The sequence below is a fragment of the Frigoribacterium faeni genome (assembly GCF_007988805.1).
Classification (GTDB): domain Bacteria; phylum Actinomycetota; class Actinomycetes; order Actinomycetales; family Microbacteriaceae; genus Frigoribacterium; species Frigoribacterium faeni.
The window spans coordinates 1-55,701 of the sequence record NZ_BJUV01000021.1 but is presented as its reverse complement, the minus strand read 5'-3'; the positions used below and the strand labels follow the sequence as shown (position 1 = coordinate 55,701).

Annotated in this window: 56 protein-coding genes, 1 tRNA gene, 1 pseudogene and 1 riboswitch (1 of these 59 only partly in view); of the genes and pseudogenes, 22 read left to right on the top strand and 36 right to left on the bottom strand. The window is 72.3% G+C overall.

Translation table 11 applies throughout. The annotated features are described in order from the left end of the window. Positions 1–1,513, top strand: partial view of a glycoside hydrolase family 13 protein gene (locus FFA01_RS10950; RefSeq protein ID WP_146856010.1) — the 3' portion only. Its footprint begins 239 nt before the window's first position; 1,513 of the gene's 1,752 nt are visible here — the last part of the coding sequence; its start codon lies off the left edge, out of view; the stop codon is at positions 1,511–1,513. Between the two features lie 52 nt (positions 1,514–1,565). On the opposite strand, the gene FFA01_RS10945 is transcribed toward FFA01_RS10950, so the two are convergent. The 3 genes from FFA01_RS10945 to FFA01_RS10935 form a co-directional block, all read right to left on the bottom strand. After that, on the bottom strand, positions 1,566–2,804 hold the full coding sequence (locus tag FFA01_RS10945; protein WP_146856008.1) for a M23 family metallopeptidase: 1,239 nt from the start codon (positions 2,802–2,804) through the stop codon (positions 1,566–1,568). A gap of 267 nt (positions 2,805–3,071) precedes the next feature. After that, positions 3,072–3,884 carry an inositol monophosphatase family protein gene (locus FFA01_RS10940; RefSeq protein ID WP_146856036.1) on the bottom strand — a complete coding sequence of 271 codons (813 nt, stop codon included), beginning with the start codon at positions 3,882–3,884 and terminating at the stop codon, positions 3,072–3,074. A 163-nt stretch (positions 3,885–4,047) separates the two neighbouring features. Then, a tRNA-Tyr gene (locus FFA01_RS10935) sits at positions 4,048–4,129 on the bottom strand. Between the two features lie 467 nt (positions 4,130–4,596). Here FFA01_RS10935 and FFA01_RS10930 point away from each other — a divergent pair. Further along, on the top strand, positions 4,597–5,490 hold the full coding sequence (locus FFA01_RS10930) for a type IV toxin-antitoxin system AbiEi family antitoxin domain-containing protein (protein WP_146856006.1): 894 nt from the start codon (positions 4,597–4,599) through the stop codon (positions 5,488–5,490). Positions 5,491–5,862: 372 nt separating this feature from the next. Here the strand turns inward: FFA01_RS10930 and cls are convergent, their stop codons facing one another. The 5 genes from cls to ubiE all read right to left on the bottom strand — a co-directional run bounded on the left by cls (position 5,863) and on the right by ubiE (position 11,232). After that, a complete protein-coding gene (gene cls / locus FFA01_RS10925; RefSeq protein ID WP_244289811.1) occupies positions 5,863–7,311 on the bottom strand; it encodes a cardiolipin synthase in 1,449 nt (482 codons plus the stop codon). Positions 7,312–7,332: 21 nt separating this feature from the next. Beyond that, on the bottom strand, positions 7,333–7,821 hold the full coding sequence (locus tag FFA01_RS10920) for a YajQ family cyclic di-GMP-binding protein (RefSeq protein ID WP_146856002.1): 489 nt from the start codon (positions 7,819–7,821) through the stop codon (positions 7,333–7,335). Positions 7,822–7,927: 106 nt separating this feature from the next. Next, positions 7,928–9,304 carry an FAD-dependent oxidoreductase gene (locus tag FFA01_RS10915; RefSeq protein WP_146856000.1) on the bottom strand — a complete coding sequence of 459 codons (1,377 nt, stop codon included), beginning with the start codon at positions 9,302–9,304 and terminating at the stop codon, positions 7,928–7,930. A 93-nt stretch (positions 9,305–9,397) separates the two neighbouring features. Further along, entirely contained in the window at positions 9,398–10,495 is a 1,098-nt protein-coding gene (locus FFA01_RS10910) for a polyprenyl synthetase family protein (protein WP_146855998.1), read from the bottom strand. Further along, positions 10,492–11,232, bottom strand: coding sequence for a bifunctional demethylmenaquinone methyltransferase/2-methoxy-6-polyprenyl-1,4-benzoquinol methylase UbiE (ubiE, locus tag FFA01_RS10905; protein WP_244289810.1), 741 nt, complete (start codon positions 11,230–11,232; stop codon positions 10,492–10,494). The genes FFA01_RS10910 and ubiE overlap by 4 nt, the downstream gene beginning before the upstream one ends. Before the next feature lie 52 nt (positions 11,233–11,284). On the opposite strand from ubiE, the gene FFA01_RS10900 reads away from it, so the two are divergent. Then, complete coding sequence (locus tag FFA01_RS10900) at positions 11,285–12,517, top strand: isochorismate synthase (RefSeq protein ID WP_146855996.1); 1,233 nt, start codon at positions 11,285–11,287, stop codon at positions 12,515–12,517. Further along, positions 12,514–13,941 (top strand): MFS transporter, encoded by a 1,428-nt coding sequence (locus FFA01_RS10895; RefSeq protein ID WP_244289809.1) that lies wholly within the window; start codon positions 12,514–12,516, stop codon positions 13,939–13,941. The genes FFA01_RS10900 and FFA01_RS10895 overlap by 4 nt, the downstream gene beginning before the upstream one ends. 52 nt (positions 13,942–13,993) lie before the next feature. Here the strand turns inward: FFA01_RS10895 and FFA01_RS10890 are convergent, their stop codons facing one another. From FFA01_RS10890 to FFA01_RS10880, 3 genes are read right to left on the bottom strand one after another with little or no spacing between them, the layout of a single operon-like run. Next, a complete protein-coding gene (locus FFA01_RS10890; RefSeq protein WP_146855994.1) occupies positions 13,994–14,845 on the bottom strand; it encodes a PPK2 family polyphosphate kinase in 852 nt (283 codons plus the stop codon). A gap of 25 nt (positions 14,846–14,870) precedes the next feature. Continuing rightward, entirely contained in the window at positions 14,871–16,568 is a 1,698-nt protein-coding gene (menD, locus tag FFA01_RS10885; RefSeq protein WP_146855992.1) for a 2-succinyl-5-enolpyruvyl-6-hydroxy-3-cyclohexene-1-carboxylic-acid synthase, read from the bottom strand. Between the two features lie 55 nt (positions 16,569–16,623). Next, the gene (locus FFA01_RS10880) at positions 16,624–16,983 is read right to left on the bottom strand and encodes a PLD nuclease N-terminal domain-containing protein (RefSeq protein ID WP_146855990.1); all 360 of its coding nucleotides are present in this window, start codon (positions 16,981–16,983) and stop codon (positions 16,624–16,626) included. 109 nt (positions 16,984–17,092) lie between these two features. On the opposite strand from FFA01_RS10880, the gene FFA01_RS10875 reads away from it, so the two are divergent. Continuing rightward, complete coding sequence (locus tag FFA01_RS10875) at positions 17,093–17,368, top strand: DUF4229 domain-containing protein (RefSeq protein ID WP_146855988.1); 276 nt, start codon at positions 17,093–17,095, stop codon at positions 17,366–17,368. 34 nt (positions 17,369–17,402) lie between these two features. Here FFA01_RS10875 and FFA01_RS10870 read toward each other — a convergent pair whose 3' ends face one another. The 4 genes from FFA01_RS10870 to FFA01_RS10855 form a co-directional block, all read right to left on the bottom strand. Further along, a complete protein-coding gene (locus tag FFA01_RS10870) occupies positions 17,403–18,347 on the bottom strand; it encodes a 1,4-dihydroxy-2-naphthoate polyprenyltransferase (protein ID WP_307725050.1) in 945 nt (314 codons plus the stop codon). Between the two features lie 73 nt (positions 18,348–18,420). Further along, positions 18,421–19,551, bottom strand: coding sequence for an AMP-binding protein (locus FFA01_RS10865; protein ID WP_146855986.1), 1,131 nt, complete (start codon positions 19,549–19,551; stop codon positions 18,421–18,423). 31 nt (positions 19,552–19,582) lie between these two features. Continuing rightward, positions 19,583–20,491, bottom strand: a complete 909-nt coding sequence (locus tag FFA01_RS10860) for a 1,4-dihydroxy-2-naphthoyl-CoA synthase (RefSeq protein WP_146855983.1) — start codon at positions 20,489–20,491, stop codon at positions 19,583–19,585. A gap of 87 nt (positions 20,492–20,578) precedes the next feature. Beyond that, positions 20,579–20,947 (bottom strand): hypothetical protein, encoded by a 369-nt coding sequence (locus FFA01_RS10855; RefSeq protein ID WP_146855981.1) that lies wholly within the window; start codon positions 20,945–20,947, stop codon positions 20,579–20,581. A 67-nt stretch (positions 20,948–21,014) separates the two neighbouring features. Between FFA01_RS10855 and FFA01_RS10850 the strand changes: the two genes are divergently transcribed. Further along, positions 21,015–22,016, top strand: a complete 1,002-nt coding sequence (locus FFA01_RS10850) for an o-succinylbenzoate synthase (protein WP_244289808.1) — start codon at positions 21,015–21,017, stop codon at positions 22,014–22,016. Positions 22,017–22,040: 24 nt separating this feature from the next. On the opposite strand, the gene ccsB is transcribed toward FFA01_RS10850, so the two are convergent. Genes ccsB through FFA01_RS10825 form a run of 5 tightly spaced genes read right to left on the bottom strand, consistent with a single transcriptional unit; the run spans position 22,041 to position 26,914 of the window. Continuing rightward, on the bottom strand, positions 22,041–23,063 hold the full coding sequence (gene ccsB / locus FFA01_RS10845) for a c-type cytochrome biogenesis protein CcsB (RefSeq protein ID WP_371859207.1): 1,023 nt from the start codon (positions 23,061–23,063) through the stop codon (positions 22,041–22,043). Beyond that, complete coding sequence (resB, locus tag FFA01_RS10840) at positions 23,060–24,850, bottom strand: cytochrome c biogenesis protein ResB (protein ID WP_146855978.1); 1,791 nt, start codon at positions 24,848–24,850, stop codon at positions 23,060–23,062. Before resB ends, ccsB begins: the two co-directional genes overlap by 4 nt. Beyond that, complete coding sequence (locus FFA01_RS10835; protein WP_146855976.1) at positions 24,834–25,637, bottom strand: cytochrome c biogenesis CcdA family protein; 804 nt, start codon at positions 25,635–25,637, stop codon at positions 24,834–24,836. The genes resB and FFA01_RS10835 overlap by 17 nt, the downstream gene beginning before the upstream one ends. Next, a complete protein-coding gene (locus FFA01_RS10830) occupies positions 25,638–26,270 on the bottom strand; it encodes a TlpA family protein disulfide reductase (protein WP_146855974.1) in 633 nt (210 codons plus the stop codon). Beyond that, a complete protein-coding gene (locus tag FFA01_RS10825) occupies positions 26,267–26,914 on the bottom strand; it encodes a histidine phosphatase family protein (RefSeq protein WP_146855972.1) in 648 nt (215 codons plus the stop codon). Before FFA01_RS10825 ends, FFA01_RS10830 begins: the two co-directional genes overlap by 4 nt. Before the next feature lie 83 nt (positions 26,915–26,997). Here FFA01_RS10825 and aspS point away from each other — a divergent pair, with 83 nt between their 5' ends. Further along, complete coding sequence (gene aspS / locus FFA01_RS10820; protein ID WP_146855970.1) at positions 26,998–28,332, top strand: aspartate--tRNA(Asn) ligase; 1,335 nt, start codon at positions 26,998–27,000, stop codon at positions 28,330–28,332. Positions 28,333–28,436: 104 nt separating this feature from the next. Here the strand turns inward: aspS and FFA01_RS10815 are convergent, their stop codons facing one another. The 4 genes from FFA01_RS10815 to FFA01_RS10800 form a co-directional block, all read right to left on the bottom strand. Continuing rightward, entirely contained in the window at positions 28,437–28,709 is a 273-nt protein-coding gene (locus tag FFA01_RS10815; protein ID WP_146855968.1) for a glutaredoxin family protein, read from the bottom strand. Between the two features lie 99 nt (positions 28,710–28,808). Beyond that, positions 28,809–28,907, bottom strand: coding sequence for a 30S ribosomal protein bS22 (locus FFA01_RS10810; RefSeq protein ID WP_003792170.1), 99 nt, complete (start codon positions 28,905–28,907; stop codon positions 28,809–28,811). Between the two features lie 107 nt (positions 28,908–29,014). Further along, on the bottom strand, positions 29,015–29,209 hold the full coding sequence (locus FFA01_RS10805; protein ID WP_146855966.1) for a helix-turn-helix domain-containing protein: 195 nt from the start codon (positions 29,207–29,209) through the stop codon (positions 29,015–29,017). A gap of 107 nt (positions 29,210–29,316) precedes the next feature. Next, positions 29,317–29,838 (bottom strand): ArsR/SmtB family transcription factor, encoded by a 522-nt coding sequence (locus FFA01_RS10800; RefSeq protein WP_146855964.1) that lies wholly within the window; start codon positions 29,836–29,838, stop codon positions 29,317–29,319. 105 nt (positions 29,839–29,943) lie between these two features. On the opposite strand from FFA01_RS10800, the gene FFA01_RS10795 reads away from it, so the two are divergent. Both FFA01_RS10795 and FFA01_RS10790 read left to right on the top strand, forming a co-directional pair. Continuing rightward, positions 29,944–31,353: a TrkH family potassium uptake protein gene (locus FFA01_RS10795; protein WP_244289815.1), complete on the top strand. Its 1,410-nt coding sequence runs from the start codon at positions 29,944–29,946 to the stop codon at positions 31,351–31,353. Next, on the top strand, positions 31,346–32,017 hold the full coding sequence (locus FFA01_RS10790; RefSeq protein WP_146855960.1) for a potassium channel family protein: 672 nt from the start codon (positions 31,346–31,348) through the stop codon (positions 32,015–32,017). The genes FFA01_RS10795 and FFA01_RS10790 overlap by 8 nt, the downstream gene beginning before the upstream one ends. Before the next feature lie 51 nt (positions 32,018–32,068). On the opposite strand, the gene proC is transcribed toward FFA01_RS10790, so the two are convergent. Further along, positions 32,069–32,920: a pyrroline-5-carboxylate reductase gene (proC, locus tag FFA01_RS10785; RefSeq protein WP_146855958.1), complete on the bottom strand. Its 852-nt coding sequence runs from the start codon at positions 32,918–32,920 to the stop codon at positions 32,069–32,071. A 46-nt stretch (positions 32,921–32,966) separates the two neighbouring features. Between proC and FFA01_RS10780 the strand changes: the two genes are divergently transcribed. Continuing rightward, a complete protein-coding gene (locus tag FFA01_RS10780; protein ID WP_146855956.1) occupies positions 32,967–33,929 on the top strand; it encodes a cation diffusion facilitator family transporter in 963 nt (320 codons plus the stop codon). A gap of 40 nt (positions 33,930–33,969) precedes the next feature. On the opposite strand, the gene FFA01_RS10775 is transcribed toward FFA01_RS10780, so the two are convergent. Continuing rightward, positions 33,970–34,401 (bottom strand): nucleoside deaminase, encoded by a 432-nt coding sequence (locus tag FFA01_RS10775; RefSeq protein WP_146856026.1) that lies wholly within the window; start codon positions 34,399–34,401, stop codon positions 33,970–33,972. 91 nt (positions 34,402–34,492) lie between these two features. Between FFA01_RS10775 and upp the strand changes: the two genes are divergently transcribed. The 5 genes from upp to FFA01_RS10750 all read left to right on the top strand — a co-directional run bounded on the left by upp (position 34,493) and on the right by FFA01_RS10750 (position 40,035). Next, positions 34,493–35,125: a uracil phosphoribosyltransferase gene (upp, locus tag FFA01_RS10770; protein WP_146855955.1), complete on the top strand. Its 633-nt coding sequence runs from the start codon at positions 34,493–34,495 to the stop codon at positions 35,123–35,125. 508 nt (positions 35,126–35,633) lie between these two features. After that, positions 35,634–36,401, top strand: coding sequence for a winged helix-turn-helix domain-containing protein (locus tag FFA01_RS10765; protein ID WP_146855953.1), 768 nt, complete (start codon positions 35,634–35,636; stop codon positions 36,399–36,401). Positions 36,402–36,721: 320 nt separating this feature from the next. Next, positions 36,722–37,201: a MarR family winged helix-turn-helix transcriptional regulator gene (locus FFA01_RS10760; protein WP_146855951.1), complete on the top strand. Its 480-nt coding sequence runs from the start codon at positions 36,722–36,724 to the stop codon at positions 37,199–37,201. Further along, complete coding sequence (locus FFA01_RS10755) at positions 37,198–38,571, top strand: cryptochrome/photolyase family protein (protein ID WP_146855949.1); 1,374 nt, start codon at positions 37,198–37,200, stop codon at positions 38,569–38,571. Before FFA01_RS10760 ends, FFA01_RS10755 begins: the two co-directional genes overlap by 4 nt. Positions 38,572–38,601: 30 nt before the next feature. Further along, positions 38,602–40,035 carry a serine hydrolase domain-containing protein gene (locus FFA01_RS10750; RefSeq protein ID WP_146855947.1) on the top strand — a complete coding sequence of 478 codons (1,434 nt, stop codon included), beginning with the start codon at positions 38,602–38,604 and terminating at the stop codon, positions 40,033–40,035. A gap of 53 nt (positions 40,036–40,088) precedes the next feature. Here the strand turns inward: FFA01_RS10750 and FFA01_RS10745 are convergent, their stop codons facing one another. Continuing rightward, positions 40,089–40,964, bottom strand: coding sequence for a carbohydrate kinase family protein (locus FFA01_RS10745; RefSeq protein WP_208720901.1), 876 nt, complete (start codon positions 40,962–40,964; stop codon positions 40,089–40,091). 368 nt (positions 40,965–41,332) lie between these two features. Next, on the bottom strand, positions 41,333–41,779 hold the full coding sequence (locus tag FFA01_RS10740; RefSeq protein WP_146855943.1) for a DoxX family protein: 447 nt from the start codon (positions 41,777–41,779) through the stop codon (positions 41,333–41,335). A gap of 310 nt (positions 41,780–42,089) precedes the next feature. Between FFA01_RS10740 and FFA01_RS10735 the strand changes: the two genes are divergently transcribed. The 4 genes from FFA01_RS10735 (at position 42,090) to FFA01_RS10720 (ending at position 44,879) form a co-directional block, all read left to right on the top strand. Beyond that, the gene (locus tag FFA01_RS10735; RefSeq protein WP_146855941.1) at positions 42,090–42,878 is read left to right on the top strand and encodes an NAD-dependent epimerase/dehydratase family protein; all 789 of its coding nucleotides are present in this window, start codon (positions 42,090–42,092) and stop codon (positions 42,876–42,878) included. A 19-nt stretch (positions 42,879–42,897) separates the two neighbouring features. Then, positions 42,898–43,353: a GNAT family N-acetyltransferase gene (locus tag FFA01_RS10730; protein WP_244289807.1), complete on the top strand. Its 456-nt coding sequence runs from the start codon at positions 42,898–42,900 to the stop codon at positions 43,351–43,353. A gap of 69 nt (positions 43,354–43,422) precedes the next feature. Then, positions 43,423–43,980, top strand: coding sequence for a TetR/AcrR family transcriptional regulator (locus FFA01_RS10725; protein WP_146855939.1), 558 nt, complete (start codon positions 43,423–43,425; stop codon positions 43,978–43,980). 89 nt (positions 43,981–44,069) lie between these two features. Then, positions 44,070–44,879 (top strand): dienelactone hydrolase family protein, encoded by an 810-nt coding sequence (locus FFA01_RS10720; RefSeq protein ID WP_244289806.1) that lies wholly within the window; start codon positions 44,070–44,072, stop codon positions 44,877–44,879. Between the two features lie 16 nt (positions 44,880–44,895). Here FFA01_RS10720 and ribH read toward each other — a convergent pair whose 3' ends face one another. From ribH to FFA01_RS10690, 6 genes and pseudogenes are all read right to left on the bottom strand, one after another. Beyond that, positions 44,896–45,369, bottom strand: coding sequence for a 6,7-dimethyl-8-ribityllumazine synthase (ribH, locus tag FFA01_RS10715; protein WP_146855937.1), 474 nt, complete (start codon positions 45,367–45,369; stop codon positions 44,896–44,898). Between the two features lie 62 nt (positions 45,370–45,431). Next, positions 45,432–46,103, bottom strand: a pseudogene (ribB, locus tag FFA01_RS10710) (3,4-dihydroxy-2-butanone-4-phosphate synthase); the annotation flags it as partial. Further along, a complete protein-coding gene (locus tag FFA01_RS10705) occupies positions 46,100–46,759 on the bottom strand; it encodes a riboflavin synthase (RefSeq protein WP_146855935.1) in 660 nt (219 codons plus the stop codon). The gene FFA01_RS10705 and the pseudogene ribB, both read right to left, overlap by 4 nt. A gap of 155 nt (positions 46,760–46,914) precedes the next feature. Further along, positions 46,915–47,051: riboswitch (FMN riboswitch) on the bottom strand. A gap of 106 nt (positions 47,052–47,157) precedes the next feature. Continuing rightward, complete coding sequence (locus tag FFA01_RS10700) at positions 47,158–47,853, bottom strand: pentapeptide repeat-containing protein (protein WP_146855933.1); 696 nt, start codon at positions 47,851–47,853, stop codon at positions 47,158–47,160. 109 nt (positions 47,854–47,962) lie between these two features. Continuing rightward, entirely contained in the window at positions 47,963–49,387 is a 1,425-nt protein-coding gene (locus FFA01_RS10695; protein ID WP_146855931.1) for an L-serine ammonia-lyase, read from the bottom strand. A 76-nt stretch (positions 49,388–49,463) separates the two neighbouring features. Next, positions 49,464–49,982, bottom strand: coding sequence for a MarR family winged helix-turn-helix transcriptional regulator (locus tag FFA01_RS10690; protein ID WP_146855929.1), 519 nt, complete (start codon positions 49,980–49,982; stop codon positions 49,464–49,466). A gap of 88 nt (positions 49,983–50,070) precedes the next feature. On the opposite strand from FFA01_RS10690, the gene FFA01_RS10685 reads away from it, so the two are divergent. Then, a complete protein-coding gene (locus FFA01_RS10685) occupies positions 50,071–52,257 on the top strand; it encodes an MMPL family transporter (protein WP_146855927.1) in 2,187 nt (728 codons plus the stop codon). On the opposite strand, the gene FFA01_RS10680 is transcribed toward FFA01_RS10685, so the two are convergent. Next, a complete protein-coding gene (locus FFA01_RS10680) occupies positions 52,182–52,763 on the bottom strand; it encodes a thermonuclease family protein (protein WP_146855925.1) in 582 nt (193 codons plus the stop codon). The two genes, FFA01_RS10685 and FFA01_RS10680, sit on opposite strands and share 76 nt — an antisense overlap. After that, on the bottom strand, positions 52,760–54,121 hold the full coding sequence (locus FFA01_RS10675) for an MFS transporter (protein ID WP_146855923.1): 1,362 nt from the start codon (positions 54,119–54,121) through the stop codon (positions 52,760–52,762). The genes FFA01_RS10680 and FFA01_RS10675 overlap by 4 nt, the downstream gene beginning before the upstream one ends. Positions 54,122–54,289: 168 nt before the next feature. Here FFA01_RS10675 and FFA01_RS15945 point away from each other — a divergent pair, with 168 nt between their 5' ends. Together FFA01_RS15945 and FFA01_RS10670 are read left to right on the top strand one after the other, a co-directional pair. Continuing rightward, a complete protein-coding gene (locus FFA01_RS15945; RefSeq protein WP_167627351.1) occupies positions 54,290–54,427 on the top strand; it encodes a hypothetical protein in 138 nt (45 codons plus the stop codon). A 187-nt stretch (positions 54,428–54,614) separates the two neighbouring features. Beyond that, positions 54,615–55,701: carboxypeptidase-like regulatory domain-containing protein (locus FFA01_RS10670; RefSeq protein ID WP_146855921.1), on the top strand; the 1,087-nt coding region annotated here is incomplete at its 3' end.

Here is a 55,701-nt window from a genome sequence, read left to right as displayed (position 1 = left end):
CGCCGTCTGGCTGTCGCCGTTCTACCGCTCCCCGCAGCGCGACGCCGGCTACGACGTAGCCGACTACCGCGACGTCGACCCGCTCTTCGGCAGCCTCGCCGACTTCGACGCCCTCCGGGCCCGCGCCACCGAGCTGGGCCTCCGGGTCATCGTCGACGTCGTCCCGAACCACACGTCGTCCGACCACGCCTGGTTCCAGGCGGCGCTCTCCGCCGAGCCCGGCTCGGTCGAGCGAGGCCACTACCTCTTCCGCGACGGCCGAGGCGACGACGGCGAGCTGCCGCCCAACAACTGGGAGTCCATCTTCGGCGGCCCCGCCTGGACGCGCGTCACCGAGGCGGACGGCACCCCGGGTCAGTGGTACCTCCACCTCTTCGACTCGTCGCAGCCCGACCTCGACTGGACGGACCCGTGGGTCCGCGACCAGTTCGTCGCCGTGCTGCGCTTCTGGCTCGACCGCGGGGTCGACGGCTTCCGCGTCGACGTCGCCCACGGCATGATCAAGGCCGAGGGGCTGCCCGACTACACCCCGCCGGCCGAGGCGGGCAGCATGGGCGGCGGTCAGGGCGACTCCGCTCCCCCGCCCTACTGGGGGCAGGACGGCGTCCACGAGATCTACCGGTCGTGGCGCGAGGTCCTCGACGAGTACCCCGGCGACCGGGTCATGGTCGCCGAGGCCTGGGTCGAGCCGCTCTCCCGCCTCGCCGACTGGGTGCGACCCGACGAGATGCACCAGGCGTTCAACTTCTCGTACCTCGAGACGGGCTGGTCGGCGTCCGAGATCCGTCGCGTCGTCGACGCGTCCATCGAGGTCTTCTCGAGCGTCGGCGCCCCGAGCACCTGGGTGCTGAGCAACCACGACGTCGTGCGCCACGCGAGTCGCCTGGCCCTCACGGCCGAGAACCCCCAGGGTCACGGCATCGGACCGAAGAGCCTCGGGCTCCCGATCCCCGAGCTGGGCCTGGCCCGGGCGCGCGCCGCCTCGGCCGTCATGCTCGCCCTGCCCGGCAGCGCCTACCTCTACCAGGGCGAGGAGCTCGGCCTGCCCGAGGCGATCGACCTGCCCGACGAGTCCCGTCAGGACCCGACCTGGTTCCGCACCGAGGGCGAGCGCTACGGCCGCGACGGCTGCCGCGTCCCGCTGCCCTGGGAATCCGGGTCGCCGGCCTTCGGCTTCAACGCGACCGGCGCCTCCTGGTTGCCGCAGCCCGACGACTGGTCGACCTACGCCCGCGACGAGCAGCAGGGAGTGGCGGGTTCGACCCTCGAGCTCTACCGTCTGGCGCTCCGCCTCCGATCGGAGCTCGGCCTCGGCCGGTCGACGATCAGCTGGCTCGACGAGTACGGCGCCGACGTCGTCGCGTTCCGCAGCGCGGGCGTGACCGTGCTCGCGAACACCGGCGACGTCGCGATCGAGCTGCCGGTCGGCGAGGTGCTGCTGTCGACGATGGCGCTCGACGGGCCCGCCCTGCCGGCGAACGCCGCCGTGTGGCTGCGCGAGAGCGCCGTCTGAGTCCCGCCCCCTGAACGAGAGAACCCCCGGCCGCGGCCGGGGGTTCTGTCGTTCAGTTGGTGTTGGCGGTGAGCCAGGGGTACGGGTCGACCGGGACGCCGTTGAGGTGGATCTCGAAGTGCAGGTGCGCGCCCGTGCTGTTGCCCGTGCTGCCGACGGCACCGACGATCTGTCCGACGGTGACCGTGTCGCCGACGGCGACGGTGACCGAACCGGTCTGCATGTGCGAGTACGTCGAGGTGACCTTCTGGCCGTTGATCACGTGCTCGATCTCGACGTGGTTGCCGAAGGCCCCCGAGGGTCCGCTGACCGCGCTGACGACGCCGTCGGCGATCGACTGGATAGGCGAGCCGGCACCGGGGATGAAGTCGAGGCCCTGGTGGAAGGTCGAGCAGAAGCTGCAGTTGCTCACCTGACGGGCGCCGAAGCCGCTGCTGATCGGCACGCCGGTCTGGAACGGCCACTGCACCGTGCCCGCGACGTCGTTGGTGAAGGTGCTCGCGCTGGTCGAGGCGTACTCGTTGACCACGATGGTGCTGACCGAGTAGCCGTCGCGCGACACGCTGGCCTCGGGGGCCGCACCGGCCGCGACGAAGCTCTGGGCTCCGGCCGCCTTCTTGGCCGCCGTGACCTCGGGGGTGTCGACGAAGAACGCGTTGGCGGGCACCGAGGTCGCGACGAGCATCGCGCCGGCGAACAGCATGGCGCCGACGACGGTGACGCGCTTCGAGGCACGGGCGAACGAGGCGCCCCGAGGGGCGGCGGACGTGGCCGCCGGGGTCGCTGCGGCGCGCGAAGCCCGGGGCGCCGTCGGGCGTGCGGAGGCGGAACGGGCCGGGGTCGAGCGGGCTCCGGTGGAGCGGGCTCCGGTGGAGCGGGCTGCGGTGGCGCGGGCTGTCGTGGAGCGCTGACCGCGGGTGCGCGACGAGGCCTCGGCGGCGCGACGGGCACGGCGCGAGTCGGGGTCGACGGCGGCGCCGCTCGTGGCGGGAGCGTCGGCGTCGGTGTCCGCCACGGAGGCGAGAGGCGACGGGGCGGTCGTGGCTGCCGGGACGACGAGGACGGGCTCGACCACGGTGGCCGGCGATCCGGTCGACGTGGCGCCGGCGAGTGCCGCGGCGGCTCGTTCGGCCTCGCGGGCCTCACGCCGCGTGGCGTAGACGGGAGCGATGGTCGGGATCGTGATGCTGGCGGTCGCGGTGTCCGAGACGGAGACCAGAAGCTCGTCCTCTGCGCGGAGCGACGGGGTTCCGTCGCCGTCGGGCTCGGCGATGTTCTGGTATTTCGACACGTCTGATGGATCCTCGGGGTTGTCGGGACGGAGAGGCGGGTGCTCCCTCTTCTTCTCGGCCGCTACCCCGTCGACCATGTCACGGAAAAGTAACGAACCAGTCCAGGGTAGCCGAAGGATGAACGAATGGCTACCCGCGGTCGGTGTCCGGCAGGGCCGAGGAGGCGCCGGCCGGGCCTCGCAGCACGGGGTCGGCTAGGGCTCATGCGGCCTTCGGGTGCGGCGCTCGCCTGCCGGCGGCCTGGCGGCGGCCTGGCTCGGACGGGCTCAGAACCGGGCGTCGGCCAGGGCCGTGATCAGTTCGTCGGCGATCTGCGGGGCGACCGCCACGGTCAGCGCCTCGTCGGGCGCCCGGCCGTCCTCCCCCTGCAGGACGGCCCCGGCCTCGGCGGCGATCAGGACGCCGGCGGCGTGATCCCAGGGCTTCAGGCCGCGCTCCACGTACGCGTCGAGTCGACCCGCCGCGACGGCGCAGAGATCGAGCGACGCGGCGCCCATCCGCCTGATGTCGCGGACCCGTCCGATCAGCCGTCCGAGGATCGCCGCCTGCTCGACGCGACGGTCGGAGTCGTACGAGAAGCCGGTGCCCACGAGCGACTGCTCCAGGGAGGCGGGGGTCGAGACGGCGAGGCGGCGTCCGGACAGCCACGCGCCTCCTCCGAGACGGGCCTCGTAGACCTCGCCGGCGAGCGGGTTCACCACGCAGGCCGCGAGGGCCCGCCACCGCTGCGGATCCGGACCGTTCTCGACGACGGCGATGCTGACCGCCCACTGCGGGATGCCGTACAGGAAGTTGACGGTGCCGTCGATCGGGTCGACGACCCAGGTCAGCCCGGTCGTCGAGTCGTCGGGGGCCCCCTCTTCGCCGAAGAACCCGTCGCCGGGGCGCTCGGCGGCCAGCCGGGCCCGGATGAACTCCTCGACCTCGCGATCGGTGTGGGTGACGACGTCGACGAGGCTGCTCTTGGTCGCGGCCACCTCGACGCCCTCGGATCGGCGGCTGGCCGCGAGCTCCGCGGCCTCGGTCGCGACCGATCGCGCCAAGCGGAGGAGCGCGTCCGACAGGGCGGGTTCGGGCACGGAGCCGTCCCGCTCGACGGCACCGGACGGACGATTCTCGGACACGGTGCCTCCCTGGGCGATCGGGTCGTGAAACACGAACGGACTCGAGCGATCGAGTCCGTTCTGAGGTGTGTCGTGGTGATCCGCCCTGCCGAGTCGATGTCTCGCTCGGATGAGGCCGTGGCAAGTGAGGGATTCGAACCCCCGAAGGCTACGCCGGCTGATTTACAGTCAGATCCCTTTGGCCACTTGGGTAACTTGCCATGCACGCCCAGCCCATGTGTTCATCGACCGGAGGCGCCAGACAAATATACAGCCTCGCGAGCCTCCTGTTGACCACCCGCACCTCCTGCACCCCTCCCCGCCCCTCCCCGTCGCCCGCTCCCGCCCGACGGCCCCCGCACTCGGCTGGCTGTGCAATTCGCGACCGTGGCGGGTCCGCACGCCGCGTGATCGTGGCGTGTCGCGCCTCCTCGGCTCCCATCGGTCGAGTTCGGCACGCTGTACCGCCTCTCGACGGTCGGGTTCGGCACGCAGCAGCGACTCCCCGGGGTCGGGTACGGCGCACCGGAGGGCATCCCGCCGGTCGGATTCGGCCTGCCACCCGAGAAGCGCCCTCCACAGACACCCGGCTCGACCCGCCCTCCCCCGATGCCCTGCTCGACCCGCCCTCCACCGCCGACGCGGACGAGCCGCCGGAACCGCCCGGCTTCCGCAAGGATCCCGTTCCATGACCAGCCGCGTCCCCGACCTCATCCGACACCTCGGCGGCCTCGCCCACCGTCGCGAACTGCTCGGGCGTGGACTCACCCGCCGCCAGGTCGAGACGTCCTGGGCCGACGGCGAGATCGTCCGCGTGCGTCACGGGCTCTACGCGTCGCGGGGGCTCCCCGACGACATCATCAGAGCGGCCCGCGTAGGAGGCACGGTGTCGGGAGCCTCGTCACTCGCCCTCCGAGGTGGCTGGCAGGCTCCCTCGCCCCGTCTCGTCGTGTCGGTCGCGCACAACGCCCGCGACCTCCGAGACCCGGATGATGCCGGAGCGCGGCTGGATGCGGGGCGGTCGGACGTCCTGGTCCTGCGGGACCGGACGCGGTTCTGCCCGAGGACGGAGCGCCTCCTGGCGTCGCCGAGCCGAGCGGCCGCCCAGGTGCTCCTCCACGAGAGCCCGGAGTTCGCCGCCGCGATGATCGACTCCGCCATGCGGCTCCCGCACCGGCAGAGGCCCATCCTCAACGAGGTCCTGGAGCACCTCGCGGGACACCGCACGGCCCGGGGCATGATCGCGTCGCTCGATCCGCGCGCCGAAGCGGGCAGCGAGTCCATCGCCCGCGTCCGCCTGGCCCAGGAGGGGATTCGCGCCGAACCTCAGGTGTGGGTCGACGCGGACACTCGGGTCGACCTCCTGATCGACGGCTGGCTCGTCATCGAATGCGTCAGCGTGGACTTCCATTCGTCTCCCGCGGCCTACAAGGCCGACCGTGCCCGCATCCTGCACATCATGGCCCTCGGGTACGTCGTCATCGAGGCGACCTACTCTCAGATCCTCTTCGATTGGACGGCCGTGTCGACGGCTGTCACGGTCGCCCTCGGACGCCACGCAGGAGCACGCCTCTCCGCTTAGCAGTGCGCCCCCGGCAGGTGGGGACAGGCGGATCCGACCGTCGGAGGCCGTCTTCCGTGTCTCCGGGGCCGTCCGCCGCGCCTGCCGCACCCAGGGCCGAACGCGGCCGCCGCGCCTCCACCCCTGGGGCTGAACCCGACCGTCGCGAGCTCCATCCCTGGGGCCGAACCCGACCGCCGCGAGCTCCATCCCCGGGGCCGAACCCGGCCGCCGCGAGCTCCATCCCCGGGCCGAACCCGACCGCCGCGAGCTCCATCTCCGGGCCGAACCCGACCTCGACGGCCTCTGGACCGGCGTTGAACCCCGTTTCTCCTGCCCAGGGGGGCGCGCATGTCGCGATTTGCACACCGGGGGGGGGGCGGGCGGCGGGGGCTACTGCACGGCGGAGGTGAGGCGGGCGACGTTGTCGAGCACCTTCGAGCGGAACGGGCGCGCCTGCCACTCGTCGAGGGTGAGCTCGCGGCTCGCATCGCGGTAGGACTGCTCGACCTCGCGGATCCGCCGGACGAATCCTCGACCGCGGATCATGATCGAGATCTCGAGGTTGAGGCTGAACGACCGCATGTCCATGTTGCTCGACCCGATCACGGCCACCTCCTCGTCGATGGTCACGTGCTTGGCGTGCAGCACCGTCGGGGATCGGTAGAGGAAGATCCGCACGCCGGCGCGCAGCAGCGCCTCGTAGTACGACCGCTGTGCGTGATATACGACGGGCTGGTCGCCGATCTCGCTGACGAACAGCTGCACGTCGAGACCCCGCTGCGCAGCGGTCGTGACGGCGTAGAGCATCGACTCGTCGGGCACGAAGTACGGGCTCGTGAGGATGATGCGCTCCTGCGCGCTGTAGAGGAGCGAGTTGAAGAGCCGGAGGTTGTTCTCGCCCTCGAAGCCGGGCCCGCTCGGGACCACCTGGCAGTCGACGGTCTCGAGCGCGTCCGACGTGTGCACCGGGTCGGCCTCGCGGATCAGCAGCTCGTCGGTCTCGCTGTACCAGTCGGTCACGAACAGGGCGTTGATGCCGGCCACGATGGGGCCGTCGAACCGCACCATGAAGTCCTTCCAGGCGAGACCGCGACGACGGTTCTTCCGCTTCTGGTAGCCGCGATCGATCATGTTCTGCGAGCCCGTGAACGCGACCGTCCCGTCGATGACGAGGAGCTTGCGGTGGTTGCGGAGATCGGGGCGCTGGTACTTGCCCTTCAGAGGCTGCACGGGCAGCATCAGCTGCCACTCGACCCCGATCCGGTCGAGGCGTCGCCTGGTCTTGCGGTAGCCCGGATAGCCGCGGCTGGCGATGTGGTCCATGAGGAGGCGGACCGTGACTCCGCGGCGCCGGGCGTTCTCGAGGGCGATGAAGAACGGCTCGGTCGTCGCGTCGAGGCTCGTGATGTAGAACTCGGCGTGCACCCACCGATGGGCGTCGTCGACGGCCGCGACCATCGCCGCGATCGAGTCGTCGTACTCGGAGTGGATCTCGGCCGTGTTGCCGCCGACCAGCGGCATGGCGCCGAGCGTGCGGTTCAGCTCGACGACCGAGTCGAGCCACGCGGGCCAGGGGTGGTCGCGCTTGACGCGCTCCATCCCCTCGGTGGTCTCGACGATGTACTTGTTGATCTCCGCCTGCTTCTCCCGGCGACGACGAGGGAGGCGCGTGCTGCCGATCAGCAGGAAGAGGATGAAGCCGACGTAGGGGATCAGGAAGATCGCCAGCAGCCAGGCCGTCGCCGTCTGAGGACGCCGGTTGATGGGGACATAGACGATCGCGAAGACGCGGATGGCGACGTCGACGACGATGCCCAGCACGGCGAGGGTGGGAGCCACCCACGACGGTTCGACCACGGACTACCTGAAGTTCACGAACTGGAGGTCGACGTCGAGGTCGGCTTTCTTGAGCAGGGCCATCGTGGCCTGCAGGTCGTCGCGGCTCTTGGACTGGACCCGCAGCTCGTCGCCCTGGATCTGGCTCTTGACGCTCTTGGGGGCCTCGTCGCGGATGATCTTGCCGATCTTCTTCGCCTGGTCCTGCTCGATGCCCTCTTTCAGGGCCGCCTCGATGCGGTACTCCTTGCCGCTCGCGTACGGCTCGCCGGCGTCGAGGTGCTTCAGGCTGATGCTGCGCTTGATGAACTTCGACTCGAGGACGTCGAGGACGGCCTTGACGCGCTCCTCGGTGCTCGCCTTGAGGAGCAGCTTCTCGCCGCTCCAGTCGACGGACGCACCGACGTTCTTGAAGTCGTAGCGCTGCTCGATCTCCTTCTGCGCCTGATGGAGGGCGTTGTCCGCCTCCATCTTGTCGACCTTGCTGACCACGTCGAAAGAGCTATCTGCCATGCCGACCAGCCTAGCGATCCGCTCCGACATCGGTGACCCCGCCGGCGGCGACGCCCACGACCCGCGGGCGACGGGTCCGGGGGGACCGCCGCCCGCAGGAGGTCGGCTATGACAGGGCGGAGGCCTCGTCGCGCGAGACGCGGACCATCTCGTCGCGGGGCACGACCTTGACGCGCACCCGCTCGTGCGGGTGGGCCGCGCCGAGGGCCTGCTCGTGCTCGTCGAGACGGTGCCAGCCGTCGAGGTCGGTGTACGCGACTCCGCGCGACTCGAGCAGGGCCGGGATCGCCTCGGGGGCGGTCTCCTCCGGCTGCCACCAGCTCGCCTGGTCGTTGATGACGTGCGAGACGGTCTCCATGGCGTCGCTCTTGGTGTGCCCGATGAGGCCGACCGGTCCGCGCTTGATCCAGCCGGTGGCGTAGACCCCGGGGACGATCTGATTGTCGTCGTCCATGACCTGGCCCTCGTGGTTCGGCACGACCCCGCGACGCTCGTCGAACGGGATGCCGTCGAGCGGCGAGCCGAAGTACCCCACGGCGCGGTAGACGGCCTGGACCGGGACGTCGCGGATCTCGCCGGTGCCCTCGACGCCGCCCTGCCCGTCGGGTCGCGTGCGCTCGTAGCGGAAGGCCGCCACGCGCCCCTCGTCGTCGCCGACGATCTCGACCGGCTTGGCGTAGAAGTGCAGGTGCAGACGACGCGACGCCTGGCCGACCTCGCGCTGACGCCACTGGTTGAGCACCTTGTCGATGACGAAGACCTGCTTGTTCGTCGCGATGGCGGTCTTGGACGCCTCGTCGTGGTCGAAGTCCTCGTCGTAGACGATCATGTCGACGTCGCGCACCTCGCCGAGCTCGCGGAGCTCGAGGGGGGTGAACTTGACCTGCGCGGGCCCGCGGCGGCCGAAGACGTGCACGTCGGTGACGGGCGACGCCTTGAGCACCTCGTAGACGTTGTCGGGGATCTCGGTGGGGAGGAGGTCGTCGGCGTGCTTCGCCAGGATGCGCGACACGTCGAGCGCGACGTTGCCGACTCCGACGACGGCGACGGACGACGCCTCGAGAGGCCAGGTGCGCGGCACGTCGGGGTGCCCGTCGAACCAGCTGACGAAGTCGGCCGCGCCGTAGCTGCCCTCGAGCTCGACGCCGGGGACGTCCAGGTCGGCGTCGCGGATCGCGCCGGTCGAGAAGATGACGGCGTTGTAGTGCTTCTTCAGGTCGTCGAGCGACAGGTCGACGCCGTAGCGCACGTTGCCGAAGACCCGGATGTCGCCGCTGTCGAGCACGTCGCGCAGGGCGTTGACGATGCCCTTGATGCGCGGGTGGTCGGGGGCCACGCCGTAGCGGACGAGACCGTAGGGGGCGGGCAGCTGCTCGAAGAGGTCGATCTGGACGTCGAACCCCTTCTCGGCTTTGAGCAGGATGTCGGCGGCGTAGATGCCGGCGGGTCCGGCTCCGACGATGGCCAGTCGCAAGGTGGTCACGGTGTTCTCTCTCCTGCTGGGTGGCTCGGCGACGCCGGCCGGTGGACGGTGATGCGGGGTTCGGGGCGCCTCGACGAGGAGGTGCGGTGCCGGTCAGGCGGAGCGCTCGACCACGCGGTCGGCGAAGCGGGTGAGCGCCTTCTTGACCGGGCCCGACGGCAGCGGCGCCAGGGCGTCGAGCGCTTCGCGAGCCCAGCGGTGGGCCTCGAGACGGGTGCGCTCGGTGACGTCGTGCTCGCGCACGCGGCGGACGACGTCGGCGAACTCGGCGTCGAGCCGACCGTCCACATCGGGGTCGGACTCGGTCTCGCCCTGCGTCGCCTCGACGATGCGGTCGATCTCGGACAGCAGGGCCGACGCCTCGAGATCGGTCCGGGCCAGCTGCCGGAGATACAGCACGGGCAGCGTGACCACGCCGGCTCGGAGGTCGGTGCCCGCCTTCTTGCCCGTCTCGGCCGGCTGGTCCGAGAGGTCGATGACGTCGTCGATCAGCTGGAAGGCGATGCCGATCTTCTCGCCGAACTCGGCGACCGGGGCGAGGTACTCCCGCGGTGCACCGCTGAACATGACGCCGGCGCGGGCCGCCGTCGAGATGAGCGATCCGGTCTTGTCGGCGAGGACGTCGAGGTAGTGGGCGATCGGGTCGTCGCCGTCGCGCGGTCCGATCGTCTCGTGCAGCTGCCCGAGGCAGAGCCGTTCGAACGTCTCGGCCTGCAGCAGGATCGCCTCCTGGCCGAGCCCGGAGACGATGGTGCTCGCCCGGGCGAAGAGCAGGTCGCCGCTCAGGATGGCGACGTTGTTGCCCCAGACGGTCTGCGCGCTGGGGACGCCGCGGCGCATCTGCGCCTCGTCCATGACGTCGTCGTGGTAGAGCGAGGCCAGATGCGTGATCTCGGTCGCCTGGGCGGAGGCGACGATGCCGGGGGTGGCCCCCTCGCCGAGCTGGGCGATCAGGAGGGTCAGGGTCGGGCGGACCCGTTTGCCGCCGGCGGCCAGCAGGTAGCGCGTCGTGGCGTCGGCGATCTCGTCGGCGAACGCGATCTCGCGGAGGAGGCCCTCCTCGACCAGCTCGAGCCCGTCGTCCACGGCCGCCACGAATCGTCTCTCGGCCGGCGTCGCGAACAGCCTCTCGCCGAGCCCGAGGGACCGGCCGAGCGAGTTGCGGTGGGCGACGGGCCCACCCGCGGTCACGAGGTGGCCCGCTTCTTCGACGAGGAGGCGCGGGTCGGCGCGGACACCGGCTTCCGACCGCGGTGGAGGGCGACGATGCCGAACGTCAGGTTGCGGTACGCGACGCGCGTGAACCCGGCCCCGCGCAGCCACTGGCTCAGCACCTGCTGCTCGGGCCAGGCGGCGATGGAGTCGGCGAGGTACGTGTAGGCGGGGCTGTTGCTGCTCGCGAAGCGCGCGATCAGGGGCATGCCGAAACGCAGATAGGCCCGGTAGGAGGCACGGAGGAGCCCGAACGGCGGCGTCGAGAACTCGCAGACCACGAGACGTCCACCGGGCTTGAGGACGCGGTGCATCTCGGCCAGAGCGACCTTGGGACGGTTGACGTTGCGCAGGCCGAACGAGATGGTGACGGCGTCGAACGTGGCGTCGTCGAAGGGCAGCGCCTCGGCGTCGCCCTCGACGAACTCGAGCTCGGGATGGCGAGCGCGCCCGACCTCGACCATGCCGTGACTGAAGTCGAGTGCGACGACCTCGGCACCGCGCTTCGCGATGGCCGCCGAGCTCGTCCCGGTGCCCGCCGCGATGTCGAGGACCTTGTCGGCCGGGCCCGCGCCGATGGCCTTGACGGTCGCGACACGCCACAGGACGGCGTTGCCCGCGGACAGCACGTCGTTCGTGCGGTCGTAGTGCGCAGCGACGCCGTCGAACATCGACGCGACCTCTGCGGGTTGCTTGTTCATGTCGGCCTTGGTCACGATGAGCGATCCTACCGGCACTGCCGGTGCGTCGCCCGAGTAGGCTGTCGCGGTGAACCTCCCGTCGTTCCGAGCCCCGTCCCTCTCCGTGCGCAGCACCCGGATCGACCACATCAGCCCCCTGCTCGATGTCGTCGACCGACGGAACCCGCTCGTCTTCGTCCGTGGCGGAGCGGGCATGGCCGGCATCGGCGAGGCCCTCCGACTCGAGTTCCATGGCCCCACCCGGATGACCGACGCGGCCGACGCCTGGCGCGAGGTCGCCGCCGCCGCCACCGTCGACGACGAGGTCGGGGTGCCGGGCACCGGCCTGATCGCCTTCGGATCGTTCGCGTTCGACGACGAGTCGACCGACACGAGCGTGCTGATCGTGCCGCGCATCGTGCTGGGACGCCGCGACGGGGTGGCCTGGATCACGCGGGTCGACGACGCCGTGACGCCGGCGCCGACGCCGGTGGGGGCCGCCGTCCGTCTGCGGCTCGTCGAGGGGGCGCTGACGCGCGACGGCTACGCCGCCGCGGTGGCGCAGGCCGTCGACGCGATCGGCCGAGGCGAGGTGAGCAAGGTCGTCCTGGCCCGCGACCTCGTCGGCCGGATCCCCGCCGAGGCGGACCTCCGGATCGTCGCCGCCACGCTGCTGACCGCCTACCCCGACTGCTACGCCTTCGCCGTCGACGGGCTGATCGGGGCCAGCCCCGAGACCCTGGTGCGCACCGAGCTCGGCGAGGTCTCGGCGCGGGTCCTCGCCGGGAGCGCCGCCCGAGGCGTCGACGCCGTCAGCGACGACCGTGCCGCCCACGCGCTGGCCACCTCGACGAAGGACCTCGACGAGCACGCCTACGCCCTGCGCAGCCTGCTGCAGTCGCTCGGCCGCCATGCCGACGGGATCGTGACGGGCGAGCAGCCCTTCACCTTGAAGCTCCCCAACCTCTGGCACCTCGCGAGCGACGTCCGCGGGCGTCTCACCGACGGGTCGAGCTCGCTCGACCTCATCGCGTCCCTGCATCCGACGGCCGCCGTCGCCGGGACGCCCACCCCGGAGGCGCTGGCCCTGATCCGCCGCCTCGAGCCGTTCGACCGCGGTCGCTACGCCGGCCCGGTGGGCTGGGTCGGGGCCGACGGCGACGGCGAGTGGGCGATCGCCCTGCGCTGCGCCCAGGTGTCCCCCGACGGGACGGTCCGCGCCTTCGCCGGGGCGGGCATCGTCGCGGACTCGGTCCCCGAGCGCGAGGCCGCCGAGACCGGCATGAAGTTCCAGCCCGTGGTCGGGGCGTTCGCGCAGTGACCGCCCCTCCGAGCCCCCGCGTCGGCGGCGGAGCGGTCGAGGCCTGGTCGCGACCCGTCGCACTGGTGGTCGCCGCGGCCTTCTTCATGGAGAACCTCGACGCGACGATCCTCTCGACGGCCACCGCCTCCATCGCCCGCGACTTCGCGGTCCAGCCGGCCGAGGTCGGAATCGCGGTCACCAGCTACCTCGTCGCCGTCGCCGCGTTCATCCCGCTCGGCGCGTGGCTCGCCGAGCGCTGGGGCGCCCGACGCGTGTTCCTCGCGGCCATCGTGCTGTTCACCCTGGCCTCGGTGGCGTGCGCCGTGAGCGGTGATCTGGTGTCGCTGACGGCGTCTCGCGCGCTGCAGGGCTTCGCCGGCAGCATGATGGTGCCGATCGGCCGCCTGATCGTGCTGCGGAGCACCGGCGCGTCCGAGCTGATCCGGGCCATCGCGTATCTCACCTGGCCGGCCCTCGTCGCGCCCGTCATCGCTCCCCTGATCGGCGGGCTGCTCACCGAGCACCTCGGCTGGCAGTGGGTCTTCCTGGTCAACGTGCCCGTGGGCGCGGCCCTGCTCGTCGTGGCCTGGCGGGTCGTCCCCGTCGTCGCGCCCGCGGACCGGCCGCGTCTCGACGGCGTGGGTCTCGGCCTCGTGGTGGCCGCGATCGTCTCCGGGGTCGTCGCGTTCGAGCTGCTCGGCGCCGCTCCGACGGCGATCGGCGGAGCCGCCCTGCTGCTGCTCGCGGTGCTGCTCGTCGTGGCGGCGGCCCGGTGGTTCCGGCGGGCGGCGCATCCGCTGCTCGATCTGACCGCATTCCGCATCGCGTCGTTCCGGGTCACGAACCTGAGCGGCTCGCTCTACCGGGCGGTCGTGAACGGGGTCCCGTTCGTCGTCCCGCTCCTGCTCCAGGACGGCTTCGGCTGGTCGCCGGCGGAGGCCGGCCTGATGCTCACCTGGGTCTTCGTCGGCAACCTGGGGGTCAAGCCGTTCACGACCCCGCTGATGAGGCGGTTCCCGGTCGTCCCGATCATCACCGTGGCCACGGTCGGACTCGCGGCGACCTTCGTCGCGAGCGCCCTCGTGTCCGCGGACACCTCGCGCATGCTCGTGGCGCTGGTGCTGCTGCTCAGCGGGGTCTTCCGCTCGGTCGGCTTCACCGCCTACAACACCCTGCAGTTCGCCGACGTCCCCGCCGAGCGGCTCGCTCCGGCGAACGCGCTCTCGTCGATCACGAGCCAGCTCGCGACGGGGCTCGGAGTCGCCCTGACCGCGTCGGTCGTCCGCGTCGCCGACTCGACGCTCGGCACGACGGGCGTCGGCGATCCCACGGGGTACCGCATCGCCCTCGTCGTGCTGGCCGCGCTGGCCCTCGTCAGCGTCGTCGAGGGGCTGCGGCTCCCGCGAGGCACGGGCGCCTCGCTCCGGGCCCGCGCGAGCTGACCGGGACGACCCGCGCCTCCTCGGTCACGGGCCGGGAACCGGACGACGGGGATCAGGTCGAGGCGAGCCGGATCCTCTCGAGCTCGACGTCGTACTCGGCCGCCGGCCAGACGGGCCGACGGGCGGCGAGGGCGTCGATCAGGAGGCGCTGGACGGCCACCCTCGCGTACCACTTGCGGTCGGCGGGGACGACGTACCACGGCGCCTCGTCCGTCGACGTGCGTCGGATCGCGGTCTGGTACGCCTCCTGGTAGTCGTTCCAGAGGAGACGCTCGTCGAGGTCGCCGGGGTTGTACTTCCAGTGCTTCTCGGGTCGGTCGAGCCGATCGCGCAGCCGGGACCTCTGCTCGTCGGACGAGAGGTGCAGCATCACCTTGACGACGGTGGTCCCCTGGTCGACGAGCTCCCGCTCGAAGTCGACGATCGCGCCGTAGCGGCGCTCGATCTCGTCCGGGGAGGCGAGTCGGCGCACCTTGCCGATCAGGACGTCCTCGTAATGCGAGCGGTCGAAGACCCCGATCGTGCCGGGCCCGGGGAGCTCGCGTCGGACGCGCCAGAGGAAGTCGTGCGCGAGCTCCTCCTCGGTGGGCGCCTTGAAGGCGTGATGCGCGACCCCCTGCGGATCCACCGCGCCGACCACGTGTCGGACGATGCCTCCCTTGCCCGCCGTGTCCATGCCCTGCAGCACGAGGAGCACCGATCCCGTGTCGCCGCCGTGACGGCTGCCGGCGAAGAATCGCTCCTGCAGGTCGCCGAGGGTCTCCCGCCCCGCCTCGAGCGCCCGCGCCGCGTCCTGCTTGTCGCCCGCGAACCCGGGCGACGACGACGGGTCGATCGCCGCCAGGTCGACGTCGGAGTCTGCTCGCAGCAGCTCGGAGGGCGGGGTCGTCCAGGTCGTGGCCATGGTCCGAGCCTACGGCGGACGACGGTCAGCGGACCAAGGGCACCTCGATCAGCACGGGGGCGTCCCATCGGCGGGCGAGGTCGCGGTCGAGCTCGGCACGGGTCCCTGCTCGGGAGTACCGCCAGCCGTAGGCCGCGGCCAGAGACGAGAGGTCGACGCTCTGGGGAGTGAACTGCACCCGGCGCATCGCGTCCGCCGGGGCCGAGCCGGCCACCTCGAGGCCGTCGAAGATGGTCCCGCCGCCGTCGTTGCCCACCACGACCTGCAGACGCGGGCGGACCTCGCCGTCGCCGAACAGCAGGGAGCCGACGTCGTGCAGCAGCGTGAGGTCGCCGAGCAGCACGCGGGTCACCCCGGGCCGGGAGTCGTCGAGCTGACTGGCGAGGGCGATGCCGGTGGCCGTCGCGACCGTGCCGTCGATCCCGGCGAGGCCGCGGTTGGCGTGCACGGGGATGCGCTTGCCGGGCACGACCTCGTCGACCTCGCGGATGAGGCGCGACGCGCCGAGCACGAGGCGGTCGTGGGGCCAGGTCACCCGCCAGATCGCCTCGGCGAGGGCGCGTCGGGACACCTCGCGACGCAGCAGCGCCACCTCGCCCCGGAGGAACGCCGCCCGTTCGGCGGGCTCCTCGGACGTCGCGGCCTCGAGATCGGGCGCGGCCTCGTGGTCGCCCACGACGCCCCGGCCCGCCTGGACCCATCGACCGACCCAGGCGCGGTGCGCCCGGTCGTCGGCCGACGCGGCGCCGTCGGCGACGACGTCGACGGCGTCGACGACCAGCGCGGACCGGCTCGGGTCGTAGGCCTCGGGAGCGGCGCCCCGCACGACCACGACCTCGACGTCGTCGCGGCGGAGGAGAGCCGGGACCTGCCGGGTCAGGGTCGGGTGCCCGAAGACGACGACCCGTCGGACGGCGCCGCCGAACGCGGCGTCGCCGAGGAGCTCGCGGTAGCCGAGAGCCAGCTGGGGTCCGAAGTGGGCGCCGCTCGAGACCTCGGCGACGAGAGGTGCGCCCAGGGCGCGGGCCACCCGTTCGGCCTCGTCGGTCGCCGCGTGCCCGGCGACGACCAGCGTCGCCGGTTCGGCGTCGACGGGCAGCCGCACCCGGGACGACGGGGAGGCGCGGGGCACCTCGTCGGGTCGGGCCTCGGGCAGTGCCGTGACGGGTGCCGACAGGGGCTCTCGGAAGGCGACGTTGATCTGGACGGGACCCGGCGCGGGCAGCTCGGCGGGATCGGACCCGCCCCCGGCCGACGGGTGCCCCAGAGCGGCCGCGACCGTGTCTCGGGCGAGGGTCGTCACGGCCTCGACGTCGACCGGGCCCTCGAGAGGCGCCTCGACGTCGTGGACGGTGGACACCGCCCGACCGAAGAGGCCGGGCTGATGGGTCGTCTGGTTCGAGCCGATGCCGCGCAGCTCGGTGGGGCGGTCGGCCGTGAGGAGCACGAGGGGGACGCCCGAGTGGTAGGCCTCGAGCACCGCCGGATGCAGGTTGGCGACGGCGGTGCCGGAGGTCGTGATGAGTGCGACGGGAGATCGCGTCTCGACGGCGAGGCCGAGCGCGAGGAACCCCGCCGACCGCTCGTCGATCCGCACCCGGAGCCGGACGCGGCCGTCGGCCTCGAATCGCGCTGCGGCCAGGGCCAGGGCCTGCGACCGCGAACCGGGACTCAGCACCAGGTCGCGGACTCCGGCGTCGATCAGGGCCGCGAGGAGGGCCACCGCGTAGTCCGTGGCCGCGCTGCCCGAGCCGGACGGCGAGGCCGTCGCCTCGCCGCTAGGCGGGACCGGTCTTGTCGTCTTCGTCGAGGTCGGAGAGTTCTTGCTCGAGGCGTCGGATGCGTTCGTCGGTCGTCTCCCGGTCGAGGTCGCTGATGGTCGACGCGGAACGACCCGAGAACTCGGGGTCGTCGTCGGGTGCGACGAAGCGGCGCTGGTCGCGCTGACCCGTCTTGCGTGCCCTGCCCAGGACGAACCAGAGGACGGCACCGATGACCGGCAGCACGATGATGATGATGGCCCAGAGAGGCTTGTTGAGCGCCCGGAAACGGGAGTTCTCGGCGAACAGGCAGTCGATCAGGGCGTAGATGATGAAGGCAGCGGCGATCACGATGCCGACGACGAACAACCTCACCATTCCTCGACTATAGGCCGCGCCCCGGTGCGGTTCCTGATGGTGGGCCGTGCCGAGGCGCCGCCGTGCCGCACCCGGTGGGAGCACGGGATCACGCGCGTAGACTCGCCGGGTGAAACCCTGGGTCAAGTACACGTTCGTCCGTCTCGGCATCTTCGCGGTGGCCCTGGCGGTCCTCCTCGTGCTGCGCATCGACCCGTACCTCGCGACGATCGTCGCGGCCGTCGTCGGCCTGTGCGTCTCGTACATCTTCTTCGCGCCCCTGCGCCGACGCGTGGCCCTCGACCTCGCCGAGCGTCGGGCGACCGCCGACCCGCGGCACGGCGACGACGTCGCCGAGGACGACGAGATCACGCGCGCCGACGACGAGCGCTCGGCGTCGAGCTAGAACACCTCGGGTCAGGGCGCCCGGACCCGGAGGGCTAGAAGTACAGCACCGCCGAGAGCGCCAGCGCCCAGAGCAGCGCGGTCAGCGACGACAGCTGCAGGGCGAGGATCAGCTCTCTCGGGGTGCGCCCCGTGACGCCGATGATCGCGGCGGGCACGGCCGTGATGAGGGTGAAGTAGACGTACGGCGCGTCGAAGTACAGGAACCCGAAGTACGCCAGGATCAGGAACGGCAGCAGCAGGAAGAGCGCGTACAGCGCTCGCGCCACCGGATCGCCGACCACCACGGCCAGCGTGCGCTTGCCCGCGGCCGCGTCCTGCGTGATGTCGCGGATGTTGTTGACCATCAGGACGGCGCAGGCGAACAGCCCCGCGGCCACACCCGCGACCCACGCGTCGGCCGGGAAGCGGCCCAGCTGCACGAACGTGGTGCCGACGGTGGCGACGAGTCCGAAGAACACGAAGACGAAGACCTCGCCGAGGGCGTTGTAGCCGTAGGGGCGCTTGCCGCCGGTGTAGAACCACGCGGCGACGACGGCGGCCGCACCGACCGCGAGGAGCCACCAGTGGCCCGAGAGCACGACGACGACCACGCCGGCGACGGCGGCCACGGCGAAGGCCGCCAGCGCGACCCGCAGGACCGTGCGCGGACGGACGCTGCCCGACCCGGTCAGCCGCGACGGTCCGACCCGGAACGCGTCGGTCCCGCGGATGCCGTCGGAGTAGTCGTTGGAGTAGTTGACGCCGATCTGGAGGAACACCGCGACGACGAGGCAGAGGACGGCGAGGAGGAGGTCGCTGCGGCCGTTGGCCTCGGCGACGCCGGTGCCGAGGGCCACCGGAGCGATCCCGAGAGGCAGGGTGCGCAGACGCGCTCCCCCGATCCAGTCGCGCGCGGTCGCGCGCCGCACGGGCTGTCGCCCGGGTCGCCCGCCGGGACGTCCACCGCGCCGGGCCTTGGTTGCCTTCGTCTTCGCCACGGCGACGATTCTAGTTCGTCCGACCGGGCCGCCCCGCGACGACGGCCGCCGCGGAGCCCTCGACGCCCGGCCGTCAGGGAGCGACGAGTCGCTCGAGCGCCCGCCGATCGGGCTTCCCGCTCGGCAGGGTCGGCGACTCGGCGACGACCACCACCCGATCGGGTGCCGCCGCGCGTCCGGCCCGAGCGCCGATGGCCGCGCGGAGCTCGGCCAGATCGGGCTCCCGCCCCGTCGTCACCACGACGGGCACCTCTCCCCACCGGGGGTGACTCGCCCGGACGACGACGGCCGTCTCGAGACCCGGCCGTTCTCGCACGAGCCGTTCGACCAGACCCAGCGAGACCTTCTCCCCTCCCGACACGATGACGTCGTCGAGCCGACCGGTCACCGACACGGCTCCGTCGACGTCGATCGCCCCGGTGTCGCCGGTCCGGTACCAGCGCACGCCGCCCCGGGTCGAGAACGCCGCCTCCGTCCGAGCCGGATCGTCGAGATAGCCGTCCGCGAGGGATGGCCCGCTCAGTTCGATCTGACCGTCGACGATCTCGACGCGGGTCCGACCCACCGGGACGCCGTCGTACACGCAGCCTCCGCTCGTCTCGCTCGAGCCGTAGGTCCGGACGATCGCGACCCCGACCGCTCTGGCGCGCGCGATCAGCGGGGCCGGTGTCGCCTGTCCGCCGACCAGGACGGCCGAGAACCGGGCGAGCGCGGCGGCGACGGCCGGCTCGGCCTCGGCGGCGTCGAGCAGGGCGGCCAGCTGGGCCGGTACGAACGAGGTGTACCGGATCGGGTGCTCGAGCCGGGCGACGGCGCCCACGAAGTCGACGGGGTCGATGTGCCCGGAGGCGAGCATCACGGGCTCCGTGCCGCTCGCGATCGAGCGGACGAGGACGTTGACTCCGGCGATGTAGTGCGTCGGCAGCGCGAGCAGCCACTGTCCGGGCCCGGCCAGCGACTGGTCGGCGGCCGCCGCTCCCGCGAGGACCGCGTCGGCCGAGAGGGCGACGCGCTTGGGGCGGCCGGTCGAGCCGCTGGTCTCGATGACCAGGGCGACGCTCTGCGGGACGGTCGACGGGAGGTCCTCCGGCACGTGACCGTCGATGCGCGGCGCGACGGCGGGACCACCCGCCAGGGCGACGCGGAGGGCGGCGAGCACGGCGGCGGGGTCTCGCGCGTCGACGGCGAGCAGGGGGCGGGTCATGCGCCGTGCCTCCTCGGCGCCGATCGCGTCATCAGTACTGCCAGGGGAACGGCGACCAGTCGGGTTCGCGCTTCTCGAGGAACGAGTCGCGCCCCTCGACGGCCTCGTCGGTGCCGTACGCCAGGCGGGTCGCCTCGCCGGCGAACACCTGCTGACCCACGATGCCGTCGTCGGTGGCGTTGAAGGCGAACTTGAGCATGCGGATCGCCGTCGGCGACTTGGTGAGGATCGTCCGGGCCATGGAGAGGGCCTCGCGCTCGAGGTCGGCGTGCGCCACGACGCGGTTCACCGCGCCCATCTCGTAGGCGCGGTCGGCGCTGTACTCCTCGGCGAGGAAGAACACCTCGCGCGCGAACTTCTGGCCGATCTGCTTGGCGAAGTAGGCGCTGCCGTATCCGGCGTCGAACGAGCCGACGTCGGCGTCGGTCTGCTTGAAGCGACCGTGCTCGCGGCTGGCGATCGTCAGATCGCAGACGACGTGCAGCGAGTGACCGCCGCCCGCGGCCCAGCCGGGGACCACCGCGACGACCACCTTCGGCATGAACCGGATCAGGCGCTGGACCTCGAGGATGTGCAGCCGCCCGGCCGACGCGGGATCGGCGACGTTCGCCTGGTCGCCCTCGGCCTTGTAGCCGTCGCGACCGCGGATGCGCTGATCTCCGCCGCTGCAGAAGGCCCAGCCGCCGTCCTTCGCGCTCGGACCGTTTCCGGTGACGAGCACGACGCCGATGCGGCTGTCCATCCGCGCGTGGTCGAGCGCGCGGTAGAGCTCGTCGACGGTGTGGGGACGGAACGCGTTGCGCACCTCGGGGCGGTCGAACGCCACCCGGGCGATCCGCCCGTCGATGCTGTGGTGGTACGTGATGTCGGTGAGACCGCCGAACCCGTCGACCTCTCGCCACTCGGTCGGGTCGAACAGGTCGGAGACGGCGTCGCTCATGCGCTCCAGCCTACGACCGACCGCCGGACGAGGGAGGCGCGGCGCCGGCGGACGGGGCACGGTCGCCCGGTCGCCCGGCCGCCCGGATCAGAACGAGGGCAGCAGCCGGCCCAGCAGGTAGACGAGCACGAACGGATTGGACAGCACGCTCAGCAGCACGGCCGCGACCGCGTATCCGCGCCCCCGGCGGAGCGCGACGGCGACCAGCGCGAGGACCCCGACGACGATCGACGCCAGCATGGTGACGAGCGCGATCGACGCCGCGGGGGTGACCTGGTCGGCGGCCAGCAGGGCGACGGCGATCCCGTCGAGCGCGAGCAGCACGAGCGAGAGCACGAGGACCACGACGCCCAGGCGTCGACTCGTCGCCGGTGCGGCGGCGGCGTCGTGGCTCTGGTCGTCGAAGATCCGCAGACCGTCGGACTGCTCGGTCGGTTCGTTCTCGGATTCGGCCATGGAGCCCGACCCTACCGAACCGGACGGGCTGCGCGGGGTCCGGCACGCGCGGTGCGAGACTGGCCGCGTGCCGAACCCGAGCCCCGTCCCGCTGCCCTCCGTCGACGAGCTGCTGCGCGACGCCCATGTCGTCCGCCTGCCGCTGAGGACCCGGTTCCGCGGGATCGACGTCCGTGAGGCGCTCGTCGTCGAAGGGCCTCGCGGCTGGACCGAGTTCAGCCCCTTCGTCGAGTACGGCGCCGACGAGGCGGCCGCCTGGCTGGCGGCCACGATCGACTTCGGATGGGGTCCCGATCACGCGATCCGCGCCTCCCGGGTGGCCGTGAACGCGACGCTCCCGGCGGTCGGCCCGGACGCCGTCGCCGGTGTGCTCGCGCGCTACCCCGGGTGCCGCACGGTGAAGGTCAAGGTCGCCGATCGGGGCCAGACCCTGGCCGACGACGTCGCGCGCGTGGCGGCGGCCCGGGCGCACGTCGGCGCGGAGGGCCGCGTCCGCATCGACGCGAACACCGCGTGGACCGTCGAGGAGGCCGAGGAGGCGCTGATCGCCCTGGCCCCGTACGGCCTGGAGTACGCGGAGCAGCCCTGCGCGTCCGTCGAGGAGCTCGCCGAGCTGAGACGCCGCACGGCCGGGCTCGGCGTCCCCATCGCCGCGGACGAGAGCGTCCGCAAGGCGTCCGACCCGCTCGCCGTCGCCCGCGCGGGCGCGGCGGACCTTCTCGTGATCAAGGCCCAGCCGCTCGGCGGGGTGACGGCGGCCCTGGGGATCGTGGCGGCCGCGGGCCTGCCCGTCGTCGTCTCGAGCGCCCTCGACACCTCGGTGGGCCTCAGCATGGGCGCTCATCTCGCCGCGGCGGTCCCCGACCTGCGGCACGACTGCGGCCTCGGGACGGCGGCTCTCCTGGCGGCCGACGTCACGCGTGAACCGCTGCTGCCCGTGGACGGCGCGATCGACGTGCGACGCGTCGCCGTCGACGTCGATCTGCTCCGCCGCCACGCGGCGTCCGACGAGCGCCGCGACTGGTGGTTCGACCGGGTCCGCTCCTCGTATCGGGTGCTCGCCGCCTGACGGCCGGCGTGCGACCGGCCGGGATCAGAGACCCGAGTACGCGTGCAGGCCCTTGAAGAACACGTTGACGACCGAGAAGTTGAACATGACCGCGGCGAACCCGATGATCGACAGCCACGACGACCGCGAACCGCGCCAGCCGCGGGTGGCCCGGGCGTGGATGTACCCGGCGTAGAGCACCCAGATGATGAAGGTCCAGACCTCTTTGGTGTCCCAGCCCCAGTAGCGTCCCCAGGCGCGCTCGGCCCAGACCGCGCCCGCGATCAGCGTGAAGGTCCAGAGGACGAAGCCGACGAGGGCGACGCGATAGGCGAGATCCTCGAGGCGAGCGGAGCCCGGAAGGGTCTGCATGAACGAGAGGCCGGCGAGCTTCGCCTGCTCGCGTCGGGCCTGGATCAGCTGCACGATCGACAGGCCGGCCGCGATGGCGAAGAAGCCCGTGCCGATGATGGCGACGAGCACGTGGATGACCAGCCAGGCCGACTGCAGGGCGGGCTGGAGCGGCACGACGGCCACGTAGTAGTTGACGGTGCCGATCGCGAGCAGGATGAGATTGAGCCCCATCACGTACGCGCCCAGGAACGACACGTCGACGAACAGTTTCACGACCAGGTAGACGCCCACGATGATCGCGGTGCCCGTCAACGAGAACTCGAACATGTTGGCCCACGGCACGCGCTCGGCCGCGACGCCGCGCATGACGACGGAGGCGACGTGCACCGCCAGCCCCAGGACCATCATCGCGGTGGCGACGCGCTCGAACGTCGAGGGCCGCCGCGCTCCGCCGTCCGTCGCGGAACCGGCGGACGAGCCGCCGCCCGGGGCGCCGGTCGCGGGCCGATCGAGCAGGATGGTGCGCGAGCCGCCGTCGCCGGTCGCCGACACGCTGGCGCTCGGCGCGGGCGCCCGCTCGCTCTCGGAGGCCGCGAGCTGCGCGTCGCCGGACCGCTTCGCCAGATCGAGGGCGAAGGTCACGAACGAGATCGTGTAGATGGCCATCGCCGAGTACACGGCGACGAGCGAGTAGTAGGCGAGATCGGCGGTCACGAGGAGAGCTTACGTGCGTCGGACGCCGACCGGGGATCGTCATCTCTCGACGTCGAACCGGATGACCCGGCGTCGGTGTCGCGGGACGCGGCCGCCCGAGCCGCGTCGGCCGGGACTCCCAGACCGGTCAGATGGGTGCGCGTGATGTCGCCCACGGCCCGCTCGAGGGTCGGGTCCTCTCCGCGGGCGAGACCGGCGTACTCGAGGACGATGCCCGAGCCGGTGTCGCGGGCCTTCACCCAGACGCGCCGCCTCGGGACGAAGAGCGCCGTCAGGAGCCCCGCGAAGCTGAGGCCGGCGAACAGCAGCACCCAGAGCTGCGACGGGTCGTGGTGCACGTCGAGCGACGCGAACCGCTTGACGTCGTCGAACGAGACCGTGCCGAGCCCGTCGGGGAGGTCGGCCGTCTCGCCGGGCGACACGCGGATGGCGCTCGTCTCGGCATCGGCTCCGGCGATCTCGGTCAGGCCCACCGTGTCGAGGGCGTAGACCGAGCGCGGCACGCCGTCGTCGAGGCCGAGATCGCCCGTGTAGACGTTCAGGCTGAGCACCGGGTTCAGCGTGTCGGGGTAGCTCGAGTCGAGCATGCCGGACGCCGTGTCGACCGCCGAGGGATAGAAGAAGCCGATCATGCCGAGCTGCTCGGGCACCGCGTCGGGCACCTTGATGACGCCCTGCGACGTCAGGTTGGCGTTCTGCGGCAGGAACGGCACGGTGTCGCGGAAGGCGACGTCTCCGTTCGCGTCGCGCACCGTCACGTCGACCGCGTAGCCGTTCCCGAGCAGGTAGACGTTCGAGTCGCCGATCGCCAGCGGGCTGTTCACCTTGATCTGGGCCGTCGACTCGTCGCCGCCCTGCGTGCGCGTGGTGACGTCGGCCGTGTAGTCGAGGGCCTGACCGAGCGCCTGCTGGTTCTTCTCCTCGTACTCGGTCGTGAACTCGTCGAGCGTGATGCTGTACGGCGACAGCTGCGAGTCGTCGAACCAGCGCCCGGGGTTGAAGGAGTCGTACGAGCCCAGCACGTTCGTGAACGTCTGCCCCTCGACGACGACCCGCTGCCCCGTGTAGCCGAAGCCCCCGCCGATCCCGACGGTCAGCAGCACCCCGACCAGCGCCGCGTGGAAGATCAGGTTGCCGGTCTCGCGCAGGTAGCCGCGCTCGGCGCTGACCGAGTCGCCGAAGACCTCGGTGCGGTAGCCGGCGCGCTTGAGCTGCGCACGCGCCGACTCGACGGCGGCGGAGGCGGTGATCGAGGGCCCGCCCGTGCCTCCTGCGGTCTGGTCGATCGTGATCGTGCGGTAGCCGGCCAGACGGGACAGCCGCGCGGGGGTCCGGGGCGGCCGCGCGCGGAGCGCCTCGAAGTGGTGCTTCGTCCGCGGGATGATGCAGCCGATGAGCGAGATGAAGAGCAGGAGGTAGACGGCGGAGAACCACGGCGACGAGTACGTCTCGAAGACGCCGAGCTTGTCGAGGATCGGGAACAGGTCGGGGTTGTCGGTGCGGAACTGCACCACGCCGTTGGGGTCGGAGGTCCGCTGCGGCACGAGCGACCCGGGGATCGCGGCGACGGCGAGGAGCATCAGCAGGAAGAGCGCGGTCTTCATGCTGGTGAGCTGCCGCCAGAAGAACCGCAGATAGCCGACGGGGCCCAGGCGGGGCTGCGTGACGCCGGCGCGGTCGCCCTCGACGGGGACCGAGTCGATGTGGTCGCTCGGCCGGAGCGGGTCGGCCGAGACGTCGGTCTCGTCGGCCGAGGTCGTCGGGTCGCGGTCAGACGATCGTGCCATAGCCCGCGATCACCGCCCCGAGACGGGACATCAGATCGGACCAGAGGCCCGTCACCATGAGGAGGCCGATGACGATCAGGATGGAACCTCCGACGATGTTGACGACACGCATGTGCCGCTTGACGAACGAGATCGATCGGGACGCCCAGCCGAAGCCGAGCGCGACGAGCAGGAACGGGACGCCGAGACCGACGCAGTAGAACAGGCCGAGCAGCACGCTCTGCGTCAGCGACGCCGAATCGAGCGACATGGCCGTGATCGCGGCCAGGGTGGGGCCGATGCACGGCGTCCAGCCGATGCCGAACACGATGCCGAGCAGAGGCGCGCCCGCGAGTCCGGTGGCCGGTGTCACCGAAGGCTTGAGAGTGCGCTGCAGGAAGCTGAACTGGCCCACGAAGACGAGTCCGAGCACGATGACGATCACGCCCATCAGGCGGACGATCAGGTCGCGCCACTGGATCAGCCAGAAGCCGGCGGCGGCGAATGCGAGGTTCGCGCCGACGAAGACGACCGTGAACCCGCCGATGAACAGCAGCACGCCGATCACGACCCGTCGGCGATCGCGCCGGGCCGCCGTCGCCACGGCGTCGGGCGTCGGTGCGGCGGATCCGTGGGCGACGGGTGCCGACCGTCCGGTCAGCCCGCCGACGTAGCCGAGGTAGCCGGGGACGAGCGGCAGCACGCAGGGCGACAGGAACGAGATGAGCCCCGCGAGCAACGCCACGGGGAGCGCGACGACGAGCTGCCCGCCCACCACCGCCTCGAAGAACGGGTTGCCTTGGTACACCTAGGCCTTCTCGGCCAGGGTGTCGGAGACGAGGGTGTCGAGGATGCTCGGGCCGTCGAGACCGCCGAGGATGCGCGCGGCGATCCGCCCCTGCTGATCGAGCACGATCGTGGTCGGCACCGAGTTCGGGGCGATCGTGCCCGCGAGGGCGAGCTGCACGGCGCCGTCGTTGGTGTCGACGACCGAGGGGTAGCTCACGCCGAAGGTGCGGGCGAAGGCCAGCGAGGTCCCGGCCTGGTCGCGCACGTTGACGCCGACGAACTGCACGCCCTGGTCGGCGTAGTCCTGGCTGATCTGCTCGAGGTCGGGGGCCTCGGCGCGGCACGGCGGGCAGCCCGCGTACCAGAAGTTGAGGACGACGACGTCGCCGTCGTAGTCGGAGCGGGAGAGGGTGTCGCCGGTGTCGGTCTCGCTCGTGAAGTCGACCGGGTCGCCCCGGTCGTCGGGTGCGATCTCGGTGACGGTGCCGCTGCCGGAGATGTAGTTCTCGGTCGTGCCGTCGCCGAAGTTGGCGGCGAGGTCGTCGTTCTGCGTGACGCAGCCGGTGAGCGCGAGCCCGACGACGGCGGCCCCGGCGAGGGCACGCAGCACGAGCGACGGACGACGGGCGTGGGGGGACTTACGGGTGGTCACACGGCTCCCAGGTCGACGGCGGAATCGAGCAAGTCTTGCGCGGGATCCTGATAGCCGACCTCGACGAAGCGGTCGCCGCGGCGCTCGAGGCTCGTGACGCTCGAGAGGGAGCACCGTCGGCGGCGGGGATCGTGGAACAGACGCGCGCCGGTCACGCTGCGGTGCACCATCCAGATGGGCAGCTGGTGGCTCACGAGGACGACGTCCCCGGAGTCGACGGAGGCCCAGGCGTCCTCGATCGCCGACAGCATGCGGGCCGCGATGCTCACGTAGGCCTCGCCCCAGCTCGGCTTGAGCGGGTTGACGATCCAGGGCCACTCCGCCGGGACGGCCAGCTGCTTCGCGATCGTGAAGTCGGAGCGACGGCCCTCGTACTTGTTGGTCGGCTCGATCAAGCGCTCGTCGAGGGCCACGGTGAGACCGAAGGTCTCCGCCCACGGCGCCGCCGACTCGCGTGTGCGCTGCAGCGGGCTCGCCACCACGGCGGTCACGGGAGCCCCCTGTTCGTGGAGCATGGCCGCGGACGACGCCGCCATGCGATGACCGAGCTCGCTGAGCCCGAAGCCCTCGAGTCGACCGTAGAGAACGTGCTCGGGGTTGTGCACCTCGCCGTGACGGACGAGGTGGATCTGCTGCGCGGGCATGCCCTCCAGTGTAGGTCGGGCCCCGGCACACACCTCCCACACGGGAACCGCAAAGATCGGGCCGCACTGTAATGTCGAGCCTCGTGATCGAACGCACCCTCATCAAGGACCTCTCGCCCCTCCCCGACGGCACCGTGACGGTGGCGGGATGGGTCGATACCGTCCGTGACCAGAAGAAGGTGCAGTTCGTCGTGCTGCGCGACGAGTCCGGCGCCGTGCAGCTCGTCCGGCCGCGCACCGCAGCCGACGTCCTGGCGGCGAACGGCGAGGTCGACGAGATCGCCGACGCGATCTCGGGGCTCTCGCAGGGCAGCTTCGTCACGGTGACGGGTGAGCTGAAGCACGACGAGCGCGTCAAGCTCGGCGGCATCGAGGTCAGGATCGAGACCCTCGTCGTCGACGGCGCGGCCGACCCCGAGACTCCCATCGCGGCCGACAGCGGGATCGACAAGCGCATGGACTGGCGGTTCCTCGACCTGCGCGTGCCGCGCAACGCCCTCATCTTCCGGGTGCAGACGACCTTCGAGCACGCCATGCGCAGCTACTGGGTCGAGCGCGACTACATCGAGGTGCACACGCCCAAGATCATGGCGTCGGCGAGCGAGTCGAACGCCGAGCTCTTCAAGGTGGACTACTTCGAGGGCAGCGCGTACCTCGCCCAGAGCCCCCAGTTCTTCAAGCAGATGGCCCAGGCCGCCGGCTTCGGCAAGATCTTCGAGATCGCCCCCGTGTTCCGGGCCGACCCCTCGTTCACCTCGCGTCACGCGACCGAGTACACCAGCGTCGACGCCGAGATCAGCTACGTCGACAGCCACGAGGACGTCATGGCCATGCAGGAGGAGCTGCTCGTCGCCGCGTTCACCGCCGTGGTCGAGAAGCACGGCGCCGAGATCAAGGAGCTCTTCGACGTCGACGTGACCGTGCCCACCACGCCGTTCCCGCGGATCCCCCTCGCCGAGGCCAAGCGCATCGTGGCCGAGCGCGGATACGTCGTCCCCCGGGCCGACGCGGACATGGACCCCGAGGGCGAGCGGCAGATCGCGGCCTACGTCGCGGAAGAGTTCGGCCACGAGTTCGTGTTCCTGACCGACTACGACGCTTCGATCCGGCCCTTCTACCACATGCGCCACGACGACGACCCGCAGCTCACCAAGAGCTACGACCTCATCTACAACGGCACCGAGATCACGACCGGCGCCCAGCGCGAACACCGCGTCGACGTGCTCGAGGCCCAGATCCGCGAGAAGGGCATGAAGCCCGAGGAGCTCGGCGGCTACCTCGACTTCTTCCGCTACGGCGCCCCGTCGCACGGCGGCTTCGGGATGGGACTCGCGCGCGTGCTCATGCTCATGCTGCACCAGCCGAACCTGCGTGAGGTCACGTACCTGTTCCGCGGCCCGACCCGCCTCACCCCGTAGGGCGGCTCCGGTCGGACACCTCGTCCCGTGCAGCGCACCTCGACTCGTCGTGGCGCGGTGCACGGGACGAGGTGTTCATCGGCCGGACGACCTCACGGTCGCGATCAGACGGCGTTCGTAGCCCGTCGCAGGGCCGTGCGCAGCCGTTCGGGCTCGACGCGCCAGATCGTGTGCACCCGTCCGTCGATCATCACGACGGGGATCTCCTCGGCGTACTCGTCGTTCAGAGCGGCGTCGTCGAGGATGTTCTTCTCCTCGTAGGCCGGCACGGCGCCGTCGAACTCCGGTTCGGCCAGGACGGCGTCGAGCGCCGCCCGCGCCTGATCGCAGAGGTGGCAGCCGGGCTTGGTGACGAGCGTGATTCGAGGTGCAGACACGCCGACCAGGGTAGCGCGTGACGCTCGGCGCAGGATGCTCCCGGCACGACGAAGCCCCCACCGACCCGAGGGGCGGTGGGGGCTTCGACGTGGAGCGACTTACTTCTTGTTGCGACGCTGGTGACGAGTCTTGCGAAGCAGCTTGCGGTGCTTCTTCTTCGCCATGCGCTTACGACGCTTCTTGATGACAGAACCCATAGAGGACCTCACTGATTTCTGGATTGGACCGACCGGGTCCGAAACAGAACCGCGGAAAAATACCTCGGGGCAGTCTACTAGGACGACCCGAGAAAGTCGAAGTCGGGTCAGCCGACGTCGGCGACCCCGGTGCGGAGCACGGCCGAGACGGCGGATTCCGGCACGCGGAAGGAGCGTCCGAACCGGATGGCGGGCAGCTCTCCGGAGTGGACCATGCGGTACACGGTCATCCGCGACACCCGCATCATGTCGGCCACCTCGGCCACCGTGAGGAACCTCACGTCCGACAGGTCGTCCGCCATGTCTCCCCCTCGTCTCGGCCCCGGACCACCCGGGGCGTGACGGCACGCGGGCGTCGCCCGTGTGCCTGCTGGTCACTCTAGAGGCGCATGGGACCGGGGTGCAATGGTCAGACGCCGCGCCCGAGGCGCTTGCGGACGGGCTCGATGACGCGCTCGTCGAGGGCACTGGTGGCGTCGTGCAGAGCCGAGGAGGCGCGGTGCTGGGCGTCCGCGACGGCTCGCCCGAGGGAGCTCCCGACGTCTCCCGGGTCGGGGATGTTCTCGGCTGCGCGACGGATGGGAGCGGGCATGCTCGCGCCCGCCCAGGCGGCGAAGGCGCCGCCGGCGCCGACCTCGATGTCGACGTCGGCTCCGAGGAACGGGATGAGCCAGTCCTCGATGGCCTCGAGCGGAGCCGTGTCGATGCCGTAGTAGCGGTGCTGGCCGTCTTCGCGCACGTGGACGAGTCCGGCGTCCCGCAGCACACGGAGGTGCTTCGACACGGTCGGCTGACTGATGCCCAGGGTCGTGACCATCTCGCCGACCGAGACGTCGCCCGTCGAGGAGTCGGCGGAGACGTGGGCGTCGAGCAGCACCTTGAGGAGATCCCGGCGCGTTCCGTCGGCGATCACGGCGAAGAGGTCAGGCATGCAGCCACAGTATCGATGACCACCCCGGAGTACCATGCACAGGTGACGCGCGCCTCCACCGCCTCCCGGCGCATCCCTCGGACGATCCGTCAGGGTCCGCTGCGGGTGCCCGGACGAGGCCCCGTCCGGCGGTTGACCGACTACGTCGACGACATCGGCCGGCACTCCCCCGCCCGGTTCGCCATCCTGATCTTCACCGGGCTGATCATGCTGTTCACGGCGATCTTCTCGCTGCCCGTCGCCGCCGCCGACGGGCGCTCGACGCCGCTCGTCGACGCCCTGTTCACGGCCGTGTCGGTCATCTGCGTGACGGGACTGGCCACCGTCGACATGGCCACGCACTGGTCCGTCTTCGGCCACGTGGTCATCTTCGTCGGTGTGCAGATCGGCGCCATCGGGGTGCTGACGCTCGCGTCGATCATGGGCCTCGTCGTGTCGCGCAAGCTCGGTCTGCGCGCCCGGCTGATGGCCGCGTCGGACAGCAATCCGTTGCGCGTGCACGCCGGGCCGGTGCCCGAGGGGCAGGCCGTCCGTCTGGGCGAGGTCGGCGGACTGCTGGCCACCGTGGCGCTCAGCTCGGCCGTCATCCAGACCGTGATCGCCCTGCTGCTGGTGCCGCGACTGGTGATCGACGGCATCCCCCTCGGCGAGTCCGTGCTCGACAGCTTCTACTACTCGGCGATGGCGTTCACGAACACGGGGTTCTCGCCCAACGCCGAGGGGCTCGCCCCGTTCGAGAACGACTACTGGTTCCTCACGCTGATCATGATCGGGGTGTTCCTCGGGAGCATCGGCTTCCCCGTCATCTACGCCCTGGCCCGGAACCCCTGGCACCCCCGTCGCTGGTCGGTGCACGTCAAGCTCACGCTCGTGACGAGCTTCGTGCTGCTCTTCGCCGGCGCCCTGCTGTTCATCGTGCTCGAGTTCGACAACCCCGACACCTTCGGCGGCATCGCCGCGTTCCCGACGGTCTTCCAGTCGCTGTTCCTCAGCCAGATGACGCGCTCGGGGGGATTCTCGACCATCGACATCGGCGATCTGAACGGCTCGTCGCTGCTGGTGACGGACATGCTGATGTTCATCGGCGGCGGCTCGGCCTCGACGGCCGGCGGCATCAAGGTGACGACGCTGGCCGTGCTGTTCCTGGCCGCGTTCGCCGAGGCCAGGGGCAACCGCTCGATGGAGGCGTTCGGCCGGCGGATCCCGAGCGACGTGCTGCGACTGTCGGTCAGCGTCGTGCTCTGGGGGGCGACCATCGTGGCGGTGGCGAGCATCCTGATCATGCACATCACGAAGGAGCCCCTCGAGCACGTGCTCTTCGAGGTGATCTCGGCGTTCGCGACGTCGGGCCTGTCGACCGGCCTGACGGCCGAGCTGCCCGACTCGTGCAAGTACATCCTCGCGGTCACGATGTGGATGGGCCGCGTTGGTACAGTGACACTCTCCGTCGCCCTGGCCGCCAGCCAGCGACGCCAGCTGTTCACTCGACCCGAGGAGCGACCGATCGTTGGTTGACAGGATCAAGCACGACGCACCGGTGCTCGTCATCGGCCTCGGCCGGTTCGGCGCGGCCACCGCGGGGCAGCTCGAGCGGCAGGACCGCGACGTCCTCGCCGTCGACACCAGCGAGGGCCTCGTGCAGAAGTGGGCCGACCGGGTCACGCACGCCGTCCAGGCCGACGCGCGCAGCATCGACGCCCTCAAGCAGATCGGCGCGCAGGACTTCAGCATCGCCGTCGTCGCCGTCGGCTCGTCGATCGAGGCGAGCGTGCTGATCACGGCGAACCTGGTCGACCTCAAGGTGCCGCAGATCTGGGCCAAGGCCATCAGCCAGTCGCACGGCAAGATCCTCGCCAGGATCGGCGCCAACCACGTGATCTATCCCGAGCGCGAGGCCGGCGAGCGCGTCGCGCACCTCGTCTCCGGCCGCCTGCTCGACTACATCGAGTTCGACGACGCCTTCGCGATCGTGAAGATGTACCCGCCGCGTCCCGTACGAGGCGCGTCGCTCGCGGCGTCGAACATCCGCAAGAAGTACGGGGTGACCATCGTCGGGGTGAAGAGCCCGGGCGGGGCCTTCAGCGAGGCGACCCCCGAGACCGTGATCAGCAACCACGACCTCATCATCGTGTCGGGCGACAGCGCCGCCATCGAGCGTTTCGCCGCCCTCGAGGGCTGATCCGCACGCTCCCCGAGGCGCACCGGGCCGAGGAGGCGCGGGTCGGCCCGGTCAGCCCTGGGCCGCGATCTCGCGGTTGCGTTCGAGAGCGGCGGCCGTGGCCCGGTCGAAGAGCTCGGTCAGTCCGCCCTCGGCGAGGACGGCGACGGCCCGCTCGGTCGTGCCGCCCGGGCTCGTGACCCGACGGCGCAGCTCGGCGGGGGCCTCGTCGGCCGGCAGCAGGTCGCTCGCCGCGAGCAGACCGCTCGCGCCGCGGAAGGTGCCCTGCACCATGGTCGCCGCCTGCGAGGCCGTGAAGCCCAACCCGACCGCCGCCTCCTGCAGCCTCTCGATCAGATAGAAGACGTACGCCGGGCCGGAGCCCGAGATGGTGCTGAGCGCGTCGATGCGGCCCTCGTCGACGACCACGACGTCGCCGACGACCTCGAAGAGGGCCCTGGCCAGGGCGAGGTCGTCGTCGGACGACCTCGAGCCGGCGCTGAGGCCGGTGACGCCGAGACCGACCACCGACGGCGTGTTCGGCATCGACCGCAGCACGGAGACGGAGTCGGGGAGGGCGGCCTCCATGGTCGCGGTCGTGACGCCGGCGGCGAGGCTGACCACGACGGCGTCGGCGTCGAGCACCGGGCCGATCTCGCGGAGCAGGTCGACGACCATGTGCGGTTTGACGCCGATCAGCACGAGTCTCGCCCCGGCCACCGCCGACGCGTTCGCCCGCGGGTCGATCTCGGTCGCGAGCGAGGTGACGCCGCCGTGCCGCAGCGCGACGGCCTTCGACTCGGTGCGGTTGGTGACTCGGATCCCGCCGTCGACGACGACGTCGGGCCGCAGGAGACCCGAGAGGATCGCGCCCCCCATCGAACCGGCTCCGAGAATCGCTGTGCTGGGAAGGGTGATGGCCATCAGGCCATCCTAAGATCGACGCGGACCACTCGAGGGGATCGACGACATGAGCACTTCCGGCGGCAACAAGGCGATCATCGCCGCACTCGGCGCGAACCTGGGCATCGCGGTGACGAAGTTCATCGCCTGGGCGTTCTCGGGATCCTCCTCGATGCTCGCCGAGGGCGTGCACTCCCTCGCCGACTCGGGCAACCAGCTTCTGCTCCTGCTCGGAGGCCGCAAGGCGAAGAAGGCCGCCGACGCCGAGCACCCGTTCGGCTACGGCCGCGAGCGGTACGTCTACGCGTTCGTCGTGTCCATCATCCTGTTCAGCGTCGGCGGCGTCTTCTCGCTGTACGAGGGCGTCGAGAAGCTGCGCGAACCCCACCCGCTCGAGGTGCCGTGGCTCCCCGTGCTCGTGCTGGCGATCTCGCTGGCGCTCGAGGGATTCTCGCTCCGGACGGCGATCCGCGAGTCGCGCCCGAGCAAGGGGAATCAGAGCTGGCCGTCGTTCGTCCGGCGGGCCAAGGCCCCGGAGCTCCCCGTCGTCCTGCTCGAGGACACCGCCGCGCTGCTCGGCCTCTCGTTCGCCATGATCGGCGTCGTGCTCACCTGGATCACCGGCGACGGCGTCTTCGACGCGATCGGCACCCTGGCGATCGGCCTCCTGCTCGTCGCCGTGGCCGTGATCCTCGGCATCGAGACGAAGAGCCTGCTGGTCGGCGAGGGCGCCTCGGCCGACGACGTCGCGAAGATCCGCTCGGCGATCACCTCCGGTCCCGAGGTCGAGACGATCATCCACATGAAGACCCTCTACCTCGGGCCCGACGAGCTGATGGTCGGCGTCAAGATCGCCATGCCGGGTCGGACGGTGCTCTCGGACGTGGCCAGCGCCATCAACGCCGTCGAGGGTCGCATCCGCGCGGCCGTGCCGATCGCCCGCGTGATCTACGTCGAGCCCGATGTGTGGGTCAGGCCGGGCGCGGTCGAGCCGCCCACCGACGCGATCGTGATCCGCGCGGCGGACTGACACCGCGCCTCCTCGGCACGGTCGGCCCGGATCGGCGGTCTCAGCGTCGGGTGGCGAAGAAGTCGTCGAGCCGGGCCCGGCACTCCGGCTCGCGGACCCCGGCCACGACCTCGGTGCGGTGCGGCAGGCGACGGTCGCGGGCGATGTCGTAGACGCTGCCGGCGGCGCCCGCCTTGGCGTCCCAGGCGCCGAAGACGACCCGCGGGACCCGGGCGGCGAGGATCGCACCCGCGCACATCGGGCAGGGCTCGAGGGTCACGACGAGGGTGACCCCGGTCAGGTGCCAGTCGCCGAGCGTCTCGGCGGCGGCCCGGAGCGCCAGGACCTCGGCGTGCGCGGTCGGGTCCCGACGGAGCTCGCGCTCGTTGCGACCGAGCCCGACGACCCGCCCGGCGGCGTCCACCGCGACGGCCCCCACGGGGACGTCGCCCGAGACGCGGCACGCGTCGGCCTCGGCCAGCGCCAGGCCCATCCAGTCGTCGAGCTCGGGTGGATGCGCGATCACGCGGCGACGGCCTCTCGTCGGACGGTGCGGGCCGGTCGACTCCGCTACCGTTGAGCCTATGCGAGTGCACGTAGCGGACCATCCCCTGATCACCCACAAGCTGACCGTGCTCCGCGACAAGAGCACGCCGTCGCCGACCTTCCGGGCCCTCACCGAGGAGCTCGTCACCCTGCTGGCCTACGAGGCCACCCGCGACGTGCGGACCACCCCGGTCGACATCGAGACGCCGGTCGGCCCGACCACCGGCCTGGCGATCAGCCAGCCGCGGCCCCTCGTGGTGCCCATCCTCCGGGCGGGCCTCGGCATGCTCGAGGGCATGACCAAGCTCGTGCCGACCGCCGAGGTCGGGTTCCTGGGCATGGTGCGCGACGAGGAGACCCTCGAGCCGACGACCTACGCCGAGCGCCTGCCCGACGACCTCTCGAACCGGCAGTGCTTCGTGCTCGACCCGATGCTGGCGACCGGCGGCTCGCTGATCGCCGCGATCGACTACCTGCTCGACCGCGGGGCCGTCGACGTGACCGCCGTCTGCATCCTCGCCGCCCCCGAGGGCCTGGCCGCCGTCGAGAAGGCCATGGCGGGCCGCGACGTCCACGTCGTGCTGGGGGCCGTCGACGAGCGGCTCAACGAGCAGGGCTACATCGTGCCCGGGCTCGGCGACGCGGGCGACCGCCTCTACGGCCTCGCCTGACCCGATCCCGTCACCCCGCGCCTCCTCGGGGCCTCGCGAACCGCGCCGTCCCCACCGGGAGGCGCGGTTCGTCGTCGCGGGAGGCGCTGATCCCGAACCCGAACGACGCTTGACATCGCGACACGCGATGTAACACAATCAAGCCCATGACTGACAGCGTGTTCATCCCGACCTCCGTTGAGGCCCTCGGGAGCACCGGCATGATGATGCCGATGCGCGCTGTCCTGTGTCGAATGTGTGCCTGATCCGGCCACACCTCGCCGAGTCGCCGCTGCACCCGCAGCACGCTGAGCTCGCAGCCCCACCCCGCTGCTGAGCCGCCGACTCCCGGATGCATCCGCGTCACCACTCCGACGCGCATCCCACCCGATGCTCCGGCATCGACCGCCTGCGATCTGCCCGAACGGCAGCGGGCACCGACACGAACCGAGCAGGGTCTCCCCGACGGCCGATGGCGTCACCGTCACCCGGGAACCCGCTCACCCCCACGCAAGGATCCCGCGTACCCATGTCCCTCACCCTCGACCGTCCCGTCACCTCCGCCCGCACCGTGTCGCCGATCCGCCACCTGAGCGCGGCGCCGACCGCACCGACGACTCCGGGGACGCCCGTCAGCGCCTCACCCGCCACCGTCGCGCCGCCGGCGGCGCCCCGGCCCCGGGCCGTCCCGGAGGGCACGGAGGCCCGCGGTTTCGTCCTCTACGTCGGCATCGACGAGCTGAAGGCCGCGGCCGACGGCACCGACCTCGGCCACATCGTGTCGCAGATCAAGGCCCTCGTCTCGCAGATCGCCCCCTCGGCCGAGACCCACGCCGCCGTGGCCCTGGCTCCGAGCGGCTCCGGCGGCCGCGACGTCGACGTCGTCCGCCTCGCCCTGCAGGACCCCTCCGCTCTCGCCGCGCGCCGCACCGAGGTCGAGGAGGACGACGAGCCCGGGGCCCGCGGCGGCGTCGTCGTCGACATCTCGCGCAAGCGCCTCCTGCTCGACGGCGAGGTCGCCCCGCTGACCTACAAGGAGTTCGAGCTGCTGCAGTACCTCGTGCTCCGCGAGGGTCGGACGATCGAGCGCGCCGAGCTCATCTCGAGCCTCTGGTCCGACGGCGAGGACGAGGTCCCCAACGAGCGCACGATCGACGTGCACGTCCGCCGCCTGCGGTCGAAGCTCGGCGTCTTCGAGGACATCGTCCGCACGGTCCGCGGCGCGGGGTACCGCTTCGACCGGCACGCGGACGTGTCGATCCGCCACGCCTCCACGCCGTCGCCCGACGTCTTCTGACGACGCGCGGCGCGCCTCGCGCCCTCCCTCGACCCCACGGATCGGAAGTTCCCAGCAGATCCCGAGCTTGGGGTCTGGACGACCGTTACCGATTCGTTATAGCTTGATCGCACCGAGGTCGTTTGCTGTGGCGGCCGAGGTGGAACGAGATTGCAGGACACTCTTGGTGCAAAGGGAAGAGGGCCGGTCGCCATCGGGCGACCGGCCCTCTGTCGTGTGCCTGATCGTCCGATCGCTCACGGCCCGTTCGCCTGGCGTCGAGTGGCGGACGGAGGGGGCGGCCCTTTCGTAGACTCGTCGCAAACGAACGCGAGGTAGTGATGAGCGAGACGTCCGTGGCCGTCGGGGCCTGGGAGGCCCTCTTCCGGGCACAGGTGAGCGTGATGCGCGAGCTCACCGAGTGCTTCCCGACCGGGGAGATCTCGTTCAACGAGTACGACGTCCTCTTCAATCTCTCGAGCCAGCCCCAGCGTCGGGCGCGGATCCGCGACCTGACCCGTCACCTGCTGCTGACCCAGCCGAGCATCAGCCGCCTCGTCGACCGGCTCGCCGCTCGCGGCATCGTCGAGAAGCTGAGCGATCCGGGCGACGGCCGCGGCATCATCGTGGCGATGACCGACGCCGGCTACGACCTCTATCGACGCACCGCCGTCAGCCACGCCGCCACGATCCGCCGCCGTGTGGGCGGCAGCCTCGACCACGACGAGCTCACCACCCTCACCGACCTCTGCACCCGACTCCGGCTCGGCGGCGAGCCGCTCGGCCCGCCCGACACCGCACCCCAGGAGCCCACCGCATGACCGCACCGTCCATCGTCTGGCTCCGCGACGACCTGCGGCTCGCCGACAACCCCGCCCTGCATGCCGCCGTCGATCGCGGCGAGCCGATCGTGGTGCTCTACCTGCTCGACGACGAGAGCGAGGGCGTCCGCCCGCTCGGCGGCGCCTCCCGGTGGTGGCTCCACCACAGCCTCCGGTCGCTCGACGAGTCGCTGCGCGAGAAGGGCTCCCGGCTCACGCTGCGCCGCGGTGCCGCGGCCGCCGAGCTGCCGCGCCTGGTCGACGACGTCGGGGCCGGCGCCGTGTACTGGAACCGCCGCTACGGGCGGGCCGCCCGCGACGTCGACACCGACCTCAAGTCGACGCTGCGCGACCGCGGGCTCGTCGCCGACAGCTTCCAGGCCAACCTGCTGTTCGAGCCCTGGACGGTCCAGACCGGTCAGGGCCAGCCCTTCAAGGTCTTCACCCCGTTCTGGCGCGCCTGCCTCGAACGACCCGAGCCCCGGCAGCCGCTGCCCGAGCCCGAGTCGCTCGACGCGCCCGCCACGGCTGCACCCAGCGATGACCTCGACGACTGGGGGCTCCTGCCGACCCGACCGGACTGGGCCGCCGGGCTGCGCGACACCTGGACCCCCGGAGAGGCGGCGGCCCTCGACACCCTCGAGAGCTTCGCCACCGGCGCCCTCGCCGACTACGGCGACCGGGACTTCCCGGCCCAGGAGGCCACCAGCCGACTCTCGCCGCGCCTCCGCTTCGGCGAGGTGAGCCCGTTCCAGGTCTGGCACCGCATGCGGGGCGACCTGCCCGCCGAGGCCCGCGAACGCGCCCAGGGGTTCCTGCGCGAGGTCGTCTGGCGCGAGTTCAACCACACGATCCTGTTCAGCTCCCCCGATCTGGCCACGGTCAGCTACCGCCCCGAGTTCGACCGGTTCCCCTGGGCGGACGTGCCCGACCGCGAGATCGACGCCTGGCGTCACGGGCGCACCGGGATCCCCCTCGTGGACGCCGGCATGCGTCAGCTCTGGACCACCGGCTGGATGCACAACCGGGTCCGGATGGTCACGGCGAGCTTCCTGATCAAGAACATGCTCGTCGACTGGCGCGTGGGCGAGGCCTGGTTCTGGGACACCCTCGTCGACGCCGACGAGGCGAACAACCCGGCGAACTGGCAGTGGACGGCGGGTTCCGGCGCCGACGCCGCACCCTACTTCCGGGTCTTCAACCCCGAGCTGCAGGCGGACAAGTTCGACAAGCACCGCGACTACATCCGCCAGTGGGTGCCCGAGGTCGACGACGACAGCTACCCCGAGCCGTTGGTCGACCTCAAGGCGTCCCGGCGCGCAGCCCTCGACGCCTACGAGACGATGCGGCGCAGCACCCCCGGCGACTGACCGGGCACCGCCCCAGACCAGAAGGGCTCCATGACTGAGCAGAACCGCGCCTCCGGGATCGATGCGATCTTCGAGGCCCGCCGACGGGAGGCCAAGGCGCCCAGCGCCGTCTGGGCCACCTTCGACCGCCACGGCGTCGACCACGTCGGGGCGTCCGGGACGGTCGAGGGCACGCCGCCCGGGCCGCAGACCGCCTACCGGATCGCCTCGTGCACGAAGAGCTTCACCGCGACGGCCCTGCTCGCGCTCCGCGACGCCGGGGCGATCGACCTCGACGCGCCGGTCACCGAGTGGGTGCCGGCCTTCGGCGAGGTCCGGCTGCCGACCGCCGACTCGCCGGTGCCCACCCTCCGCATGCTCGCGACGATGTCGGCGGGGTTCCCCACCGACGACCCGTGGGGCGACCGGCAGGAGTCGCTCAGCGACGACGGTCTCGACGACCTGCTCCGGCGCGGCCTCCGCTTCGACAGCGTCCCGGGCACGGCCTTCGCGTACTCGAACCTCGGCTACGCCCTGCTGGGACGCGTCGTCACGGTCGCCTCCGGCCGCCCGTACCGCGAGGTCGTCGAGAGCGATCTGCTCGCGCCCCTCGGGCTCACGTCGACCGGCTTCACCACCGAGGTGCCGGCGCCGGGCGGCCTCGCCGTCGGCCATCGCCGGGTCGACGACGGCTGGGAGCCCCTGCCCTTCTCGGGGCCCGGCGCGTTCTCGCCCATCGGGGGCCTGTTCAGCACCACCACCGACCTCGCGCGGTGGGCCCGGTGGCTGGCCTCGGCCTTCGACCCCGAGGGTGCGGGCGACCTCGACGGCATCCTCTCCCGCGCCTCCCGTCGCGAGATGCAGCAGCTGCAGCGGTTCGTGCCCGGCCGCGGCTCCCGTCCGGCCGGCTACGGTCTGGGGCTGTTCGTCGAGCACGACCCCGACGTCGGCGCGATCGTCTCGCACTCGGGCGGCTACCCGGGGTTCTCGGCCCACATGCGCTGGCACCCGGCGACCGGACGAGGGGCGGTCGGGTTCGAGAACGCGACCTACGCCCAGGTCGCGGCGCCGATCACCGTCGCTCTCGACGGACTCCTGTCCGAGTCCGCCGACGCCCGCACGACGACGACCCCGTGGCCCGAGACGCTCGCGGCGCGGCACGCCGTCGAGGGGCTGGTGCTGCACGGCGGCGACGTCGACGAGCTGCTGTCGGAGAACGTCGAGCTCGACATCCCCCTCGACCGCCGACGCCGGGCCTGGGCCGAGGCGATCGACGAGATCGGCGGTCTCGACGACGAGGGCGCCGGACGAGGAGGCACGGGAGACTCCGCCGCGACGGTCCCGGTGGACGAGTCCACGGCTCCCTCGCACCTCGTGTGGCGACGCGCCGGCCGACGCGGTCTGCTGCGCTTCGAGATCCGACTGACCCCCGAGGCGCCGCCCCGGGTCCAGACCATCACCGTGCGAGCCGAGCCCGCCCGCTGACCAGCGCGGCCGACCCCGGGCCGGAACCGGCCACGGGACGCGGTGCGGCGGGCTCAGGCGGGCGGGCGACCGCCCACGACGGCCGAGGCGCGTGCGGCGGCCCGCGCACCGCGACGGGCCGCGACGCCGGCCCGTCGCGACGTGAGCCACGCGTCGATGAACCCCGCGGCGAAGGCGTCGCCCACGCCGACGGGATCCGCCGTGCGGGTCGTGACGCCGGCCACCTCGACGACGGGACGGCCCGGGCGGGCCACCACCGCGCCTCCGTCGGCCCGGACGAGGCAGACCACTCGGAAGCGGTCGGTCAGCGCCTGGGCGAGGGCGCTCTCGTCGTGCCCGGCGTCGAGACCGGTCAGGACGCGGGCCTCGTCGAGGCTGGGGAAGAAGAGCTCGGCGCCGTCGACCGCGTCGAGGAACGCCTCGGGCCCGAACCGGTCGATGAAGCCGCTGCTGCCCGGGTCGACCGAGACCGCGACGCCCGCGGCGCGAGCACGCGTCAGCAGACGGCGCAGCGGCACCGGTGTCCGCGCGTGGACGACCGAGTACCCGGTCACGTGCAGCAGGGCCGCCCCAGAGAGCAGCGAGTCGGGGACGTCGTCGGGGTCGAGCCCGGCGCTGGCCCCGCGGTCGGTGAACATCGAGGGGGACGAGCCGTCGACGGTGATCACGACGGTGCCGGTCGGGTCGTGGGCGTCGTAGCCGAGACGGGGGACGACGCCGGCGTTCGCGAGGAGCTGCGCGTGCCGATGGCGGTCGGCGACTCCCACCCGCCCCACGAAGTCGACCGCGGTCCCGAGCGAGCCCAGCCAGGCCGCCGTGTTCGCCGCCGCCCCGCCGGCGCGATGACGGATGACCGCCTCGGTGTCGGTGCCCCGGGCCTGCGGGGTCGAGGCGATGACGATGATGTCGTCGAGGACGTCGCCGAACACCACGACCCGCGGCGGGTCGCCGGCCCCGGACCCCCCGACCGGGTCGGCTGACGACCCGGGACGGTCCGACGGGAGGGGTGCGCCGGTGGGCGCGGGACGGCGAGGACGGTTCGGCTGCATGGTCACAGGGCACGATCGCGTTCGTGCGGGGTCGGTCGATCGGAGGGCGGTTCGGGTCCGACCAGCCGACCACGTCCCCCTCACCTGGATGGACCGGAACGACCGCGCGGGGGGCAGAATCACCCGTCTACCCCGGCGACGATCACCCGTTCGGGGGCGATCGCGTCACGGCGACACGCCCGGCGCGGACGACGGGGTACATCGCCGGGGGACGTGGTCGCCGCCCGAGCGGGCGCGCCCTCCGCGGATCAGGCGGGCTGCGCGATCCGGCTCGGCGCACCGCGACCGCGTCGCCAGGACACGACGACCGCGTCGACGGCCAGACGGCCCGGACCGGTCAGCACCAGGGCGACGCCCGCGGCCGCCAGGACGAGGACGAACTCGTAACCGCCCTCGGCGGAGAAGAAGCCGTTGCCGGCATGCACGAGGAACAGCGCGACCAGCGAGGTCGCCGCCAGGAGCCCGGCGGCGACGCGGGAGGCGAGCCCGACCACCAGCGCGATGCCGGCGACGATCTCGAGCCAGGCGATCGTGGGTGCGGCGACGTCGGCGAGCGGCACCCCCATGCCGGCGAACCCCTCCTGCGTCGCGGGGATGCCCTGGAGGACGATCTTCTGCCACCCGTGGGCGACGAAGGTCACGCCGAGCGCGACGCGGAGGACGAGCAGACCGAGGGATGCGGGGAGGGACGACATGAGGCGCCTTTCGTTCGAGGACAACGGGACGGCACGTCGTCGGGCCCGCGGTCACGGTATCGGGTGACGCGTCACCGACCGGGGGCACCAGGTGCTTGCGGGCACTCGCCCAGGACCTCTCCAGCCTGGGGTAGGGCGTTAGGCCCACCGGCAGCGTGCCCCGGTGGGCTGTTCGGCGGACTCCCGACGTGCCCCGCCGCGCGGGCTTCCGCGAAGCGCGCGAAGATGGTCCGACGGTCCGACGGCGGGCTCCCTCCCGACGGCCGACAGCCACCGGCGACGGCGTCGTCGCACCTGAGGAGGAGGACCCATGGCCGAGATCGTGATCACCGGAGGCGCGGGCCGCGTCGCCGGCTTCATCCGCCCCGGACTCGCCGAGCACGGCCATCGCGTGCAGCTGCTCGACCTGGTCTCGCCTGCGGAGCCGCTGCGGTCGTCGGAGCGGTTCCGCGCCGTCGAGGCGACCGACGTCGACGCCCTCGCGCGGGCGTTCGTCGGGGCCGACCTCGTCGTCCATCTGGCCTCCCATGCGACGGAGCGGCCCTGGCCGGACATCCGCGACGTCAACGTCGAGAGCGCGTACGCCGTGCACGAGGCGGCCCACCGCGCGGGCGTCCGACGCGTCCTGGCCGCGAGCTCGGTGCACGCGGCGGGCTACGTGCCGAGCGACCGGGCCGCGGACGACGACGTCCCCGCACCCCGCCCGGACACGTTCTACGGCGTGAGCAAGGTCGTCCTCGAGGCGCTCGGCAGCCTGTACGCCGACCGTGACGGATCGACGGTCGTCTCGGCGCGCATCATGACCTGCGAGCAGGAACCGTACGACGTCCGCAGCCTCGGCACCTGGCTCTCCCCCGCCGACGCGGTGCGGCTGGTCGAGGCGGCGCTCGCCACCGACCTCACGGGCCATCACGTCGTGTGGGGCGTCTCGCGCAACACCCGGCGTCCGGTCTCGCTCGCCGCCGGCGAGAGGATCGGCTACCGGCCCGTCGACGACGCGGAGACGTTCGCGCCGAGGTTCGACGACCTCCCGCCCCTCGCCGCGGACGCACCCATCGGGGGCGACTTCACCACGGGGCCGCTCGGCACCTGGTGGTGATCGTCGTTACCCTGAACCGGTGACCGTCTCGCACCGCACCTCCCCTCTCTCCGACATGGCGCCCGCCACCCTCTACGCCGTGCTCCGCCTGCGCGTCGACGTCTTCGTCGTCGAGCAGGAGTGCGCCTACGCCGAGCTCGACGGCCGCGACCTCGAGGCGGGGGCCCGCATGATCTGGGCCGAGGAGGACGGCGAGGTGCTCGCCACGGTGCGGGTGCTGCACGACGGCGAGGACCGCCGCATCGGACGGGTCGCCACGGCGGCCTCGGCCCGGGGCCGCGGGATCGCCGCCGACCTCATGCGACGCGCGCTCGTCGAATGCGGTCCGAGACGGATCCGACTCGACGCCCAGGCGCACCTCGAGCATTGGTACGCCCGCTTCGGGTTCGCGGTCGACGGCGAGCCCTTCGTCGAGGACGCGATCCCGCACGTGCCCATGTCGCGGCCGGCGGACGCGACGGTCTCGGCGGCCTGACACCGCGCCTCCTCGGGACGGTCGGACCGGACGACACCGTCCGGTCCGTTCCGGTCCTATGATCTGGGGATGCCACGTCGACCCACACCGCCGCGGGAGCGCATCCTCGAGGCCGCACGCTCCGAGTTCGCCGCCCGCGGCCTCGCCGGCGCCCGGATCGACACCATCGCCCGCGAGGCCGAGGCCAGCAAGGAGCGCCTCTACGCGCACTTCACGACGAAGCGCGACCTCTTCGACGCGACCCTCGGCGAGAGCATCGACCGCTGGCTCGCCGCCATCCCGTTCGACGCGAACGATCTGCCCGGCTGGGCCTGCACCCTCTACGACCACCTCGCCATGCAGCCCGACGACGCCCGTCTGCTCCTCTGGGCCCAGATCGAGGGCGTCTCGCTGCCGAGCCCGGGGGTGGTCGACCACGACCAGCTCGACGCACGGCGGAACGCCGTGCGCGCGGCGCAGTCGGCCGGGGCGATCCCGTCCGAGTGGGAGGCCGACGAGCTGCTCACCATGGTGTTCGGCCTCGTCCTCGCCTGGTTCGTCACCCCCCAGGCCACGAACCTGCACACCGGAGCCCACGACCGCCGCTGCGACGTCGTCCGCCAGGCGGTCACCCGTCTCGTGGGCTGAGTCCCGACGTCGCCGGTCGACGACGCCCGCCGAGGAGGCGCGGCACGGCCGCGCGGGAGCATCCCGGCCCGCCGGAGTACCGTGACCGCGTGACCCACGACACCGCGCCCCGCGCCCTCTCCCCCGAACTCGACCGACTGCTCGCGAGCGTGCCCGACCCGGGTGCGACCTCCGGCGACGTCGTGTACCACGACGGCGACACGGCCCTCGAGGGGTTCCTCGCCCGGCCTGCCGCCGCCTCGGATCCGTCCGCCTCCGACGCCGATCCGCGACCCGGCGTGCTGGTGCTGCACGACTGGTTCGGGGTCGTCGACCACGTCAAGGTCCGTGCCGAGATGCTCGCGCGGCTCGGCTACGTGGCCCTCGCGGGCGACGTCTACGGCCAGGGCGTGCGCCCGGGGCCGGCCGACGCCGCGGGCGAGGCCGGCCGGTGGTACGGGGACGTCCCCGCGTTCCGCGAGCGCCTGACGGCGAGCCTCGAGCGCCTGCGCGCGGAGCCGGGCGTGGATCCGTCGCGCATCGCCGTGATGGGCTACTGCTTCGGAGGCTCGGGCGCGCTCGAGCTCGCCCGCTCGGGAGCGGACGTCGCCGGGGTGGCGTCGTTCCACGGCTCGCTGTCGACCGGGGCCCCCGCCCTGCCGGGTGCCGTGTCGGCCCCCGTGCTGGTGATGACGGGAGCCGCCGACCCGGTCGTCCCGGACGACGCCGTGGTCGCCTTCGAGGACGAGCTGCGCAACGCCGGCGCCCCCGACTGGCAGGTCGTCAGCTACAGCGGCGCCATGCACGCGTTCGCCGTGCCCGGCGTCGACTCGCCCGAGCACGGCGCGCAGTACCAGGAGGTCGCCGACCGGCGCTCGTGGGTGCAGATGCGCGCCTTCTTCGACGAGGTGCTGGCCTGAGTCGTAGGCGGCGGGCCTAGCCCGCCAGGGCCCGGAGCCGCACGGCGGTGGCGATGGCGGCGTGAGCCGCCTCGGCGCCCTTGTCCTCCTTCGAGCCGGGCAGGCCGGCGCGGTCGAGGCCCTGCTGCTCGTCGTCGAGGGTGAGCACTCCGAACCCGACCGGCTTGCCCGTGTCGAGCGTCACCCGCAGCAGTCCCGACGTCGCGGCGTCCGAGACGTACTCGAAGTGGGGCGTCCCGCCGCGGATGATGACGCCCAGGGCGACGACCGCGTCGGCGCCGGCCTCGAGGGCTGCCTTCGCGACGACCGGCAGCTCGAAGCTGCCGGGCACGCGCACGACGGTCGCCGTCGCACCGAGGCGCTCGGTCGCCGCCAGGGCGCCGGCCAGAAGCCCGTCGGAGATCGCCTGATGCCAGGTGCCGGCGACGATCGTGACGCGCACGCCCGTCCCGTCGACATCGAGTTCGGTGGGTGAGCCTTCGCCGCTCATGCGGTGTCTCCTTCTGTTCGGGGTTCGGTGGATCGGGTCGGGGTCGCCGCGTCGGGCGACCAGGCCGGGACGGTGTCCAGATCCCGGTCGCCCAGCCAGTCGACGAGGGAGGCGATCGTGATCACGGGCACCCCCGTGCGCGCGCCCAGCCCGAGGAGGCCGGGCAGGCGCATCATCTCGCCGTCCTCGTCCACGATCTCGCTGATGACGGCGACCGGGCGGAGGCCCGCCGCCCGCATGAGGTCGACGGAGGCCTCCGTGTGGCCGTCGCGCTCGCGCACTCCCCCGTCGCGCGCCCGGAGGGGCAGCACGTGCCCCGGGCGGTGCAGGTCGTCGCGGACGCTCGAGGCCGAGGCGAGGGTGCGCAGGGTGGTGGCCCGATCGGAGGCGCTGATCCCCGTGGTGACACCCGCCGCCGCGTCGACGCTGACCGTGTAGGCCGTGCCCCGGGCGTCCTCGTTGCGGGCGACCATGGGCGGCAGGTCGAGCCGGTCGGCGACGGCGTTCGTCATGGGGGCGCAGACGAACCCGGACGACACCCGGACGGTCCAGGCCAACCACTCCTGCGAGGCCAGCTCGGCGGAGAGGACGACGTCGCCCTCGTTCTCGCGGGACTCGTCGTCGACGACGACGACGGGCCGACCCCGACGGAGGTGCTCGATGGCGGTCTCGATCGCGGCGAGACCGGAGCCGACCCGCGCCTCCTCGGCGGCGCTCCCCGATGCGGACGTCACGAGGGTGACCCGGCCTCGGCGACGGCACGGGCCGGCGCGGAGGCGGCGATCTCGTCGAGACGGAGCATCCGGCGCACGTGCCGCGCGAGGACGTCGGTCTCGACGTTGACCGCGTCGCCGACGAGCCTGTCGCCGAGGGTCGTGACGGCGAGGGTCTCGGGGATCAGACTGACCTCGAACCAGCCCGGACGGGCGCCCGGCTCGCTGATCGCGCTGACGGTCAGGCTGACGCCGTCGAGCGTGACCGAGCCCTTGTCGACCAGCAGCGGAGCGAGGTCGTCGGCGAGATCGAAGCGCACGCGCCGCCAGGCGTCACCCTCCTCGATCTCGACCACACGGGCCGTCCCGTCGACGTGGCCCTGCACGATGTGCCCGCCGAGGCGGTCGCCGACCCGGGCGGCACGCTCGAGGTTGACGGCCGTACCCGCCCCGAACGAACCGACGGTGCTCATGGCGAGGGTCTGCCGCATCACGTCGGCGGTGAACGTCTCGGCGTCGTGCTCGACGACCGTCAGGCAGACCCCGCTGACCGAGATGGAGTCGCCGTGGGCGGCGTCGGCGACCGCGACGGGGCCGTGCACCGTGAGTCGGACGCTGTCGCCCCGATCGTCGATGCGGACGACGCGACCGAGCTCCTCGACGAGTCCGGTGAACACCTAGGCCACCGCCCCGAGGGCGTCGAGGGTCGTGCGCGGGTCACGAGGCGGGATCGCCTGCTGTGTCATGTCGTCCTCCGGTCTGCCGATGGCTCTCCGGGGGTGCGCGACGCGAGGTCGGGCTCGGCCCGGGGTTCGCGGACGAGACCTCGGGCCCGCGCGTCCTCTCATCCGGACTATGACCGTCGGTACCGGGATTCCACCGGTTCAACCTCGGACCTCGGTGACGAGGTGCCTCGGGTCGCGGACTGTGACCGCCGGTTCAGATTTGCACTGACCCCGGAGCGCGTTGCTCTGGCTGCGACGATAGCACCGCCGACGCGGCGGACGGCCTCGTGTTCGACGTGGGCGTAGCACTTCGACACGCCCGGTCGTGCTCGAGCCGCGTCGGCACGACCTCAGTCGACGACGACACCCAGATGCGCGGCCATGGTCGGAGCGAGCAGCGACAGCTGGAGGTGGTCGATCGTGGCACCGCGCAGGCCCTCGAAGCCGTCGACGCCCGCGAACTCGGTGGTGCGCAGGTCGGTGTGGGCCAAGGAGGCGCGGGTCACGTCGAGCGTGCCGATGCGGCAGTCGACGAAGGCGACCCGCATCGTCTCGGCGCCCCCGAGGTCGAGCTCGCCGATGCTGCACCCCTCGACGACGACGTCGGTCAACCGCGCGCCGCGCAGATTCAGGAAGTCGATCTTGCCCCCGACGATGCGCACCGATCGGAGCTCGGCGTCGAAGAGCTCGGCCGAGCCCCAGCGCGGCCGCTCGACGCGGACGTCGCGCCAGGTGCTGCGCGCCGCGGCCAGCTCGGGCGCGAACGAGTCGCTCAGCACGGACTCGACCAGCCGGGCCCCGCGCAGGCGGGCGGAGCCCAGACGAGGCGCCTCGAACACGCACTCGGCGAACGACGCGCCCTCGAGGTCTCGGTCGGTCAGGTCGGCGTCGACGTAGCGCTCGAGCTCTCGCGAGTCGTGCGGCCCGAGCAGATCGGCGCCCAGGTCGACGAGGCCCCGCGGGTCGACGACGTCGAGCCGCGGGGCGTCGGTGCCGCCCGTCGCGGAGGCGGCGGAGCGGACGGCGGAGCGGCGGGGCGGGGTCATGCGTCGAGGCTAGCGGCGGGGTCCGACAGCGCCCGCGCCTCCTCGTCCGATCACCGTCGGAGACCCGGGGCCACGGCGTCGTGGCCGAGCACCGACGCCGTCGGCCGGCTCAGCATTCGATGACGTTGACGGCGAGACCGGCGCGGCTGGTCTCCTTGTAGCTGTCCTTCATGTCGCGTCCGGTCTGGCGCATGGTCTCGATCACCGTGTCGAGGCTGACCACGTGGCTGCCGTCCCCGAGCAGGGCCATGCGGGTCGCGGCGACGGCCGTCCCCGCCGCGATGGCGTTGCGCTCGATGCACGGGACCTGGACGAAGCCGCCCACCGGGTCGCAGGTGAGGCCGAGGTGGTGCTCCATCGCGATCTCGGCCGCGTTCTCGACCTGCCGCGGGGTGCCCCCGAGCAGGGCCGTGAGCGCGCCGGCCGCCATCGACGAGGCCGAGCCGACCTCGCCCTGGCAGCCCGCCTCGGCACCCGAGATGGAGGCGTTGCGCTTGTAGAGGGACCCGATGGCCGCGGCGGTCAGCAGGTAGACCCGCGCGAGCTCATCGGGCGTCACGCCGTGGAACCGCATCGCGTAGTAGCCGACGGCGGGGATGATCCCGGCCGCGCCGTTGGTCGGCGCGGTGACGACGCGCCCGCCGCCGGCGTTCTCCTCGTTGACCGCCATGGCGTAGGCCTGCAGCCACTGCGCGGGCAGGTCGGAGGCCAGCAGCGAGGAGGCACGGCCCTGGTCGATGGCCGAGCCGCCGATCGCGTACGAGGTCGCGCGTTCCTCCTGCTGCCTCAGCATCGACGCGAACTGGCGCGCGCGGCGCGGGACCTTCATCCACCCCGGCAGCACGCCGGTGGCCTCGAGCCCGGCCTCGACGCAGTCCCGCATCGCCGACCAGCGGGCGTCGAGCCCGGCGGCGGCCTCGGTCTCGCCGTGCAGGGCGACCTCGTTGCGCCAGGCGAGCTCGGCGATCGAGACGCCCTCGGCGTCGCAGAGGCGCAGCAGGTCGTCGGCGTCGACGAAGGCGAACGGCGCCTCGGCGGTCGGCACCGCGTGCTCGTCGTCGCCGTCGCGCACCACGAAGCCACCGCCCACGGAGAAGAAGACGTCGCGGGCCAGGCTGACGCCGTCGGCGCCGAAGACCTCGATGCTCATCGCGTTGGGGTGGCGCGGCATGCGCGTCAACGGCGCCATGCGGAGGTCGTTCGGGGCGAACGCCACCTGGTGCCGGCCCAGGAGCCGCAGGCCGCGCCCCTGCTCGACGGCGTGCTGCATTCCGGTGACCACGGCGGGGTCGCAGGTCTCGGGCTGCATGCCGGCGAGGCCGGCCAGCACGGCCGAGGGTGTGCCGTGGCCGAGGCCGGTGGCGGCGAGCGAGCCGTAGAGCACGGCCTCGACCCGGGCGACGTCGGCCAGTCGGCCCGAGCCCTCGACGCCAAGGAGGAACTGCCGCGCGGCCCGCATGGGGCCGACCGTGTGCGAGCTCGACGGACCGATGCCGATCGAGAAGAGATCGAGTGCCGAGACGTGGTCGGTCACGTGCCACCTGCCTGTCTGTGGGGTTCCCCGACGACGTTACCCGCTGCCGCCGACGACCACGGGCCGTCGGGCCGACTCAGGCGGGACGCCCCACCTGGCGGGCGCGCTCGGCCATCGCGCCGGCCATCCCCTCGAGGAACCGGCTGACGGTCGCGAGCTCGGCCTCGTCGAACTCGGCCATGACCCGGTCGCTCAGGACGCCGAGCGGTCCGAAGAACGCCCCCGCCACGGCACGCGCCTGGTCCGAGTACCGCACCAGCACCCGGCGCCGATCGGCCTCGTCACGGCTGCGCTGCACGTGACCGACCTTCTCGAGCCGGTCGATCACACCGGTCGCCGCGCCCGAGGTGACGCCGAGGAGCTCGCCGAGGCCGCCCGCGGTGATGGGCTCGCCGTCGCGTTCGGCCCGCATCACGTGCAGGAGGGCCTCGAGGTCGATGTGACCGAGGCCGTGCTGCGTGGCGAACGCCTGGGCGACCTTCTGCGATTCGGTGCTGAGCCGTTGGATCGAGCCGACGATCTCGTCGGCGTGGATCGACCGCGGGGCGCGTGCTCGGGGCGTGCCTCCGGCGGTCGGGTGGGTCGGGTTGGGCATCGGACCTCCTGCAGGTCGATTGTGGCGGAACCGCCGGGGATCTGCAATAGTCTTAGCCACTAAGACATTCAGTCAGTGAAGGATCACCATGCGCACCCTCGCCCGCGTCGTCAGCGGCCATCGCACCGCCTGGGCCGTGCTCGCCGCGACGGCCGTCGCCGTCGCCCTGCTGTTCGCCCTCCTCCCCGCGAGCGAGGGCGACGCCGCACCGCCGTCGGGTGTGCCCGAGACCAGCCAGTCGGCCGAGGTGACCGCGCTGCTGACGCAGTTCCCGAGCGCCGACACGACCGTCGGCATCGTCGTCTTCAGCCACGGCGGCGATGGTCTCGACGCCGCCGACCTGGCCGCCGTCGACGACCGCGCCCGCGCGCTGGCCGATCTGTCGACTACGCCGCAGGCCATGCGCCCGCAGATCAGCGACGACGGCACCGCCGCGCTCGTCGCGGTCCCGCTCGACGCCGCGACGGCGGACGCCGACGTCGCGGGCACGGCCTCGACCCTGCGCGACGCGGCCTCGGCCGATCTGCCCGCCGGGCTCGACGCCCTGCTCACCGGCCCGATCGGCTTCCAGGACGACATCGCGAACGCCTTCGCCGGCGCCGACCTCCGCCTCCTGCTCGTCACGGTGATCGTGGTCGCGGTCCTCCTGATCGTCACCTACCGCAGCCCCGTCCTCTGGATCGTCCCGCTCGCCGTGGTCGGCACCGCCGACGCCCTCGCGGGTCGCGTCGCCGCCGCCCTCGCCGAACCCCTCGGCATCACGATCGACGCCTCGATCTCGGGCATCCTCTCGGTGCTCGTCTTCGGCGCGGGCACCAACTACGCCCTGCTGCTCGTCGCGCGCTACCGCGAGGAGCTGCTGCGCCGGCCCGACCGGCACCGCGCCATGCGCACCGCCGTGACGAGCGCCGGTCCCGCCATCGCGGCCAGCGGCGGAACCGTCGCCCTCAGCCTCCTCACGCTCCTGCTCGCGTCGCTGTCCGGCAACCGGGCGCTCGGCTTCGCCTGCGCGGTCGGCGTCGTCGTCGCCATCCTGTTCGCCCTCGTGGCCCTCCCGGCCGCCCTGGTGGTCTGCGGTCGGGGGCTGTTCTGGCCCTTCGTGCCCCGCGCCTCCTCGTCGGGGACCCCCGTCGCCCGCGGCGCCCGCGCCGAGACGGATCCCGAAGGAGGCGCGGCGCACCATGCGGCACCCCGGCGCGGGTTCTGGGACCGCCTGGGTCGTGGCGTCTCCCGCCGTCCGGTGGTCGTCGCCGTGTCGGCCGTCGCCGGCATCGGCGTGCTCTGCCTCGGTCTGGGCGGTTACGCCGTCGGCCTCTCGCAGACCGACCAGCTGCTGGGCGACCCCGACTCGGTCACCGCGCAGAAGGTGATCGACGAGTCGTTCTCGGCCGGGCTGACCAGTCGGACGACCGTGCTCGTGCCGTCGTCGGTCGCCGAGGACGCGACCGCGCTGGCCGCCGGCACCGACGGCGTGGACACGGCCGAGGCGGGAGAGACGGCGGGCGGCCTCACCCGCATCGACCTCCAGCTCACGGCGGAGCCCGAGAGCGACGCCGCGTTCGCCACGATCGACCGGCTGCGCACCGGGTACGTCGACGCGGGCGGCCCGCTCGCCGACGCGCTCGTCGGAGGCGCCGACGCGACGGCGTACGACACGACGGTCGCCGCGCAGAACGACATCGATCTGATCGCGCCGATCATCCTCGCGATCGTGTTCGCGATCCTCGCGCTGCTGCTGCGCTCGCTCGTGGCCCCGGTGCTGCTGATCGCCTCCGTGCTCGCCACCTTCTTCGCGAGCCTCGGCGCCTCGACCTGGCTGTTCCAGAACGTGCTCGGGTTCCCGGCCCTCGACACCGCCGTGACGCTCTACGCGTTCCTGTTCCTGGTGGCGCTCGGGGTCGACTACAACATCTTCCTGACCACGCGCGCCCGCGAGGAGAGCCTCGTCCACGGCACCCGCGAGGGCATGGTCCGGGCCCTGGCCTCCACCGGCGCCGTCATCACCAGTGCGGGCATCCTGCTCGCGGCGGTCTTCGCCGTGCTGGGCGTGCTGCCCGTCGTCGCGCTGACCCAGGTCGGCGTGATCGTCTGCATCGGCGTGCTGCTCGACACCCTGGTGGTGCGGACCGTGCTCGTGCCGGCGCTCGTGTTCATCACCGGCGACGCGTTCTGGTGGCCCGGTCGCCGCCGGGGCACCGGTCAGCCGCAGGCGCCCCAGAGCCCCGTCCCGGACCGCTCCGCGGCGGACTCGGCTGCCACGAACCGGTCACGGTAGCGGTACGGGTCGTCGTAGGTGTCCTCCCGGCCGTAGCCCTCGGCCACGAGCCGCTCGTTGAGCATCGTGCCGTCGGGCGACCACACGTAGCGCAGCAGCCGGTCGTAGCGGTCGGCGTCGCCCTGCGTGGCGTCCGACTCGAGCCAGACGGTCGATCCCGCGGGCAGCGAGGCCGTGGTGAACGCGCTGGCCTCGGGCCCGAAGCAGTCGACGGGAGCGTCGGGCTTCACGGTCTCGGGGGTGTCGACGCCGATCAGCCGGATCCGCTCGCGCTCGCCCATGACGGCGACCAGCACCGTGTCGCCGTCGACGACGCGTTCGACGACGGCCTCGTCCGCACCGCTCGGGACGCCGGTGGGCAGGGTCGCCTGACCCGCGCCGGGCGGGGTCTCGCCGGAACCGTCGCCGAGGAGGCGCGGGAACGCCACCAGGACGGCCCCGGCCACTAGCACCACGACCAGTCCGACCGCCCGACGGCGGGTGAGCCGGCGTCGTCGCCGACTCACTCGGCCAACCGTGTGCCGCGCAGCTCGGGCAGCATCGACGCGGCGACCGCTCCGACCACGAACACGGCCCCGAAGACGACGAACAGCGTCGGCGGACCGCCGAGCGCGAGCAGGGGCGGCACCGACAGGGGTGCGACGATCGAGGCGATCCGGCCCACACCCGCGGCCCAGCCCGCACCGGTCCCCCGGAGCGGCGTCGGATAGAGCTCGGGTGTGACGGCGTAGAGCGCACCCCACGCCCCGAGGTTGAAGAACGACAGGAACATGCCCGCGATCAGGATCTGCGCGACGCTCCCGCTGACGGCGCCGAAGCCGAAGAAGGCCGCCGCGACGGCCGAGCCGAGCAGGAAGGACGCGAGCGTGCCGCGCCGGCCCCACCTCTCGATCAGCCAGGCGGACGCCGCGTAGCCGGGCAGCTGGGCCAGCGTGATGATCAGGACGTACTCGAACGACCGCACGAGCGGGAACCCGGCGGCGACCAGCAGCGTGGGAAGCCAGACGAAGGCGCCGTAGTACGAGAAGTTGGTCATGAACCAGACCACCCAGATCGCCCCGGTGCGACGCGCCATGCCCGGCCCGAAGAGCTGCGACACGGAGGCGCGGGTCGGCTTCTCGGCGACCCGCGCCTCCTCGGCGGGCCGGGTCGGCGCCGCCACGCCCGCCGCCTCCTCGAAACCGCGCACGGTGCGCTCGGCCTCGTCGTGGCGGCCCCTCGACTCGAGGAACCGGACCGACTCGGGCATGCGCAGGCGGACGAAGACCGCGTAGAGCGCCGGGGCGGCCCCGATGAGGAGCGCCCAGCGCCAGCCGTCGTCGCTGGTCGGGATGACGAGGTAGCCGATCACGGCGGCCGCGATCGACCCGACGGCCCAGAACGCCTCGAGCAGCACGACGATCCGGCCGCGGATGCGACGAGGCGAGAACTCGCTGACCAGCGTGGACGCCACCGGCAGTTCGGAGCCGAGGCCGAGGCCGACGACGAATCGCAGCACGAGCAGCACGGCCACCGACCACGAGAGCGCCGACAGCCCGGTGGCGAGCCCGTAGAGCAGCAGGGTGAGGGCGAAGACCGTCTTGCGGCCGAGCCGGTCGGCGAGCGAGCCGCCCACGGCCGCCCCGATCGCCATGCCGGCGAACCCGGCCGAGGCGACCCAGGCGAGCTGGCCGGCCTGGTCGCTCCAGACGACCGCGAGCTGCGCGATGACGAACGAGAGCAGACCGACGTCGAGGGCGTCGAGCGCCCAGCCGATCCCCGAGCCGACGAGCAGACGCCGGTGCTTCGAGGTGAACGGCAGCTCGTCGAGACGTTCGGTGCGGGTCGGGCGCGCGGGGGTGCGGGTCGCGAGGTCGTCGCTCATCTCGGTCCTCTCGACGGTCGTGATCGCGGTGCTGACCACGGTAGCGCGGACGACCGACGACACGGGGCGGCGCGAACCTGCCAACCTGCCTGCTGCTGCAGACAGCAGCGCGCAGGCCGCCTAGGCTCCAGCGACCGGATCATCTCGGTCCGCGACGGAGGCGACACCATGGCAGAGAAATCAGCGAAAAAGGGCACCGCGAAGGTGGCCGTGCGCTCCTTGAAGGAGAAACGCGCCGACAAGAAGGCCAAGGGAGCCACGGGCAGCTACTCGGAAGACGTCGTCTCGAACGTCAAGAAGCGCTAGCCCCCTCGAACGACGAGCGGCACCGTGTGCCTCGCTGCCCCTGCGGGCGCGGGCCCACGGTGCCGCGTCGTTGAGGGTCCGAGGCGGGCGCGGCGCGGCAATGTGATCTAACCTCGACTCCACGAGGCGCATCAGGGCGTCGTCGTGATCTGGGGGCGGCCGGGGGTCGCACCCGAGGAGGTCCCGCATGGCCGTTCACCGTCCGTCCACCCACCGCTCGTCCGCTCACCGGGACGCACGCGACGCATCACGTCCCGGCCGCGCCGGGCGGGTCGCCGCCGTCGGCCTCGCCGCGGTCCTCGCCGTCGCGTCCGCTCTCGGCGGGGCGGTCCCCGCCTCGGCCGCACCGGCCTACGACTGGGGTTCGTTCACCGTGCAGCGCGCGGCCTCGGGCGCTGGCTTCGTCGGGACGATGACGCTCGACGGCGGCTTCCCCGCGACCTCGTTCACCACGAACGCGAGCGGGGCCACGGCACCGTCGGGCGCCTCCGTCTGGCAGGCCGACGGCACCCCGCCCGGCGCGGTCTACCAGAGCAGCCGCGGTCAGACGTACCTCAATCTGCGCCCCCTGCGGAACAACCCCACCCCGGCCGCCGCCTCGGTGACGACCTACGCCTTCGACGGCCTGACCCCCTCCACCGGCTGGTCGTTCGTGCTGGGCGACATCGACGCCGACCAGGCCACGATCGCCGCGACCGGTGCCGACGGTCTGCCGGTCGCGACCGCCGCGCTCGGGTTCCAGGGCGTGTACAACTACTGCAGGCAGCCCGGCGGTCCGTCGTGCGACCCCGCCGGCGTGGGCGACGTCCCGCGCTGGGACGAGACCACCTCGACCCTCATCGGCAACCCCGCCGGATCCGACACCGAGGGCGCCAGCGGCTGGTTCAGCCCGAGCGTGCCGCTGTCGTCACTGACCGTCACGTACCAGCAGCGGGTGGGCTCTCCGGTCTATCAGACCTGGTTCGCGACCCGCACCTCCGCCGCGTCGGGCATCGCCCGGAGCACGGTCGACGGCACGACGACGCCGTACGCCGGAGGCGCGGTGACGGTCACCGACGCCTCGGGCCGGACGATCGCGACGACGACCACGGACGCCGACGGCGCCTACACGCTGCCTGCGCTGACGGCCGCCCCCGGCTACACGGTGACGATCACCCCGCCCGACGGAGCCGACGGGGCGACCAGCCGGACGTTCTCCCTCGTCGACGGCGACCGCGCCGATCTCGACTTCGCGTTCACGACGACGACGGCTCCGGAGCCCGCCACCGTCGACA

What these genes read in the sequence shown, in the direction of transcription:
- resB (WP_146855978.1), bottom strand. Translation starts at nt 24,850, where the DNA reads ATGGCACGATCGTCTGACCGCGACCCGACGACCTCGGCCGACGAGACC.
- FFA01_RS10890 (WP_146855994.1), bottom strand. Translation starts at nt 14,845, where the DNA reads ATGGCCACGACCTGGACGACCCCGCCCTCCGAGCTGCTGCGAGCAGAC.
- upp (WP_146855955.1), top strand. Translation starts at nt 34,493, where the DNA reads ATGCGAGTGCACGTAGCGGACCATCCCCTGATCACCCACAAGCTGACC.
- FFA01_RS10750 (WP_146855947.1), top strand. Translation starts at nt 38,602, where the DNA reads ATGACTGAGCAGAACCGCGCCTCCGGGATCGATGCGATCTTCGAGGCC.
- FFA01_RS10865 (WP_146855986.1), bottom strand. Translation starts at nt 19,551, where the DNA reads ATGACCCGCCCCCTGCTCGCCGTCGACGCGCGAGACCCCGCCGCCGTG.
- FFA01_RS10810 (WP_003792170.1), bottom strand. Translation starts at nt 28,907, where the DNA reads ATGGGTTCTGTCATCAAGAAGCGTCGTAAGCGCATGGCGAAGAAGAAG.
- FFA01_RS10740 (WP_146855943.1), bottom strand. Translation starts at nt 41,779, where the DNA reads ATGTCGTCCCTCCCCGCATCCCTCGGTCTGCTCGTCCTCCGCGTCGCG.
- FFA01_RS10755 (WP_146855949.1), top strand. Translation starts at nt 37,198, where the DNA reads ATGACCGCACCGTCCATCGTCTGGCTCCGCGACGACCTGCGGCTCGCC.
- FFA01_RS10930 (WP_146856006.1), top strand. Translation starts at nt 4,597, where the DNA reads ATGACCAGCCGCGTCCCCGACCTCATCCGACACCTCGGCGGCCTCGCC.
- FFA01_RS10780 (WP_146855956.1), top strand. Translation starts at nt 32,967, where the DNA reads ATGAGCACTTCCGGCGGCAACAAGGCGATCATCGCCGCACTCGGCGCG.
- FFA01_RS10800 (WP_146855964.1), bottom strand. Translation starts at nt 29,838, where the DNA reads ATGCCTGACCTCTTCGCCGTGATCGCCGACGGAACGCGCCGGGATCTC.
- FFA01_RS10735 (WP_146855941.1), top strand. Translation starts at nt 42,090, where the DNA reads ATGGCCGAGATCGTGATCACCGGAGGCGCGGGCCGCGTCGCCGGCTTC.
- FFA01_RS10765 (WP_146855953.1), top strand. Translation starts at nt 35,634, where the DNA reads ATGTCCCTCACCCTCGACCGTCCCGTCACCTCCGCCCGCACCGTGTCG.
- FFA01_RS10725 (WP_146855939.1), top strand. Translation starts at nt 43,423, where the DNA reads ATGCCACGTCGACCCACACCGCCGCGGGAGCGCATCCTCGAGGCCGCA.
- FFA01_RS10860 (WP_146855983.1), bottom strand. Translation starts at nt 20,491, where the DNA reads ATGAGCGACGCCGTCTCCGACCTGTTCGACCCGACCGAGTGGCGAGAG.
- FFA01_RS10920 (WP_146856002.1), bottom strand. Translation starts at nt 7,821, where the DNA reads ATGGCAGATAGCTCTTTCGACGTGGTCAGCAAGGTCGACAAGATGGAG.
- FFA01_RS10855 (WP_146855981.1), bottom strand. Translation starts at nt 20,947, where the DNA reads ATGGCCGAATCCGAGAACGAACCGACCGAGCAGTCCGACGGTCTGCGG.
- FFA01_RS10775 (WP_146856026.1), bottom strand. Translation starts at nt 34,401, where the DNA reads ATGGGCCTGGCGCTGGCCGAGGCCGACGCGTGCCGCGTCTCGGGCGAC.
- FFA01_RS10760 (WP_146855951.1), top strand. Translation starts at nt 36,722, where the DNA reads ATGAGCGAGACGTCCGTGGCCGTCGGGGCCTGGGAGGCCCTCTTCCGG.
- FFA01_RS10690 (WP_146855929.1), bottom strand. Translation starts at nt 49,982, where the DNA reads ATGCCCAACCCGACCCACCCGACCGCCGGAGGCACGCCCCGAGCACGC.
- FFA01_RS10880 (WP_146855990.1), bottom strand. Translation starts at nt 16,983, where the DNA reads ATGGTGAGGTTGTTCGTCGTCGGCATCGTGATCGCCGCTGCCTTCATC.
- FFA01_RS10685 (WP_146855927.1), top strand. Translation starts at nt 50,071, where the DNA reads ATGCGCACCCTCGCCCGCGTCGTCAGCGGCCATCGCACCGCCTGGGCC.
- ribH (WP_146855937.1), bottom strand. Translation starts at nt 45,369, where the DNA reads ATGAGCGGCGAAGGCTCACCCACCGAACTCGATGTCGACGGGACGGGC.
- FFA01_RS15945 (WP_167627351.1), top strand. Translation starts at nt 54,290, where the DNA reads ATGGCAGAGAAATCAGCGAAAAAGGGCACCGCGAAGGTGGCCGTGCGC.
- FFA01_RS10700 (WP_146855933.1), bottom strand. Translation starts at nt 47,853, where the DNA reads ATGACCCCGCCCCGCCGCTCCGCCGTCCGCTCCGCCGCCTCCGCGACG.
- FFA01_RS10825 (WP_146855972.1), bottom strand. Translation starts at nt 26,914, where the DNA reads ATGCCCGCGCAGCAGATCCACCTCGTCCGTCACGGCGAGGTGCACAAC.
- FFA01_RS10805 (WP_146855966.1), bottom strand. Translation starts at nt 29,209, where the DNA reads ATGGCGGACGACCTGTCGGACGTGAGGTTCCTCACGGTGGCCGAGGTG.
- FFA01_RS10675 (WP_146855923.1), bottom strand. Translation starts at nt 54,121, where the DNA reads ATGAGCGACGACCTCGCGACCCGCACCCCCGCGCGCCCGACCCGCACC.
- proC (WP_146855958.1), bottom strand. Translation starts at nt 32,920, where the DNA reads ATGGCCATCACCCTTCCCAGCACAGCGATTCTCGGAGCCGGTTCGATG.